The organism is Photobacterium obscurum (genome assembly GCF_026191635.1).
GTDB classification, from domain to species: domain Bacteria; phylum Pseudomonadota; class Gammaproteobacteria; order Enterobacterales; family Vibrionaceae; genus Photobacterium; species Photobacterium obscurum.
In genome coordinates, this window is sequence record NZ_JAKRRW010000019.1 from 1 (window position 1) to 57,671 (window position 57,671).

General features: G+C 48.0%; 42 protein-coding genes and 1 pseudogene (1 of these 43 running past the window's edge). 24 read left to right on the plus strand and 19 right to left on the minus strand.

Annotated elements, in window-relative coordinates; translation table 11 throughout:
* The coding region (locus MD588_RS19410; RefSeq protein WP_407676597.1) for a cytochrome-c peroxidase at nucleotides 1-694 on the plus strand (694 nt) is incomplete at its 5' end.
* Between the two features lie 135 nt (nucleotides 695-829).
* On the opposite strand, the gene MD588_RS19415 is transcribed toward MD588_RS19410, so the two are convergent.
* A complete protein-coding gene (locus MD588_RS19415) occupies nucleotides 830-1,258 on the minus strand; it encodes a MarR family winged helix-turn-helix transcriptional regulator (protein WP_265699308.1) in 429 nt (142 codons plus the stop codon).
* A 9-nt stretch (nucleotides 1,259-1,267) separates the two neighbouring features.
* A complete protein-coding gene (locus MD588_RS19420; RefSeq protein ID WP_265699309.1) occupies nucleotides 1,268-1,900 on the minus strand; it encodes a cytochrome b/b6 domain-containing protein in 633 nt (210 codons plus the stop codon).
* A 132-nt stretch (nucleotides 1,901-2,032) separates the two neighbouring features.
* On the opposite strand from MD588_RS19420, the gene MD588_RS19425 reads away from it, so the two are divergent.
* From MD588_RS19425 to MD588_RS19435, 3 genes are read left to right on the plus strand one after another with little or no spacing between them, the layout of a single operon-like run.
* Nucleotides 2,033-2,464 (plus strand): c-type cytochrome, encoded by a 432-nt coding sequence (locus MD588_RS19425; RefSeq protein WP_265699311.1) that lies wholly within the window; start codon nucleotides 2,033-2,035, stop codon nucleotides 2,462-2,464.
* Nucleotides 2,465-2,475: 11 nt separating this feature from the next.
* Nucleotides 2,476-2,982: an enoyl-CoA hydratase gene (locus MD588_RS19430; RefSeq protein WP_265699312.1), complete on the plus strand. Its 507-nt coding sequence runs from the start codon at nucleotides 2,476-2,478 to the stop codon at nucleotides 2,980-2,982.
* Nucleotides 2,983-2,995: 13 nt separating this feature from the next.
* Nucleotides 2,996-3,679 (plus strand): hypothetical protein, encoded by a 684-nt coding sequence (locus MD588_RS19435; RefSeq protein ID WP_265699313.1) that lies wholly within the window; start codon nucleotides 2,996-2,998, stop codon nucleotides 3,677-3,679.
* Between the two features lie 10 nt (nucleotides 3,680-3,689).
* Here the strand turns inward: MD588_RS19435 and MD588_RS19440 are convergent, their stop codons facing one another.
* Nucleotides 3,690-4,694 carry a 3'(2'),5'-bisphosphate nucleotidase CysQ family protein gene (locus MD588_RS19440; RefSeq protein WP_265699314.1) on the minus strand — a complete coding sequence of 335 codons (1,005 nt, stop codon included), beginning with the start codon at nucleotides 4,692-4,694 and terminating at the stop codon, nucleotides 3,690-3,692.
* Nucleotides 4,691-5,704, minus strand: a complete 1,014-nt coding sequence (locus tag MD588_RS19445; RefSeq protein WP_265699315.1) for a phosphotransferase — start codon at nucleotides 5,702-5,704, stop codon at nucleotides 4,691-4,693. The genes MD588_RS19440 and MD588_RS19445 overlap by 4 nt, the downstream gene beginning before the upstream one ends.
* Before the next feature lie 164 nt (nucleotides 5,705-5,868).
* On the opposite strand from MD588_RS19445, the gene xdhA reads away from it, so the two are divergent.
* From xdhA to MD588_RS19470, 5 genes and pseudogenes are all read left to right on the plus strand, one after another.
* A complete protein-coding gene (gene xdhA, locus MD588_RS19450; RefSeq protein WP_265699316.1) occupies nucleotides 5,869-7,311 on the plus strand; it encodes a xanthine dehydrogenase small subunit in 1,443 nt (480 codons plus the stop codon).
* A pseudogene (gene xdhB, locus MD588_RS19455) lies at nucleotides 7,304-9,709 on the plus strand (xanthine dehydrogenase molybdopterin binding subunit). The gene xdhA and the pseudogene xdhB overlap by 8 nt, the downstream one beginning before the upstream one ends.
* A 226-nt stretch (nucleotides 9,710-9,935) precedes the next feature.
* The gene (xdhC, locus tag MD588_RS19460) at nucleotides 9,936-10,748 is read left to right on the plus strand and encodes a xanthine dehydrogenase accessory protein XdhC (RefSeq protein WP_265699317.1); all 813 of its coding nucleotides are present in this window, start codon (nucleotides 9,936-9,938) and stop codon (nucleotides 10,746-10,748) included.
* A complete protein-coding gene (locus MD588_RS19465) occupies nucleotides 10,745-12,049 on the plus strand; it encodes a nucleobase:cation symporter-2 family protein (protein WP_265699318.1) in 1,305 nt (434 codons plus the stop codon). Before xdhC ends, MD588_RS19465 begins: the two co-directional genes overlap by 4 nt.
* A 296-nt stretch (nucleotides 12,050-12,345) precedes the next feature.
* The gene (locus tag MD588_RS19470; protein WP_265699319.1) at nucleotides 12,346-12,810 is read left to right on the plus strand and encodes a tetratricopeptide repeat protein; all 465 of its coding nucleotides are present in this window, start codon (nucleotides 12,346-12,348) and stop codon (nucleotides 12,808-12,810) included.
* Between the two features lie 282 nt (nucleotides 12,811-13,092).
* On the opposite strand, the gene MD588_RS19475 is transcribed toward MD588_RS19470, so the two are convergent.
* Nucleotides 13,093-13,863, minus strand: a complete 771-nt coding sequence (locus MD588_RS19475) for an ABC transporter permease (RefSeq protein WP_265699321.1) — start codon at nucleotides 13,861-13,863, stop codon at nucleotides 13,093-13,095.
* A complete protein-coding gene (locus MD588_RS19480) occupies nucleotides 13,856-14,497 on the minus strand; it encodes an ABC transporter ATP-binding protein (protein WP_265699322.1) in 642 nt (213 codons plus the stop codon). Before MD588_RS19480 ends, MD588_RS19475 begins: the two co-directional genes overlap by 8 nt.
* A 361-nt stretch (nucleotides 14,498-14,858) precedes the next feature.
* Here MD588_RS19480 and MD588_RS19485 point away from each other — a divergent pair, with 361 nt between their 5' ends.
* Complete coding sequence (locus MD588_RS19485; protein ID WP_265699323.1) at nucleotides 14,859-18,884, plus strand: AsmA family protein; 4,026 nt, start codon at nucleotides 14,859-14,861, stop codon at nucleotides 18,882-18,884.
* Between the two features lie 99 nt (nucleotides 18,885-18,983).
* On the opposite strand, the gene MD588_RS19490 is transcribed toward MD588_RS19485, so the two are convergent.
* Genes MD588_RS19490 through MD588_RS19500 form a run of 3 tightly spaced genes read right to left on the minus strand, consistent with a single transcriptional unit; the run spans nucleotide 18,984 to nucleotide 24,103 of the window.
* The gene (locus tag MD588_RS19490; protein WP_265699324.1) at nucleotides 18,984-21,641 is read right to left on the minus strand and encodes a M14 family metallopeptidase; all 2,658 of its coding nucleotides are present in this window, start codon (nucleotides 21,639-21,641) and stop codon (nucleotides 18,984-18,986) included.
* A gap of 9 nt (nucleotides 21,642-21,650) precedes the next feature.
* The gene (locus tag MD588_RS19495) at nucleotides 21,651-23,108 is read right to left on the minus strand and encodes an ATP-grasp domain-containing protein (RefSeq protein WP_265699325.1); all 1,458 of its coding nucleotides are present in this window, start codon (nucleotides 23,106-23,108) and stop codon (nucleotides 21,651-21,653) included.
* Complete coding sequence (locus tag MD588_RS19500; RefSeq protein ID WP_265699326.1) at nucleotides 23,105-24,103, minus strand: ATP-grasp domain-containing protein; 999 nt, start codon at nucleotides 24,101-24,103, stop codon at nucleotides 23,105-23,107. Before MD588_RS19500 ends, MD588_RS19495 begins: the two co-directional genes overlap by 4 nt.
* Before the next feature lie 180 nt (nucleotides 24,104-24,283).
* Between MD588_RS19500 and MD588_RS19505 the strand changes: the two genes are divergently transcribed.
* From MD588_RS19505 to MD588_RS19520, 4 genes are all read left to right on the plus strand, one after another.
* Nucleotides 24,284-25,393, plus strand: a complete 1,110-nt coding sequence (locus MD588_RS19505; RefSeq protein ID WP_265699328.1) for a M20 family metallopeptidase — start codon at nucleotides 24,284-24,286, stop codon at nucleotides 25,391-25,393.
* A 192-nt stretch (nucleotides 25,394-25,585) separates the two neighbouring features.
* Entirely contained in the window at nucleotides 25,586-27,286 is a 1,701-nt protein-coding gene (locus MD588_RS19510) for a transporter substrate-binding domain-containing protein (RefSeq protein WP_265699329.1), read from the plus strand.
* Between the two features lie 7 nt (nucleotides 27,287-27,293).
* A complete protein-coding gene (locus tag MD588_RS19515) occupies nucleotides 27,294-28,706 on the plus strand; it encodes a sigma-54-dependent transcriptional regulator (RefSeq protein ID WP_265699330.1) in 1,413 nt (470 codons plus the stop codon).
* Nucleotides 28,707-29,056: 350 nt separating this feature from the next.
* Nucleotides 29,057-30,346: a dicarboxylate/amino acid:cation symporter gene (locus MD588_RS19520; RefSeq protein ID WP_265699332.1), complete on the plus strand. Its 1,290-nt coding sequence runs from the start codon at nucleotides 29,057-29,059 to the stop codon at nucleotides 30,344-30,346.
* Between the two features lie 143 nt (nucleotides 30,347-30,489).
* On the opposite strand, the gene MD588_RS19525 is transcribed toward MD588_RS19520, so the two are convergent.
* Nucleotides 30,490-31,794, minus strand: coding sequence for an anaerobic C4-dicarboxylate transporter (locus MD588_RS19525; RefSeq protein ID WP_265699333.1), 1,305 nt, complete (start codon nucleotides 31,792-31,794; stop codon nucleotides 30,490-30,492).
* Nucleotides 31,795-32,614: 820 nt separating this feature from the next.
* Between MD588_RS19525 and aspA the strand changes: the two genes are divergently transcribed.
* Nucleotides 32,615-34,045 (plus strand): aspartate ammonia-lyase, encoded by a 1,431-nt coding sequence (gene aspA / locus MD588_RS19530; protein ID WP_265699335.1) that lies wholly within the window; start codon nucleotides 32,615-32,617, stop codon nucleotides 34,043-34,045.
* 88 nt (nucleotides 34,046-34,133) lie between these two features.
* On the opposite strand, the gene MD588_RS19535 is transcribed toward aspA, so the two are convergent.
* A complete protein-coding gene (locus MD588_RS19535) occupies nucleotides 34,134-35,033 on the minus strand; it encodes a LysR substrate-binding domain-containing protein (protein ID WP_265699336.1) in 900 nt (299 codons plus the stop codon).
* A 393-nt stretch (nucleotides 35,034-35,426) separates the two neighbouring features.
* Here MD588_RS19535 and MD588_RS19540 point away from each other — a divergent pair, with 393 nt between their 5' ends.
* On the plus strand, nucleotides 35,427-36,614 hold the full coding sequence (locus tag MD588_RS19540) for a dicarboxylate/amino acid:cation symporter (protein ID WP_265699337.1): 1,188 nt from the start codon (nucleotides 35,427-35,429) through the stop codon (nucleotides 36,612-36,614).
* An 87-nt stretch (nucleotides 36,615-36,701) separates the two neighbouring features.
* Nucleotides 36,702-38,387, plus strand: a complete 1,686-nt coding sequence (locus MD588_RS19545) for an NAD-dependent malic enzyme (RefSeq protein ID WP_265699338.1) — start codon at nucleotides 36,702-36,704, stop codon at nucleotides 38,385-38,387.
* 80 nt (nucleotides 38,388-38,467) lie between these two features.
* Here MD588_RS19545 and MD588_RS19550 read toward each other — a convergent pair whose 3' ends face one another.
* Complete coding sequence (locus MD588_RS19550; protein WP_265699339.1) at nucleotides 38,468-39,097, minus strand: LysE family transporter; 630 nt, start codon at nucleotides 39,095-39,097, stop codon at nucleotides 38,468-38,470.
* 638 nt (nucleotides 39,098-39,735) lie between these two features.
* Between MD588_RS19550 and MD588_RS19555 the strand changes: the two genes are divergently transcribed.
* Entirely contained in the window at nucleotides 39,736-40,959 is a 1,224-nt protein-coding gene (locus MD588_RS19555) for a response regulator (protein ID WP_265699341.1), read from the plus strand.
* 98 nt (nucleotides 40,960-41,057) lie between these two features.
* On the opposite strand, the gene MD588_RS19560 is transcribed toward MD588_RS19555, so the two are convergent.
* Nucleotides 41,058-41,462, minus strand: coding sequence for a GNAT family N-acetyltransferase (locus MD588_RS19560; protein WP_265699342.1), 405 nt, complete (start codon nucleotides 41,460-41,462; stop codon nucleotides 41,058-41,060).
* A 271-nt stretch (nucleotides 41,463-41,733) separates the two neighbouring features.
* On the opposite strand from MD588_RS19560, the gene MD588_RS19565 reads away from it, so the two are divergent.
* Together MD588_RS19565 and MD588_RS19570 are read left to right on the plus strand one after the other, a co-directional pair.
* Nucleotides 41,734-43,569 (plus strand): ABC transporter ATP-binding protein, encoded by a 1,836-nt coding sequence (locus tag MD588_RS19565; RefSeq protein ID WP_265699343.1) that lies wholly within the window; start codon nucleotides 41,734-41,736, stop codon nucleotides 43,567-43,569.
* Nucleotides 43,570-43,811: 242 nt separating this feature from the next.
* Nucleotides 43,812-46,655 carry an AMP-binding protein gene (locus MD588_RS19570; protein WP_265699344.1) on the plus strand — a complete coding sequence of 948 codons (2,844 nt, stop codon included), beginning with the start codon at nucleotides 43,812-43,814 and terminating at the stop codon, nucleotides 46,653-46,655.
* A 149-nt stretch (nucleotides 46,656-46,804) separates the two neighbouring features.
* On the opposite strand, the gene MD588_RS19575 is transcribed toward MD588_RS19570, so the two are convergent.
* Entirely contained in the window at nucleotides 46,805-47,110 is a 306-nt protein-coding gene (locus MD588_RS19575) for a hypothetical protein (protein ID WP_265699345.1), read from the minus strand.
* Between the two features lie 243 nt (nucleotides 47,111-47,353).
* Here MD588_RS19575 and MD588_RS19580 point away from each other — a divergent pair, with 243 nt between their 5' ends.
* Nucleotides 47,354-47,863, plus strand: coding sequence for an outer membrane beta-barrel protein (locus MD588_RS19580; protein WP_265699346.1), 510 nt, complete (start codon nucleotides 47,354-47,356; stop codon nucleotides 47,861-47,863).
* Between the two features lie 87 nt (nucleotides 47,864-47,950).
* On the opposite strand, the gene MD588_RS19585 is transcribed toward MD588_RS19580, so the two are convergent.
* The 5 genes from MD588_RS19585 to MD588_RS19605 form a co-directional block, all read right to left on the minus strand.
* Nucleotides 47,951-49,987: a methyl-accepting chemotaxis protein gene (locus MD588_RS19585; protein ID WP_265699347.1), complete on the minus strand. Its 2,037-nt coding sequence runs from the start codon at nucleotides 49,985-49,987 to the stop codon at nucleotides 47,951-47,953.
* Between the two features lie 967 nt (nucleotides 49,988-50,954).
* A complete protein-coding gene (locus MD588_RS19590; RefSeq protein ID WP_265699348.1) occupies nucleotides 50,955-51,314 on the minus strand; it encodes a diacylglycerol kinase in 360 nt (119 codons plus the stop codon).
* 175 nt (nucleotides 51,315-51,489) lie between these two features.
* The gene (gene uxuA / locus MD588_RS19595) at nucleotides 51,490-52,674 is read right to left on the minus strand and encodes a mannonate dehydratase (RefSeq protein ID WP_265699350.1); all 1,185 of its coding nucleotides are present in this window, start codon (nucleotides 52,672-52,674) and stop codon (nucleotides 51,490-51,492) included.
* Nucleotides 52,675-52,834: 160 nt separating this feature from the next.
* A complete protein-coding gene (locus tag MD588_RS19600) occupies nucleotides 52,835-53,623 on the minus strand; it encodes an FCD domain-containing protein (RefSeq protein ID WP_265699351.1) in 789 nt (262 codons plus the stop codon).
* 105 nt (nucleotides 53,624-53,728) lie between these two features.
* Nucleotides 53,729-54,712, minus strand: a complete 984-nt coding sequence (locus MD588_RS19605) for a TRAP transporter substrate-binding protein (protein ID WP_265699352.1) — start codon at nucleotides 54,710-54,712, stop codon at nucleotides 53,729-53,731.
* 300 nt (nucleotides 54,713-55,012) lie between these two features.
* Here MD588_RS19605 and MD588_RS19610 point away from each other — a divergent pair, with 300 nt between their 5' ends.
* From MD588_RS19610 to MD588_RS19620, 3 genes are all read left to right on the plus strand, one after another.
* On the plus strand, nucleotides 55,013-55,525 hold the full coding sequence (locus MD588_RS19610; RefSeq protein ID WP_265699353.1) for a TRAP transporter small permease: 513 nt from the start codon (nucleotides 55,013-55,015) through the stop codon (nucleotides 55,523-55,525).
* 18 nt (nucleotides 55,526-55,543) lie between these two features.
* The gene (locus tag MD588_RS19615; RefSeq protein ID WP_265699354.1) at nucleotides 55,544-56,845 is read left to right on the plus strand and encodes a TRAP transporter large permease; all 1,302 of its coding nucleotides are present in this window, start codon (nucleotides 55,544-55,546) and stop codon (nucleotides 56,843-56,845) included.
* A 76-nt stretch (nucleotides 56,846-56,921) separates the two neighbouring features.
* On the plus strand, nucleotides 56,922-57,671 hold the 5' portion of the coding sequence (locus MD588_RS19620) for a fructuronate reductase (protein WP_265699355.1). Its footprint extends 714 nt past the window's final position; the window shows 750 of its 1,464 coding nt (coding positions 1-750); its start codon is at nucleotides 56,922-56,924; its stop codon lies beyond the right edge, outside the window.

A 57,671-nucleotide genomic window follows, 5' to 3' on the forward strand; every position in this document is an offset into this window, starting at 1 on the left:
AGCCAAGGATATTACCTTTGTCCATGTCGCCCATGCGATTGCCGCTTTTGAAGGAACAGTATGGCGCGCCGATGATAGCCCGTTTGATCGCTTTCTTCGCGGTGACGAACACGCGATGAGCCAGAATGCCAAGGAAGGTATGTTGCTATTTTATGAAGGAAGCAATGGTAACCAACAATCATGTGGCAGTTGTCACAGCGGAGTCCTGCAGACCGACCATGACTTTCACGCCATTGCCATGCCGCAGATTGGTCCGGGGAAAGGCGATGGCTTTAAGGGGTTAGAAGATTTTGGACATGGCCGCCTGAATGAAGCCGACCGATATAAATTTCGTACCCCTTCACTACGCAATATTGTGCTGACTGCGCCTTATAGCCATACCGGAGCCTACAATACCCTTCGCGCTGTGGTTGAACATCATGTGGATGCGATTAATTCATTGTTTAATTACGACCAAAGCCAGGCTGTTCTGCCCTCGCGCCGCGATTTGGATGCGATTGATTTTACCATCATGAACAAGCCCTCAGTGTTAAACGACATCGCCAATGCCAGCGAGATACAGCACCTTAACTACAAGAGTCACGAGATTGACCGAATCATGGACTTTCTGCATGCGCTAACGGATCCAGCCAGCCTCGATTTGCGCCCAGGCACGCCTAAACACTTGCCCAGTGGCTTACCATTGGCAGACTAACGAACTATGTGTCGAAGGTGGAAATTATACTGAACCAGTTTAATTAGATAAGGATAATTGGGGGAAGGAATAAATTTGAGTTAGGCCGTATGGCCTAACTCTCACTGCAAGTTCGGAACAAAACGAGTTGGAATATCACACTGCTGCGACCATTTTTTGCAGCAGGCGGATCATCTCTTTTTGTTCATCCGGCTCTAACGAACTCAAGAGTTCCTTGTTAACGGCAACGGGGATAGGCAACAACCTCTCTTTCAATGCCCGGCCTTCATCGGTCAGATAAATACGAAATGAGCGGCGGCTATTCGGATCTGGCTGCCTTTCAACCAACTCTAACTTTTCCAGCTTATCCAAGGTTCGAGTCGTCGTGGAGTTTTCCACTTTCGACTTCTTGGAAATATCACTTTGAGTCACGCCTTCTTCTTCCCACAGGCACATCAAGGTTGGCCAAAGTGCGATAGTAAGGCCCTGTTTTTTTAATTCCGCTTCAAACATCTTTGAAGCCTGATTCGCTATTACGTTAACCATCCATCCAAAGCTACTTTTGCGATCAAATTCTTCACTCATCGTCTAATCTCACATCAATGAAAGCGCAACTATTGCCATGGTAACTAATCCAGCAACAACAAGCACTAACAATGCGCGGGTATTTGATGCAATAGCAACGTCACCAGTCGATACCGACAGTTTCTTTTGTACGCCTACCACCATTGCCCACACCAATGGCTTTGATCGCAACTTATAAACCAAGATAGCAAATAAATGAATCCCCACTACTGCTGGAAGCAAACGGGCACATATACCATGAACCATAACGCTGATATCGAAAACGGCATCAGTAAGCCACAGCTCAGCCAATGGCAAATTATCCGCTAATCCCGCAACCACGATGCCCGATAAACACTGTAATAACAGTAAGGAAATCATCACGACCACCATCCAGCCACCTGCAGGATTATGGCCCGGCGTGACAGGTAAACGACCAAGAAGGTAGCGCAAAACACCTTTCGGCGACCGCAGAAATTGCTTGAAACGGCTGGTTTCACTTCCGACAAATCCCCAAACAATTCGCCACAAAATTAGCGTAAATAACCCGAGCCCCAAATACATATGCGGCCCCTCACCACGAAAACCACTTGCAGCCAATCCTACAAATAATCCAGCTTGAAGCCAGTGATATAAGCGTGTTGGAAAATCCCATACTTTCATTCTTTCTCTCCGATTATCTCGTCCTCGTTAACTTTGACATTAATTTACACAACAATAGTTGCGTGCGCAACTATTGTTGTGTAAATTAAATACAAGTCAGAAAACAAGCCTACAAACGGAAGGAAGAAAATAATGAGAACACCGCTAGTTGCCCTACTTATTTGCCTACCCAGCATCAGTTTTGCCCAAAACTATGAGCAGCAAATCCAATACCGACAAAACGCATTTTCAGCCATTGAAAAACAAGCGAAGGTGACAAACAAAGCACTGGATAAAAGCCAGCCAGACTGGCTGCTCATTGAAAGCAACAGTCAGGAACTTGCTCAACATGCGCAGAACCTGACAACACTTTTCCCGCAGGGCAGCGAGGAAGGAAGCAAAGCTAAGACCGCCGTTTGGAATAAGCCGGAGAAGTTTAATCAGCTGCTGGCACAAATGGAACAGGGGTTTCAAGCGCTTTACCAAGCCAGCAATCACCAGGATGTATCAGCAGCTCTAGCCGGCCTAGAACAGGCTCAAGCAACCTGTAAAAGCTGCCATCGTTCATATCGCTCGCGTTGGTAGGGAGCCAAGTAATGCTTAGCAAAACACTCAGTCAAAAACTGGTTTCGCTGATGTATCTGGTTGGGATCATCATGTATGTCGGTGGGATCTTATCCCACATCGTGATCCCAAATGTACTTGGTACTACGGACTTGTACGCAATCTACTACACCGCTGTATACAAACAGCAGAGTGCCTACATTTTGATTTTACCGGGGTTGGTGTTGAAGCTACTGGCGACGCTGATTGAATCTCGTGAATACAAACAAAAGCCTCTATGGCTAAAAGTTCAGTACGCATGCATGGCTTTTTTGACTGTAAACGCCTTTGTATTCCTAGTGCCCATGATGCCTGAAATGACAGAGCTCGCGGCTCGGAATCTTGACCTCGGCATAATTAGCGATAGTTATCAGGCCCATGCGGAGAAAGAAATGATCATCGGTATTTCCAACGCATTGCCATTGCTCGTCATGGTGATATTAAGCGCGGTTGGCACGAAACCGCACTCAAAAATTTGCTCAACCTCAATAAACCAATAAGACGGATAACATTATGAAAGTATTAAGCACAGCATCATTCTTACTTGCCGCTACCTTCGGCCTGACTGCATCAAACGCCATGGCGGCAGATTTTGGCGTTGCCCTAGAGTGGAACACCAATGATATTCATGAAGTTATGGATACCATGGCTGAGCAACGCGCAGCCTTCGGCGAATTAATTGATAATGGCGAAATCAAAGATATGTATACACTGGATAGCCACATTGACGGCAAACCGGTAAAGATTCTGAAGTTCGTGATCGAAGCCGACAATAAAGAACAGGTCACGGCTAAACTGTCAGACCTTCCTATGTACAAAAAAGAGTTGGTTAAAATTGCCAATATCCGGCCACTGGGTTCCAAGTGGCTGGATAACACTCCGGTAAATAACAACTACGGGGTGACGTTTACCTGGCAGCAGAACGTCGGCAACATAGAAATGGATCGGGTACTAGGCATTGATTTGCAACGTGTGATCAGCCTAAACCAAGCAGGCTTAGTCACTTCTTCGTACTTAAATACCCAACAGCTGGATAACGGCCAGGTAAGACCGATTTACCTCTTATCAATGCTGGCCAAAGATGCCCAGCAAGCCCGCGAACTCAGCAAGCAATTTGAAGCGGTTAACCTAGACTACGCAACGGTTGAAGTCGAATACTTGGGTCATAAGCTTAATTTCAATTCAAAAGCGAATTAGGGTGAGTCCCTTAATTATCAATAAGCCCGCTCACCCCGCGTAGCAGGGCTTCATGTTCAGCCCCGCTGACATACAGCGCCCCTTTGTGATTCATAAAATTGGAATCCAATCGATTCAAATCCAAAGGGGCGCCATGGCTGTCACTTACCCAAACCCTTGTTGGGCTCTGAGTCTGAGCATGAATGTGAGAAAACAAGCAAGCCTGGGTGATTGCCGCAGTGGCGGCAAAATCCCACAGGCTGCCACCGCCCTTTTTGACTTTGGGAAGTTTGAGGTAACACGCCGGGGCATTTTCCAGCACCCCGATAGCATTCATAACCGCACCGCACGTATTTACGACATTCAACTTGCTATATCCCTGCTGCCGAACAAACGTTTCCAGCATTTCTATACAGGGTACATAGTATGGATCGTTTTCGAAACTGCGGTCGATATACAAGGTGAAAGTATCACTCTGCATTTTAGGCTGCCAAGGCAAACCATTTTTCAGCACCTTCGCCGTTTCTGAATAAGGCGCCAGCTTATGGCTCACTACTTCAGGTTCAGAAGCCTGAGATAAAATAGCTTGGAAGTTAATCGCTTGATAGGTATCACCCGTCACCGGATTGTGTACCACACCAATCACCGGTTTGCCGGACTGCTCGACCAGCGCAATCGAGACTGCAAACCCGTCAGAACCTTCGATAAACGGCAACGTGCCATCAAGCGGATCAATACACCAAAAATACGCTTTTTGAAAACGGGAGTGGTCCGATACATTCTCCTCGCTGGCATTTTCTTCACTGAGAACCGCGATATCATATTGCTCGATGCTTGGCGCAAGCACATCAAGAATAATCGCCTGGCTATCGAGATCCACCTGAGTAACAACCTGCGAGCTCAAGCTGTTGCCTGCTGCTTTATGATCAACTAGTAACTGGCTGCGATCAAAGGCTGCGATATATTGTCCGGCCTTCGAAGCCGCTTCAGTCGCTAAGACCAATAATGCCTGCAACTGCTGTGGGGATAAGGTCATAACATTTCCAACTGTGTTAGGGCTTGCTGGGTTAAGCCTTCAGTGTAGGTGTTGATCTTCCAGTGATCGGGACACCAACCTTTGACGAAACGCTGAAAATCAGCCCACGCCACGCAGTAGAGTGGCCGCCACTCTTGCTCAACCTGCTCGGGGATCACATGAGGCTGAAGCTCAGTCAGGGCTTGTTTGAGCTCGGCAAAATAGTGCACCAACAATCCAGGAACCTGAGCTTTGCAATCATCAAAAGGCACACAGCTACTGAGCAGCAAAATCACATCCTTCATCCCGCAACCTCTTCCGACGTATTGGAAATCAACCGCTGCCACGTGCTTACCGTCCGGCGTGAAGCAAAAGTTCGCCAACTTGGCATCGCCATGAACTAAAGTCTGGAACCGGCATTGTTTCAGCACGGTATCAATTTTCTTGGCGGCACTTTTCAGGGCGGGATCGGTTAACGCTGCCAGCTCATCAGGCCGGGTATCAAGATGCCAGTAGGTGCCGCACTCCCATAAACCGTCGGGTGACACCGCAAGGTGCCGGGCATGAAAATTGGCCAGCCAGGTCAGGCAGGCCTTCACTTGAGCAAGCTCAATCTGTTGATGCACCTCGCTAAAACCAAGCACTTTTAGATCTTCAAGAATTAGCAGGATTTCATCACCTTGCTGCTCGACAAACAGACACTTTGGCACCGGGCACTGAGCATAGTATTGATTGGAAAAATGGCTTTCACTGACATGGTTGGCAAAATGCTGATACCAGTTCACTTCAACCTGGTAGGAGTCCAGCTTACGCTGATGTGACGTGACGGTGTTCCAGCCCCGGGGATGGTGTAATGGCTGGGGTAGCTTGATATGTTTCACGATGACAGTTGGATAGCCGCTCCCCACCAGCGTGGCACGAAACAACTCGCCATACCCACCCCATAGCGATTGGATCAGCTGGGTACCGGCAACGCTCTCGGCTCCCACAGCCTGAGCGACCTTGTGCAAAACGTCGGTTGGGATTGTCATTGTTTGCCTATTGATGAAATGCATGGAATTTGATTGCAGTGTACTAAATCACGCGTTTTTTCACCTATAAGATCTTCGCCCAATCGACCTTGCCTCTGCGATAAACTGCCATAATTGTGTAAGAAAGATTCAAATATCCCTTCGCGGCAAGCCAAGGAGTGCTCTTGATTAAATTCTTACTCAATCAGGAAGTTCGAGAAGAAGCGCTGCTGTCACCCAATATGACAGTACTCAATTACCTGCGTACCAAAGTAAAGAAAGCCGGTACCAAAGAAGGCTGTGGTTCCGGTAATTGCGGAGCCTGCACGGTAGTATTAGGGGAAATGGTCAATGGTCGACTCGAATATCGTTCAGTGAACGCCTGCCTGGTATTGGTTTCCACCCTGCACGGCAAGCAACTCATCACCGTGGAAGATCTGCAAGGAGAAGACCGTTCACTCCACCCTGTCCAGCAGGCACTGGTGAATCATCACGGTTCACAATGCGGCTATTGTACCCCGGGAATTATTATGTCGATGTTTGCCCTTAGCAAAAATCGACCTCAAGCCGATAAGCAGGATGTCCTCGAGTCCCTTTCCGGCAACCTGTGCCGCTGTACCGGATACCGCCCGATTATCGATGCTGCGCTATCACTCAGTACAACAGCGCCCTACCAGGATAGTTTTACCAGGCAGATGCAATCTACCATCGACAAGCTCAACAGTATCAATAACGAGCCGGCTTCATTGCAGCTGAACAATCAATCCTGCTTTTCTCCAGCGACAACAGATGAGCTGGCAGAGTTACTGCTGGCACATCCGCATGCACGCATCGTCGCCGGCGGTACCGATCTGGCGCTTGAGGTCACTCAGCACCACCGTGAAATAGAGATACTGGTTGATATCTGCCGGATAAAAGATATGAAGTGCATCAATGAAACAGATCACTATATCAATATCGGGGCAAACGTCCCCCTCAGCGACTGTTACCCTATTCTCAACACCTACTTTCCGGACTTTGGTGAGATGCTACGTCGCTTTGCCTCATTGCAGATCCGCAACCAAGGTACGCTGGGAGGCAATATTGCCAATGCCTCCCCGATCGGCGATACCCCGCCGCTGTTAATCGCACTAGATGCCAGTATCACCCTGCGCCAAGGCAGCGACTCCCGCACTATTCCTGTCGAGGATTATTTCATTAGCTATAGGAAAACCGAGCTGAGGCCATCCGAATTCATCGAAAAAATCACCATCCCCAAACCGGAGGCCAACAAAACGTTCCATGGCTATAAAAACTCAAAACGGATCGGTGATGACATTTCAGCCGTCTGCGGCGGATTTTATATCGAAATCGAAGCAGATACGGTCATCTCTGCCCGTATCGCCTTTGGCGGCATGGCCGCTATTCCCAAGCGCGCCGTCAACTGTGAACAAAGCCTGGTTGGCCATTCCTGGAACCTAGACACGATAAATACTGCAATAGCCGCACTGGAGTCTGACTTTGTTCCGCTGTCCGACTTTCGCGCCAGCAAAGCATACCGCCAGCAAATAGCCGCCAACATGCTCTACCGCTATTTTATCGAGCAGCAAAACAGCCACTTCACAACCAGGGTGACCTCTTATGGCTAGTCACAAAGATCCTGCGGTTGCACGTCATGACATCATCTCCGACACCGATATTACCGAGGCCAAGCAAGTCCTGAGAACTGGTGTCGGACACAGCGTTCGTCACGACAGTGCAAACAAGCATGTAACGGGTGAGGCTATCTATATCGATGATCGTCTTGAATATCCGAACCAGCTCCACCTGTATGCCCGGTTAAGCCCCCATGCCCACGCCAATATCACCCAGCTCAATGTCAGCCCTTGTTATGACTTTGACGGAGTGGCACGGGTGATCACCAGCAAAAACATTCCCGGCGAGATCGATATCGGAACCATTTTTCCCGGCGACCCTTTACTGGCTGACGGCAAGGTCGAATACGTCGGCCAGCCAGTACTTGTCGTTGCCGCCAACGATCTCGAAACCGCCTACCATGCGGCACAGGCGGCAATTATTGAGTACCAGCCACTGCCTGCTATTCTCGATATCAAAGAAGCCTTGGTGAAAAAGCAGTTTGTCAATGACAGCCACTGGCAGCAACGGGGAGATTCAGCAGCCGCCCTTAGCAGTGCCCCCCATGTCATCAGCGGTGAAATTCATATCGGCGGGCAGGAACACTTCTACCTCGAACCCCAGGCCAGCAGTGCAGTACCGACGGAAGACGGCGGGATGATCGTTTACTCCTCTACCCAAAACCCAACCGATGTACAACGGCAAGTTGCCAAGGTACTGGATACCCCAATTCGCAATGTCGTTGTCGAAACCCGCCGGATAGGCGGTGGCTTTGGTGGTAAGGAAACACAAGCAGCAGGCCCGGCCTGTATGGCGGCCGTCGTCGCCCACCTTACCGGCCGCCCGGCAAAAATACGGCTATACCGCGACGAAGATATGTCGATGACCGGCAAGCGCCATCCATTCTATAACCAATACACTGTCGGCTTTGATGACAGCGGCACGATCAGAGGCATAGAGATCACGCTAGCCAGTAACTGTGGCTACTCGCCAGACTTGTCCGGTGCCATCATCGACCGTGCCATGTTCCACTGTGATAATGCGTATTATCTGGGCGATGTCAGCATTACCGCACATTGCTGCAAAACCAATATCGCCTCCAACACCGCCTGCCGTGGCTTTGGCGGACCGCAGGCCATGGTGACCATTGAAACCATCATGGATGAGATTGCCAACTTCCTTGGCAAAGATCCGCTTGAGGTGCGAAAAACCAATTACTACAGCGATGAAGGGCGCCGCAATGTCACTCACTATTACCAGACAGTCAAGCATAACCTACTGAATGAAATTACCGAGCAGCTTGAAGCCAGCAGCGACTACCATACTCGTCGCCAGGCAATCGGATAATTCAATAAAAACAGTCCGTTGCTCAAAAAGGGACTGGCCATTACCCCGGTAAAATTCGGTATCTCCTTTACGGCCTCATTTTTAAATCAGGCTGGCGCTCTCATCCATATCTATACCGATGGCAGTATCCACCTCAACCACGGCGGCACCGAAATGGGGCAAGGACTCAACACTAAAATTGCCCAAGTTGTAGCAGAAGAGTTTCAGGTCGATATCGGACGTATCCAAATCACAGCCACCACCACCGACAAAGTCCCGAACACGTCGGCAACCGCCGCCTCGTCTGGTGCCGACTTGAATGGTAAAGCCGCACAAAATGCAGCGAAAACCATCAAACAGCGGTTGATCTCGTTTGCCAGCTCTCACTTCAAAGTCAGTGAGAAGCAGGTAATTTTCAACAATGGTTCGGTGCAAATTGGCAATAACATACTGCCACTTACCGAGCTGGTTCAGCTGGCATATGTAAACCAAATATCGCTATCCAGCACCGGCTTCTATCGCACCCCGAAAGTTCACTACGACGAAAAAACAGCACGTGGTCGCCCCTTCTACTACTACGCGTTCGGTGCAGCCTGCTCTGAGGTCATCATCGATACCTTAACCGGTGAATACAAAATTCTCCGCACGGATATCTGTCATGATGTTGGCTCATCTTTGAACCCTGCGATAGACAAAGGCCAAATTGAGGGGGGCTTTATTCAGGGAGTCGGTTGGCTGACCTCGGAAGAGTTGGTGTGGGACGAAGATGGCCGGTTAACCACCAACAGTCCGGCAAACTACAAAATACCGACTATTGCCGATATTCCAGTGGATTTCCGTACCCAACTGCTCGAGCACAACACCAACGCGGAAGAGACTATCTACCACTCCAAAGCCGTTGGTGAGCCACCACTGATGCTGGCCATCTCGGTATTAAGCGCCTTGAAAAATGCGATTTCCTATACTTCGGAGAGCGGGGCAATACCAACACTCGATACACCGGCCACCCCGGAGCGGGTACTGTGGGCAATAAAAAAACTCCAGCAAACCGACAATGCGAAATCTAATACCAATCTGGATAAGTAGATGATCTACTTTTTCATGAGGAAAAATTGCCAAATACAAGGCGGAAATTGCAGTAACTAGTGGTTCTAATTACAAAATAGCCAACACTGTAGTTGGTGATTTTAGCCATGAAAAATGATCAGATATTTATTTAGATTGGTATAACACCGCCAACCGGGATCCCAAACAACAATAAGCATGCTCCGTCCTCGCCATGAAATGAGTTTCAACCAAGAAGGAGCTTCATATGTTCGGTGATAACTGGATTCACGAGCTGGCCCGACTGGAAGAACGTGGCGAAGCCTGCGTGATAGTCACAGTATTGGAAGACAAGGGGTCGGTACCTCGTAATGCCGGCACGAAAATGCTGGTGACTCAGGAATCTGTTATCGCGAGCATCGGAGGCGGCAACTTGGAATATAAGGCAATACAAATTGCACGGGAAATGCTGCTTCATGAAAATAGTCAGCTAAAAATCGAACACTTCAACCTCAGTGCCCGCCTTGGTCAATGCTGCGGCGGCATCACCACGCTCAGCTTCGACCCGATTCAGCAACAGGAACACCACCTTGCCCTTTTCGGGGCAGGCCATGTTGGTAAAGCCTTAATTCATATTCTCTCGACCCTGCCCTTTCGGATAAATTGGATTGACCAGCGCCACCATGCATTCCCCGAACAGATCCCGGCGGGTACAACGAAATTAGTCAGTGACGATCCGGTCAGTGAGGTCAACCAGATGCCTGCCAATAGCTACTACCTGGTAATGACCCACAGCCACCAGCTTGATTTCGACCTTGCTCGCACAATTCTCAAACGACAAGATATCGCTTATTTTGGCCTGATCGGCTCCAAAACCAAACGAAAGAGGTTTAATTTCCAACTAAGCCAGCGCGGTTACAGCAAGGCAATTATCGACCGGATGATCTGCCCGATCGGCATCCGCGAAGTAAAAGGTAAACACCCGGCCGAAATCGCTGTCGCTGTCACGGCGCAGTTGATCGCTCACTACCAGACACAGCGTCCACAAAACCAGCCAAACAACAGCCTAAAGCCAGTATGAAGCTCATTTATACGCTCAATGAACGCCCACCTGTTGGCTTAACCCTATTACTGGCCTTCCAGCACATGCTGGCTTCGATTGGCGGTATCGTCTCCGTTCCGCTGATTGTCGGCACCTCGCTCGGCCTTCCCGCCAATGAGGTGGTTACTTTAATTAATGCCTCGCTGCTGGCATCCGGTATCGCGACTATCGTCCAATGTATTGGTCTCGGGCCTGTCGGGATCCGCCTACCTGTAGTCATGGGATCCAGCTTCGCATTCTTGGGCGTGGCGATGGCTATAGGTAAAAACGGTGGTATCAGCAGCATTATGGGGGCCGCTTTGCTGGGTTCTCTGGTTGTCATTACGGCCAGCTTTTATATGGATAAGGTTCGAAAACTGTTCCCTACGGTTGTCAGCGGCGTCGTAGTTACCCTGATAGGTTTAACGATTTTGCCGGTGGCCATGAACTGGATAGGTGATGCTCCTGCATCCAGTACAGAATTTGCCAGCTTACCGAAGCTATTTCTGGCCATGGTTTCACTGGCAATCGTGATTGTGGTTTCCGTTTTCTGCCGTGGCACACTGGCCGCGGCAGCAATCGTCATTGGCCTAGCCAGCGGCTACCTTTTGGCACTCCTCTTAGGCATGGTCGACCTGCAGCAAATCGCTTCATCCCAGTGGATTGGATATCCAGAGCCTGTCAAATACGGCTTCAGTTTCTCGTGGCAAGCGATCCTCAGCATGAGTCTGGTCTATCTCGTGGTGATCGCCGAGGCCACAGGTGATTTTATCGCCCTGGGCAATAACTGCCAGGTCAAGGTTTCCGGCAACGATCTCAAACGGGGGGTACTCGGAGATGGCCTGGGAAGTACGCTCGCTGCCCTGCTAACGGCAATGCCACTGGCTTCGTTCAGCCAGAATGTCGGGATTGTCGGTCTCACCGGTGTTGCCAGCCGTTACGTCGTAGCCGCGACCGGAGCCTTGCTGGTCATGGCAAGTCTGGTACCGAAATTTGCCGCCCTTGCCGTCACCATCCCAAAACCGGTGATTGGCGGAGTGGGATTGGTGATGTTCGGGATGATTGCCTATACCGGGATCCGAATGCTGGTTAGAGCCAGCGACACCAAACGCAACGCCCTGGTCGTCTGTGTCGGGTTGGCATCTGGATTGGCCGTTACCTTTGAACCTCGACTGCTTCAGCACCTGCCGAGTGGGATGGCTACCTTGTTTCACTCCGGAATTGCTACCGGAGCCATCATAACTATCCTGCTTAACTTCCTGCTTCCCAGCTCCCCAGATAATGAAAAGCGAGCGCGCTAACTGGTTATATACAGCTAGCCTCGGGAGAGGATCTCTGTCGGTGGTCTCAGCCCATTTCGACTATAGCAAAGTATGACCTTTGGAAGGTTCGTTCAAAAATCAAGCACCCAACAACATTTATTGTGACAAAGATCGCATTATCAATAATTATTAACCCGCTGAAATAAAGAGTAAATCATATTACGCAAAAACTAGCCTGTTGATTTACTATCAATTTTTGAATACTGAGCTTTTATTCAATACATTCGTTTAATCTGTTATTTTTGCCTCTCGCTTTTAGGGGATAAAAATAAATCATGAACAACAAAAAAAACGAACTGTGCCTGGAAGAAATTGAAGAAAAACTATTAAACACTTCAGTCTCTGACGAGTTTTTAGGCATATTAAAAGAGTCATCAACTAATAATGCAGACATTACCGAGTTAATGTATCAGTATTATCTAAATGAAAATGACTACCAGAATGCTATTTATTATTTGGAGCTTGGCGATAAATTTGATGATCGCTATGCCCAGTTTTATTTAGCCGCTTTATACCAACAAGGTAAGCACTGTCCTCAAAATGAACAACGTGCTTTGCAATTGCTCGAGAAGTCGGCCAACAACGGCGAGGCCGAGGCGCAGTACGAGCTAGGCGCCAGCCTTGTTTTGGCAGGCAATAGCCAAGAAGACCTTGAACAAGGAACCTATTGGTTAAATGAATCTTTCTTAAATGGTAATGATGACTCTAAGCAGTTATTAGAGTTCGTTGGCCTTCAGTAAGATTTTCTGGCTTTTCATTCAGTAAGTTAGATAGACCATGATTATATTTCCCCTAATGGTAGGGGAATATATTCTCCCTTCTCTTAGTATTCACTCTGATTATTAAATAATATAGTTAGAAAACTATTATCCTTTCAATCTTAACTTTCATTTCAAACATCGTTTCATTATCACAACAAATAACATCACTAACGGTAACGCTTACACTTCAAATTACTGATTTCGTAATGAAAATAACAACTCCAATTCGCAATCTATATAGTTGATGGCGTTCATTCAGAATTAAATTACCAGTTGCCCATAACGATTGAAGGCATAGCGGCTCACTACAGCCAGTGAGGTCGCCACGGACAGAGTCGCAGAAAGGAATATCGCCACCATGATCGCCAACTGGTACTTCACCGCCAACAGCGGCTCGGTACCGCCTAAGATCTGGCCGGTCATCATACCCGGCAGGCTAACGATCCCTAACGTACTCATCGACGCCAACTGAGGCAACAACGCCGCCTTAACGGCAGTTTTGATAAAAGGCTGCACCGGATTTGGAGCCCCGAGAGAAAGGTAAAACTGGTACTCATCCTGCTTCTCTTTCAAGCTGCTATACCATCGCTCCAAGGCCATGACATTGGCTGTCAGACAATTACCCAGCAGCATCCCCGCCACCGGGATCATATATCTGGCCTGCCACCAGGGTTCAGCCTGGATCACCCCGGCCAGCATAGCCGGCAATACCACCAGCAAGGCAACAAGTAATCCGATAATAACAGCCGGTATCACTTTCTTGATCTTGACTTCAGCCCGTCGGCAGATGCTGTAACTGGCAACCAAAACCATTACCGACAGCCACAACACATTGAGTCCTAGGCTCTGGTAATCAAACAAGGTTTGCAGGTAGAGCCCCACTATCGCCAGCTGCAGTGTCATCCGCAGTACGGCTTCAACCAAAACGCGGTTCAGGCCAAGTTGCCAACGGTGAAACAAAAATAGGGGAACCAGCAGCATCAGGTAAAAACCGGACAGGGCGAGATTCGTTATATTCAGCGCATTATCCATGGTTAGTTCCCATTGCATGTTGATAATGACAGGCTTGCAGCCAGACCGGATCATGTGAGACCGACACGGATGTCATTGGTAATTCTGAAAGCAGTGCAATCACCTGATTCCGACTGTCCGGATCAAGCGCAGAAGTCGGTTCATCGAGTAGCCATAGCGGTCGCTCCATCAAAAGTGCGCGGGCAATTGCCAGTCGCTGCTTTTCGCCACCGGAAAGCTGTGAAACCTGCTTATCAAGAGGATGAGAAAGGGAAAGTCTATCGAGAACAGCCTGGCATTGCTGATCATCTGGCACAGGGAGTTTCGCCGCCTTTAGCTGCCACGGCAGGCGCAGCGCCTCCCCGAGGCTATCAGCCCCCATAACCGGTTGCTGCGGCAAGTAGCAAAACTGCTGCCGCCACCAGCTCAGGGATTCAGCATCAATAGGTTTGCCTTGCCATGAAAATGAGCCGTTGGCAGGCGGGCGCAGACCGGCAAGAACCTGTAACAAACTGGTTTTCCCACACCCGGAAGGGCCAAATATCGCCAGGTGCTCGCCTTGCTTTATTGTGCAGGTCAAGAAATATTGCTCCGAACTTTCAAAGCCCGAGCCTAGCTCTCTTAACGCCAAAACACTGCTGATCTGTTGCGTCATACACCCATCATCCTTAGATCTTCCGACCTTTGCAGTCTAATGAACATAGTATCATGACTCAAATCGATGAAAGTCATTCGTTCCATCAATAAAATTAATTATCTAGTTCAGCAGGACTCTAAACGAGAGAGCGCGACAGGAAAAACCTGGTGTAACAACCTCTTTATCCATAGTTATCTGCGTGTCAATTTCTCGCTCCGGGCGTATCGGCACTCCCCGCTCTCGTGGTATCTTAGACTATATACTCAAACGGCTTCAAAATGCAGGATTCAGAGCATCTTGAAGCCGTTTGAGTATAGACACCAATCATTAAAAACCAGTCAATTAATCATCGCCAGACGGTAACTATCTCCCCTTATTTATGAGCCAAGAAAAAACATCGACAGATTCAAAATCGGCGATACCACGCCGTCGATTTACTCTAAAAAAAGTCACAAAATGGGTAGGCGTTGCCCTGCTAAGCCCAGTAGTAGTCGCGACGGCTGCACTAGGCTACGGCATCCAGCTTGATCTCACCCCCCACCGTGAACAGATCAACCAATGGCTATCGGATAACCTGCACCGTGATGCCACTATAAACGGTGACATGAAACTGCTGCTGTCATTCAGTCCCGAAGTGCGCCTAAGCGGCGTCAATATTGCCAACATTGACGCCTTCAGCTGGCAGCCTATGCTCACATCCGGTTTGCTCAATGCCAAGATATCAATCTTACCGCTGTTAAACGGCACACTGGAAATTGACTATCTGGCACTGGAAGATATCAGCCTAAATCTTGGCAAAAGCTATGATGGCGAGCGCAATTGGATATTTGCTCTGCCCCAGATCCCGACCCAAGCAGGAGCATCACCTAACCCATCCCTGCAAGCAGATGCTTCTGGATTCAAGCTTCACCTGAAAGATCATATATCGGCTAAGAATATCTCGCTGGTATACAGTGACCAAAGCCAAGGGCAATTCTTTGATTGGTATTTAGAGACCCTGGAGCTCAGCAGCTTCTCTATCGATGAGGAAGCTACGGCTAATGCGGCGCAGTCACCAGAGTCAGGAGCAGATTGGCAACTCACCGCCAAAGGCTCAACGATGGGTCAGGAGTATAACCTCGAGCTTTTCGGTGAGCTGGAATCCTTAATTAATCACCAGCGTGGCAACGTGCAAGCCAAAGGAGTATTTGCCGGCGCCGAGCTTAATATTGCCGCCGACATAGTCCCACCGCACCAAGGGCAGTCCGAGGCAGATGTCGTTCTGCACTGGGAGGACACCCAGCCGATAGAAGATCTCCTGGGTTTGGATGTAAAGCACATCGCCCCGCTAAGCGTTACCAGCCATGTCAGTGCCTCGGCCAATCATATTGCAGTCCAGGATCTCACCATCGACAGCCCGATCACCCAGGGCAGCGGCTATTTAGATATCAGGCTGGACGATCACAACACTATCAATGGCGAGTTGACGATCCCGCTGATCGACCTCCGACCGTGGCTGCAACCTGAACCGCCTCAACCCATGATGATGCGTGCTTACAGTGCCGCCCCGGCTCAGTCACCGTTACAACGGGCACTGGATCAGTGGTTGATGAAAACCACCACCCGCCTCGATCTGGCAATTCATGAAATCAAAGGACTGGGCACGCCAGTAGAAAACCTATCCCTGGCCGTCGAAGGTAAAGAGGGCAAACTGTCGGCACCGATGACGGCCGACATCGCTGAAGTGCCTTTCCGTGGTATGGCAACCATCGATGCAACAGGGTGGAGCTCGAGCGTCGATATTTCTCTGGCTGCCAAAGACTCCCCGCTGGGCGAAATGGCGCGCTGGTTAACTGGTATGCCCTATGCCAAGGGCTACCTAACCGCTGCCGAATTGAAGGTCACCACCCAGGGCACCAAACTTTCGCAGTGGCTGGAAAACAGTGAAATAGCCCTCTCGATCGACGATGCCAATGTAAAATGGGGCAGTGAAGCGAGCTTCAGTATTGATCAGGCCAGATTGAAAGCCGGGATCAACCAGCCGTTTAGTTCCGATATTCGTGGTCAGTTAATGGGAATTAACACCACAATTACCGCCAATGCAGGCTCATTGGGCGATATTATCAATGGCAATGACTGGCCGACACGCTTCCATTTATCCAGCCCGGTGCTCGAGATCAATGCCGAAGGCTTACTGAAACAAACCCGCTGGCAGGAAGGAAGCTGGTTCAACCTCACTGCCAGTAGCAACGATGCCGGCAAGCTCAGCCCCTGGCTTGGCACACAAGCAAACATCAGCGGCGCCATCAATATCGACGGCAAGCTCAGCTACCAGGACGGCTGGATCGATCTGGTCATGCCGAAATTGTCGCTGATGCACAGCCAAGGGGATGTCTCGATGCGCTGGCGTCCGGATCAGCACCGCCCGTTCCTGATCCTCGACGGTCATTTCCAACAGTTAGACTTCACCCAGTTCGGTCAATTCGTCAATGACCAGGAACTGCCACAGGTTGAGCAAACCGTACCGACGCAAGGGGTCAACCTTGATGTTCCCCTGCTTAGTAATGAAATTGTGATAGCCGATGCCGATATCTCACTGAAGGTCGACAAACTGAAATGGGCCAAACAGCAGATGGAGAGCATGGCCTTCAAAGGACAGATCCGCAATGGCCAGATGCCCGCCTCACCATTTTCGGCCTCCTACGCCGGCAGTCGCTATCTGGGTGATTTGGCCTTTAATATCGATGCCGCTACCATTGGTGCCAAGCTAAACCTTGCCGTCAACGACCCGGATATCGGCGCTATCCTGTCGCAGTTTGATATCTCCGATGAGCTCGATATGCGCCTGAAACGCGCCCAGATCGCGGTAACGCTATCTGGACGAACTGTACTGGAGTTGATGGAACATACCGAAGTGGATGCCCGCCTGTTTGGTGGCGCCGTTAGCATTGCCGATACTTATAAAGGTAAAGCCTTGGATGTCTATCTGGATAACGGTTACTTTGTTACCGGTCCCGACACAGCGACAAGGCTAGAGCTGGCCGGCAAAGCCGGGGGGCAAGCAGCTACCATCAAACTCAATTCCATCTCGCTCAAAGAGGCCAATGACGGTCGGGACACCATGCCGGTCAATTTAGCCGTCACACTGGGCGATATGCGATTTAATGCCAGTTCCAATGTTGCGCTACCGGTAAACCCGCAACAGCTCAATGTCGAGTTTGATGCTTTCACTCCAAGCCTGACTCGATTCAATGCCTTCACTGGTGTAGAACTACCGCCATACGGCCCAGTAACACTGGCCGCCAAACTATCGCTCAATGATCTTGGCTACCACCTGCGCGATATGCTGGTTCAGGTTAATGACAGCAAACTAACCGGAAGCGGAACTGTCCTACCGCCACTCAAACCCAATGCCCGACCGGAAATCGATTTGGCGCTTCATGCGCCGTTTATTCAGCTTAACGATTTCAAGGTCAACGACTGGAAGGCATGGGCTGCTGACAGTAACACTGCAATATCCGGCGAAAACAGTAAGATCGGAGAAGATACTACCAAAGACTATCCTCCCAAAAACAAAGCCGTCCCGGTGATCAGCCCTGAAGGTCTGGAGTTTGCCAATGCACGCTTTAAGCTTGACGTCGATGAAGTACGCTCGGGGAATGATTGGCTCGGAGCCGGTCAGCTACATTGGCAATTGGAAAACGGTGTGTTTGAGCTACAACCGATGCATATTCAGCTGCCGGGAGGGGATATCAACCTGACCAGTCAGATCAAATCCCAAGGCGAGATGTTCGATATTGGCCTACAAGGCAATATTAACAACTTTGACTACGGGATATTGGCACGGCGCGTCGCTCCCGAAACAGGGATGCATGGCCGGATCAGTACCCAGTTCAACCTGACTAGCCTGGCTAACTCGCCCGACAGCCTGATGAATAATGCCAACGGCTTTATTGGTTTTGCGGCCTGGCCCCAAGCCTTTGAAGCCGATCTGATTGACCTGTGGGCCGTCAGTCTGACCGATGCCATTATTCCGAACTTTACCAATAACGATCCGTCGCTGCTAAACTGCGTCGCCGCGGGTTTGGATATCAACCAAGGCACCATGAAGCAGCGTGACCTACTGCTCGATACCACCCGTATTCAGGTAAACGGTCAGTTTGATGCCAGCTATGCCGACCGGGCCTTTTCGCTGTACCTAAGACCACATTCGAAAAAAGCCCAGATTTTCAGCCTGCAAACCCCGGTAGAAATTTTCGGCCAGTTCGAAGACTTTGACTTCTCGGTGCCGCTCTCGGCGATTTTGGAAACATCGGTTCGCTTCACCACCAGCCCAGTCGTATCACCACTGCGTTGGCTGGTCGAAAAGCCGCTCGCCAAAGACGGCAGCCGACAGTGTGAGATGATCTGGCAAGGCAATAGTTAAATAACCTGACTAGCACACCAATACGAAAAAAGCCGTTCGCACGCACTGTTCAAATGTGCTGTACGAACGGCTTTTGACTATCAGCGTCAAACCGAGTTGTTAATCCCCATCGCGGTAACGTTTCTCGATTTCATCCTGTGGCTCGAACTCATCATACACCACCGGCGTTACCTCATCGGTACTGAATTTCAGCGTTGCCGGCACCGAGTAATTCGGCACATTGTCGTAGCTGAACACCGAGTAGTATTTCGGGATGTTGGCATTGCCAAAACGGTCGAAAGTATAGTTGTCCTTGCCGGCATACAGCTTCACGCCATCAAACGGTGAACGTGGTGGGTGAAAACTATTACGTACCACATAGGCACCGACAAAATCCGGATGATCCGGATTAGCCCACGTCAGCTTAACCAAACCATCTTCCAGCGTTGCCTGAAGCTCCTGAGGCGTATCGAGCGCCTGCTTGCGGCGTTCGATATATTCAATCACCAGCTGCGGGCGCTTATCGCTATCCAAAGGCTGCCAGTTCACTATCGCGTCATTCTGTCGCGATGCCGATGTGGCGCGAATGATTAAATTGACGGTTTTCTTCTCGCTGTGGAACGACTCCAGATGCTGCCTTGCCGAGCTATCGAACATAAACGTCTGTCGTGACGATTTCTCAAGCTCCTGACTGCTAACCTCATAGCCAAGATACTCAATCTTTTCCCGCTGTTTGACGCTGTCGACATCCAGATCATCAAGCTCGGCTATTTCAACCGTAAACCGCATCGGCTGCGAGATCCCATGCAGTGACTCGCTCTCAATCACAAAATAGGCCTGAGTGATCACTATCTCGATGTCGTCACTGATACAGGACAACGAAAAGGCAACCTGACCGAATACCGTCTTGCCCTCAGTATCAAAGCCGCAGCGTAATACACCTTGCTGCGGCTCGGACTGGCTGATGGTATGACAATCTGTCGCCGCCAGTGCCACCTGATAAGGACGCCGGGTATAGATAAGATCTAGACTCGGCCGATAATGGATACCGCCGCCAAAGCGGCCATAGCCAATATCAAACTGCATCATTTGCGAATCATTGCTCAGCGGCAGGCGATCAGGCCCCTGCAATCGAAGCAGCAACCGGCCTTTCTCAAGCTGATCCTGTACCAATTGCTTTTCCATCGCACTAAAACGCCAGCTCTTCCAGATCCCCTGAGTCAGCTGATCCGAATCAATCGCATCGCCTAACGTCTGCAGCGGCGCCGCAGCATGAATATCGTCGTAGCTGGTGATCTGATTGATATCATCCGGATTGAGGATCGAGACCGACCATTCGCCATAGTTTTCAATTTTCGCCCCAACCCGATTCATCGGGTACAGAGAAAACATCGCATCTTTGATGATGGCATCAGAAGGAATACGGTCCATATCGAAAGCAATAACCCCATAGCATACGCCCTTGGTTTTATTGACCCCGATAAATAGGGAGTTATAACCAAAGTGCTCGGCATTATGTGTCTGGGTCAGTTCGCCGACATAACCAATCTGCTCGGGTTTAGGGAACAGGGTAAACGCAAACTCATCCTTTTCGAGGCTGGTCTTAATCTTCACTTCCGGTGCAAACGGTGACTTGATCCGGCTTACCCGATCAACCTTGCGCAGGTTGTAATAATAGCGATGGCCCGATTTCAACTGCTTGTCGGTATATTCATTCTGCGAGGTTATGGCAATCAGGTTTTCTCGGGTGCAGTGATACTTCGGCGACTCACTGCGGTACACCTGATAATAACAACCGTCATCATCCGGCGAGCGATCCCATACCAACTCAACCTGGTTGGCCGACACGCCTTTCGTCGAGAAATTTTCCGGCCGCTTAGGTGCCAAGTCTGAATAGTTGATCGCGCTATCAAGCGCATACAACAAAGCCGGGATATTTTCATCGACACTCTGCGACATATTGATCAGGTAGTCAGGAATATTCCGGCTGCCAACCTCCACCACTGTCGACAAGATCCCGCGGTCATAATAGTACTCCCTGCCGCTGCCATGGATCAGGTTGGCAGGGGGCTTGCCACGATGAATACCATATTGCCGCTGGGTGACCTTATAAATTTCCTGCGCCATATTGGCACACAAAATATTAAGGTCCGTGCCTTCGATTTCCGCCTCATGATTAAACTTATGGGCGGGGAAGAACACATTCCCCTGTGAATGGTAATCCAAGGCAATTCGGATATTCTGGTGGCTTTCGACGAACTGCTTGATGGCCTGGGTTTCCGGCTCGGAAAATGCCGCCGGGCCACCGTAGATATTCGACTGGGTATCGGTAGAACGACGGAAGTTGATCCCAAAGTTACGGTTCAGATCCACCCCGAATGTACCGTCACCATTATCCCGCCGGTTCTTGCGCCAGAAAGAAAAATGCTGGCGTGAGTATTCAAAGCCATCTGGATTTAAACACGGCACCATATATAACGTGTTGCGAGTCAGTGCCTCAACCACATCCGGATTACTGGGATAATTGTCCAGCAGATATTGAATGAAGTTCACCGCCAGCTCGATGCCGATCCACTCCCGCGCATGAATCGTACCGGAATACAGCAGAGCCGGTTTTAAATCCGCATAGGCGACATCCTGAGACACCGTCACCATCATAATAGGGCGGCCTTCATGGGTATCGCCGATGCTTTCCAGCCGGATCAGATTCGGATACCTAGCCATCGCCTGAGCCAAAAAATCAATCGTATCCTGATAAGACAGATATTGTTTCTTCATGACCGTTCCCTAACCGACCAGCTCGCTTTCATGCCATTGGCTAAGAATAGCCTCCAGTTTTTTCTGCTTCAGATTTCGGAACGTAGTGAGTTGCTGCGGTTCATGGTTCAGCACATGCAAGACACCTGCAACACCTAGGGTATCGACAATTTCCTGTGCCAGTGTCTGGCCTATTCCCCTTACGCTCCTGAAGAATGCCACAAGCTGCTCTGGTTCGGGGATATCGGCAGGCAAGGATTGCTGTTCTTGAAGATCGTCCAGTACGGCATGATCTTCAATCCCGCTATCAAGCTGCCGTTCTTGAGGCAGCACTTGCGTTAATACGTCTGACTGTTGCTTTGGTTGTTCAACTAGATTAGAGACCTGAGGTTCATACGGATTCGCGCTGGCTGTATGATGTCGGCCCTGAAAATTCCACGCTTCACTTGGCCATTCTTCACCATGCATGTCATTGGTCCGGTGCAGCGAATACTGCTCATCGGCCGGTGCATATTCACCGGTATCCGTCGATGGGCTGGCATGACCGAAGGCAATATGACGCATCGTACGCAGCAGCGAGGCATCAATCTTGCCCAGCTCCTCCCAGTTCTTATGGGCAAAATACGGTTTATCGAAATGCTGGGGAGCCAGTAGCCACATCAGATACTGTCCTATCCAGTCACGGATATACGGGAAGGCGGCAAATGCTGTCGCACACTCCAGAATGGTATATTCATCTTTGGTACTGACAGCGATATCACAGGCCCAGTACTCGGCATTGGCCGCTTTAGATGCCCTTACCGACAGATCCAGTACCTCCTGTGGTACATTCTGGTAATCCATACTGCCACCTTGGCTCGTATTGGTCAGCCACTCCCCTTCGGGAGGGCGGCGCCAAAAAGCACATACCGGCTGGTGCCCCACCAACATTACCCGAATATCGGCCTTCATCGGTACAAAGTCTTGAATATAGGCAGGGTAATAACGCTTCTCGGAAAACAGGCGTACCGCTTCCTCGGCGCTATCCACTTTATGAACAAAGTATCCACCATAATTCGAAGCGCCATAAGAGCGCTTCACGATTTTTGGATACTGGGTATTGTTGATGTAATCCAGTGCTTCATCGACCTGATAGAAGATCTTTGTTTTCGGGATCGGCAGCTGGTACTTTTCACAGAAGTGCGTGACATTTTCTTTGGACTTATTGCTGAACTGGGTATCCAAAGACGGAATAAACTTCACCTCGGGCAAAGCACGGGCAATCTCGCGGAACGTTTCATACGCCGTTGCCGGCACATTACCGATCAGCACCTCAATTTTCTTGCGTTTGACTTCGTCAATAAAACGCTGCTTATCGTTCCCCCAGTGGTAAACCACCTGCTCAATCTTATCTGGCCAGCCCTTGAAGTTGGACTTATCAAAAAAGCGCAGCACATGATCTAGATATAACATACCGATCTTGGGTAACGACGACATTGAAAGGCTCATAGTGTTTTTTCCTTAGCAAGAAGGCTGGAAGCTGCTGCAAGCTCCATCGCAGCAAGGTCGATGGCAGGGGCGTCTAGTTCAGCCGTTTTGTCTTTACTGACTGTGCGCTCGATAAGGTCGACCAGATACGAAATCTTGGTATCGTTGAAATTCAGTCCCGCGAGCTCTTGATCCGGAGTGGCAAAAGCCGGGATACCATTGACTTCCAGTACCACATATTGCTGATGCTCGATATCATAAATAATGTCGACACCCGCCACTTCCAAACCGGTGATCTTGGCCGCTTTCAAAGCTAGCTCAATCACCTCAGGACTTGGCTCTCGTCTAATAACACTGCCCCCACTGGTCACATTGGTTTTCCAGCTTCCCGCAGCGGCTTTGCGGCCGTAGCAGGCGACAAACTTGTTATCGACTATATCAATACGGTAATCACTGAAATCATTCTCTATCACCCGCTCGATGTAGAACTGTGGAGAGCTTTGTTTGGTGATATAAGGATGGAGCAAGTCCAAATCGCGTTCGCTTTCCAGCTTAATGATCCCGTTACCGCCCCAACCATTTACGGGTTTGCAAATTGCCTGCCCCTGCCAAAAACGCAGGTGTTCCTTGAGCTGCTCAATATTGTTCTTGTTGCAAACAATATAATCCGAAGTGGGTATACCGTGTTTCTTAAGTAAATGTGCCGTCCGAAACTTGTCTTCCGTCAGTTCGAACGCCGGATAGTTGTTGATTGTCGGGATCATACTGCTCAATGTCTGGTACAGGTACACCTGAAACGGGCTCTGCTGACCAGCGTTATAGGAAAAAAACAGGTCAAGCTCATCCATCATATGACCGTTACAGAAAATACTGCCGTTGTGTGCCGAGGCATGATTCAAGTCCAGCCCAGTAATCGCTTCAATATCTCTGTCTTTTAACTGAGCGACAATCTTCCGCTCTATCTCTGTTCCGCCTGAATTTTGATACATCCATAAACCGACACGGTGGTTGGGCATGAGTTACTCCTTAATCACTCGCACTTCAAAAATATGCCACTTGAGAATACAACCAAGATGAACACAGTAGTAAGATGATTGCAGATCATATTGTTGCATATATTTAATAACAGTGAGCCAGGTTGAAATTCTCCATAAGGAATCCCTGCCAATCACAAAATCTGCGGAAGGAATCATGTTGTGAAAAGTCCCGATTTTTCTGATCTAAAAGCATTGATAGAAGTGAATTCATGGACCCAAAATAAAGCAGGCGTCGATGCCAATGGCAAGCTGATGCAAGAGTGGCTAGAACAGCTTGAAATGACGACAACGGTATTCTATCGTAAGCATATCGGTAACCACCTCCTTTTCAGCAGCACCATCGAAAAAGAGAAACCCCGTCTGTTGCTGATGGGACATCTGGATACGGTTTTTCCGCCTCAGACTTTTGAAGGTTTCAGGGAGGACGACGAGTGGATCTACGGCCCGGGATCCTGTGATATGAAAGGCGGTAATTTCGTCGCCCTATCCGCACTGCGCAACGTCTATGCCGAACATGGGCAACTTAACAATGTCGATTTCTTGTTGGTCAGCGATGAGGAAACGGGCAGCGATGACAGTAAGCTCCTTACTCGAGAGCTCGCGATCAACTACGATGCCTGCCTCGATTTCGAAGCCGCGGGAGAAGATCACGAAGTGGTCAATGGTCGCAAAGGGGTCGCCACTTTCTGTGTTGAACTCGAAGGCGTCGCAGCCCATGCCGGTAATCATTACACCAGCGGGAGAAATGCCAATCTTGCAGCGGCCAAGTTGCTCATTGCCTTGACCGAGCTCACCGACCTCGACAAGGGAACGACCGTAAACGTAGGCAAGATCAACGGAGGAATAGGGGCCAATACCATCTCGCCACATGCCCAACTTATGGTGGAGACCCGTTTTACCGACACCAAAGAGCAAGTACGCGTGCTTGAGGCTATACCATCGCTCATCAACCAACACGGCATAGAAGGCGTCAGCACCTCACTTAGCGGTGGGCTGCAACGCGATGTCATGATGCCTTGCGAGGAACAACAAATGCTTGTTGATACCCTGTCGGCACTCTTGGGGTATACGCTGAAAACCGAACAGCGTGGCGGGGTGAGTGATGCCAATGTCACCGCTGGGGCTGGAGTCCCTACCCTCGATGGCTTTGGCCCTTTTGGTGATGGCGACCATACCGAATATGAACGGGCATCCAAGCGCAGCTTTAGCCGCCGGATCGACGAAATTACCGCGGTCATCCGCCACTTTAGTCCCAAGCAGCCTCAATAGCGCAACCTCCTCCTCATTCTTTACAGCAATACCATTTCCCTCCCCCTCAAGCTAACTTGAGGGGGGATCACTCCCTTTTGTTAAACCTCTTGGCTATTGGCTACAAATCTATAAAATATCAATAACAAAGCCATCCAGGACAAAGCTGACAACGTACCTGAAAAATCACACGTTCAGCTGAAGGGACAACCTATGATATCCGCCCCACCCACAGCAGAAACCAGCTTGAGAAATACCCTTCTGCTCGCAATTCTATACTTGATGAGTGTAATCGCTTTGCCCGTCAATGCCTCTGCGCACGGTGATACGATTCGGATCGGCGGGGATCACAACTACCCTCCCTATGAATTTATCAACGAGGATGGCGAACCGGACGGCTACAATACCGAGCTTACCCTCGCCATCGCCGAGGTCATGGGGATCAAAGTCAACATTGAGCTGGGCGGGTGGGACGAAATGCGTCGACGGTTGGAAACCGGTGAAATTGACGCACTGCAAGGGATGGTCTTTTCCAAGGCAAGGGCGAAGGATTACGACTTTTCACCGGCACATGCTGTTGTCCACCAGTCCGTATTTGCCCGCAAAGGATCACCGACAATCTCAGAGCTCAGTGAGTTAAGAGGCAAGGATGTCATCGTACAAAACGGCGGCATCATGCATGACTATCTATTGCAAAATAATGTCGGCGCGAACCTTATCTTAGTCGATACCCATGCTGATGCCCTGAGGATGCTGGCATCAGGACAAAATGACTATGCGCTGGTGGCCAATCTGCCCGGCCTCTACATGGGCAAGGTACTTGAACTCTCTAATATCATCCCGGCGGGTAAACCTTTCAGTGCCCAGATGTACGGCTATTCCGTATTAAAAGGTAAACAAGAACTGCTGGCCCAGTTCAGCGAGGGGTTGGCAATCCTAAAAAATACCGGACGCCAGCAGGCACTCTATGACAAGTGGCTGGGTCCTTTGGAAAGCCAGGGGTTCAGCTGGAAAAAGCTTGGGATGGCAGCGGCTTTTATTTCAACCTTGTTGCTGTTAATCCTGAGCATCATTATGTTCTGGAATCGGGCACTAAGCCGGGAGGTCGCAAGACGGACACAGGAGCAGCAGCTGCAACAGCAGCAATTAATCCAGGCTGACAAAATGACCTCGCTGGGGATCCTGGTTTCCGGCGTGGCTCACGAGATCAACAACCCAAGTAGCCTGTTGCTGCTCAACCTGCCGATCCTGAAGGACGTCTACCAAGATGCCGAGGATATTCTCGAAGCACATTATCAGGAACACGGTGACTTTCTTATCGGCGGGCTGGAATATAGCCGAATGCGCGATGAGATCCCGCCGATGCTTGATGACATGCTAACCGGTACCCACCGGATCCGCAGGATCGTTGATGACTTGAGAGATTTTGCCCGCCAGGAGCCGACCGAGCTCACTGACAAAGTCGATCTCAATGATGTCGTCGCGACCGCCATTCGGCTGGTCGACAACACCATTGCGAAATCAACCCAGCATTTTAACGTTGAGTACGCCCCGAACCTGCCATGCTTCGAAGGTAATGCCCAACGTATCGAACAGGTGGTGATCAATCTCATCATCAATGCCTGCCAGGCACTAGAAAATCCGAACAGCGGTATTTCGGTTCGCACCTTCTATCTGGCTCAGGAAAACATGCTGAAGTTTGAGATCTGCGACCAGGGACGGGGAATTGCTCCCGAGCACCTGCCTCACCTTAGCGATCCCTTCTTCACAACCAAGCGCGAGCAGGGAGGCACCGGCCTTGGGCTGTCAGTCTCTTTCAGTATCGTCCAAGAACACGGGGGCACCTTGGCCTATGACTCTAAACTTCAACAAGGCACCTGTGTGACGCTCTCGCTGCCTGCTATAAAGGAATAACATTTTCATGAATATCAACCGCTATCCCTCATTTGGCGTACTGCTGGTCGATGACGAGCCCGCTTTCCTGCGCAGCCTCAGTATCGTTCTTGAACGTCGGGGAGGGATCAACCACATATTCCAGTGCCAGGACAGCCGCGATGTCATGGGCATAATTGCGCGGGAAAATATCGGTCTGGTGCTACTGGATCTGACCATGCCCAACGTTTCAGGTGAAGTTCTGCTACAGCAAATTGTCGAAGAATACCCGGAGATCGGGGTCATTATTATCAGTGGTCTGAACCAGCTCGAAACCGCGGTACACTGTATTCGCCTTGGAGCCTATGACTACTTTGTCAAAACAACTGAAGAAGATCGGCTCATCGAAGGGATCAAGCGCGCTATCCTGATGCAGGAAATGCGTCTGGAGAACCAGGAACTGCGCCGCCGTTTCCTCACCGATACCCTTGAACACCCCGAAGCCTTTTCGCAAATTATTACCGAAGACAAGGGTATGCGCTCGGTGTTCCAGTACCTGGAATCTGTAGCTCCCAGCAGCCAGCCAGTGATGATCTGCGGCGAAAGCGGGGTCGGTAAAGAATTGATTGCGAAGGCCATCCATGCCCTTAGCAACCGCTCGGGATCACTGATCAGCGTTAATGTCGCCGGGCTAGATGACAATGTTTTTGCCGATACCCTGTTTGGTCACCATCGCGGCGCATTCACAGGGGCAGATAAAGCCCGGGCCGGACTCATCGAACAGGCAGCGGGCGGTACCCTGTTTCTTGATGAAATTGGTGACTTAAGCCAAGCCTCGCAGGTAAAACTTCTTCGGCTACTGCAGGAAGGCGAGTACTACCCGTTGGGCAGTGACAGACCTAAACGCCTTCGGGCACGAGTCGTCGTCGCCACCCATCAGGATCTGGCGCAGAAACAAAAAGACGGAGACTTTCGCAAAGATCTTTATTACCGACTGAAAACCCACCGTGTAGATATCCCGCCCCTGCGCCAGCGCAACGATGACATTCCGTTATTGCTCGAGCACTTTCTTCAGGAGGCAGCCAATGAACTCGGTAAAAACAAACCGACAATCCCCAAGGAGCTGCCGGTATTGCTGGCCAACTACAACTTCCCTGGTAATGTCCGTGAATTACGTGCCCTCGCCTTTGATGCAATGAGCCAGCACCGCTCGCGAATGTTGTCGATGGAGGTGTTTCGTCGCGTACTGGCTCAAGATACAGCGGCGCCAGAACCGGAGTCGCATGCCGAACACATGCTATTCAACCCGGAACGACCACTACCCACCCTACAAGAGGTCGGTGATCTGCTTGTTAACGAGGCCATGCTCCGCGCACAGGGCAACCAGTCACTAGCTTCCAAGTTACTGGGGATCTCACAGCCAGCCTTGAGCAAACGGCTTAAAAAAGCTCAATCCTTATAAACGATGTTTGTTAAACCCCTATAACCAAACGAAAAGTTATAACCTAGGTAATATAAGATAAGTTACTGATCACAAATAAGTAACATACAACTCACACCGGTAACTTATTCCTTTGGTTATACCCCTTCGCTACAAACAACCACCCTCAACAACAATGAATTTTTATTTACAAATCAATCATATAAACAAAGTTATAACAATTGGCATCAAGCTTGCTCTATTAATACCTAGGCACAGGGGGGATAACACCCGTTCAGCCGCTTATTAAACGTATTACATACAAGAAGATACAGGTAGTAACCCATCTTCGGTTCTACCAATCAACATAAGCAAACGGACAAGGAAATAACATGGAACAAGCACAAGTGACGCAAAGCCAACGTGGCTTTTGGGGCAACCTTGCCCTGTGGAAGAAAATTCTGGTCGGTATGGTACTGGGCGTAATTGCCGGCAGCATATTGGGGCCAGATGCAGAACTGCTCAAACCTATCGGCACCCTGTTTATCAACGCAATCAAGATGCTGATTGTCCCTCTGGTTTTCTGCTCGCTGGTTGTGGGGGTCACTTCGATGCAAGATACCCGTAAGATGGGTCGTATTGGTGTGAAGTCTGTTGCGATTTATCTTGGTACCACTGCCGTTGCCATCAGTATCGGCCTGGGCCTGGCAACCTTGCTGACTCCGGGGGAAGGCCTGAATATGGCAGCAACCGCCGCTGCAACTGATGGAAAAGAAGCGCCGACCCTAGTGCAAACCATTCTTAATCTGATCCCGAAAAACCCTATTAGCGCACTGGCAGCCGGTAATATCCTACAAATCATTGTCTTCGCTCTGGGTCTGGGGATAGCCCTGAACTTATGCGGCGAAAAGGCCAAACCAGCCATTGCAGTCTTCGATAGCCTGGCCGAAGCGATGTACAAACTGACCGAGCTGGTTATGAAGCTTGCTCCTTACGGCATCTTCGGTCTGATGGCCTGGGTTGCCGGTAAATATGGTATGGACATCCTGTTACCGCTATTCAAGGTTATTGCCGTTGCCTACATCGGCAGCCTGCTTCATGTTCTCGTGTTCTACTCTGGCGTTATCAAGGTATTTGGCCGTCTGAATCCAATCCCTTATATCAAAGGTCTGGTAAATCCAGCGGCAGTTGCTTTCACCACCACCAGCAGCTCTGGTACCCTGCCGGCAACCATCAAGTGTGCACGTGAAGAAATGGGCGTGTCCAAAGGGATCTCCAGCTTTGTTCTGCCGCTTGGCGCTACCATCAATATGGACGGTACGGCACTGTACCAAGGCGTTGCGGCACTGTTTGTCGCTCAGGCCTTCGGGATTGATCTGGCATTTGCAGATTACCTGACCATTATCATGACCGCGACCTTAGCCTCTATTGGTACTGCGGGCGTTCCTGGTGCCGGCCTGATCATGCTGTCACTGGTACTGACAACCGTCGGCTTACCGATGGAAGGACTCGCCATCATTGCCGGTATCGACCGTATCCTTGATATGGCACGTACCAGCGTAAACGTCTGTGGCGATCTGATGGTATCTATCTTGGTAGGTCGTAGCGAAAACGAGCTGGATACCGAAGTGTATAACAGCACAGGTGAGGTATATAACCGTACCAGCGAAGAAGCAGCATAAGCCTATATTGCTCGCTTAGTTACTCCGGTAATTCAGTGACAACCTTGCCGTCACCGCCGGATGCTGCTGCACAGAGACAATAAAAGGTCAGGAGGAACACCCTCCTGACCTTTTTCATTTCCGTCACTTTTATGTATCGATGATTAGATGAAGATCCCCGCCAGGAAGAAGCCGACAGGTACCGCACTCACAATCCCCAGCATACCCGGCAGGAAGAATGGGTGGTTAATGATCAGCGAGCCGTTCCAGCGGTTGCTCAAGAATGAACCAGTATCATCAGTTGCAATTGCAAAAGCCGTCGTCGGGTAAATATTAGTCATGTACAGCGCACTGACCGCAACAAAACTAGCCAAAATCGTACCGGCGTCAACACCTAGTGTCGCGGCAATAGGTACCAACAACGCACTGGTTGCACCTTGGCTAAACAGCAAGGCACTGGTGCCGAAAAATACAACTGAAAGCAATGCTGGATAGTCACTCAGTACACCACCTGCAACTTCTTTGATTTCACCGATATGGGCACCAATAATTGTCGAGCTCAACCAAACAATACCAAGAATAACAATCAGAGATTCAGCACCGTCCTTAAATATTGGAGCATGCTTAATATCGCTTAGCTGCACTTTACATGTCATCGCCATGACGAAGGAAATAAAGAACATGGTAATAACAATAATATCTTTAGAGCCTAACGTGTGGCCAATGACTGATTTAAACATCAGCATACAGACAATAAATACTACACCACCAAGGAAAAGCATTACGGAACGTTTAGCCTCTGGTGTTGGCTCTGCTGCTTTTTCTTCCTCAGAGCTAAAGTTTACCAAGCCTTTTTTCACACGCTCTTGATAAATAGGATCCTCTGCCAGTTCTACACCTTGCTTACTGGCAATAAAGGCTGCAACAGCAGAACCCACTAATGCCGCAGGCAAAATGACACAAATAGCATCAAAGAAGTTAACACCCATTTTTTCGACCACCACGTACATCGCTGCAGTTGCACCAGAAATAGGTGATGCCGTGATTGCAATCTGTGATGCGACAACCGCCGAACTTAGCGGTTGGCTAGGGCGAACACCGTTATCTTTAGCGACCTGCTGAATCACGTTCAGAACCGACATCGCTGTGTAACCTGTGCCTGCAAGAGTAGTTAAGACAAACGTTGTGGCAGGTGCAAGGATATTGATATATTTAGGATTCTTGCGCAGCATCTTCTCGGCACACTGAACCATGTACCCCATACCACCGGCTTGTTGCATAACAGACAAGGCAAGAATAACCGACATGATAATCAAAATAACCGAAACCGGTATTGCGCCGGGTGAGAGGCCCATAATATAGACGGCGATAACCATCCCCACGCCACCGGCAAGCCCGACACCAATCCCTCCTAAACGGGCAGCAAGTATAATACACCCCAGCAGTAAAATAATTTCCAGTAATAACATAATAAGTCCTTCACTTTAGTTTTATATTTTTATTGCAACATCAGTATTAAACTGAATTGCAAAGTAATGACGTGCATACAGGATTAAGAAAATACTTACTCGTTTTTAATAGGTTTTTATCTGGCAATAGAAAACACTACCTCTAGATAGTATTAATAAATACTCGTACCTGACATGGTAAACCTTTACGAAGAAACAACGTCGAGAAAGAATAGCTCAATTTAATAAAGCATGTAGAAAACAAATATAGTTATAAGTAATGGTGGATATCATCCATTTTATTAGTAATGAATCTTAAACCTGTCTAATTAATAGAGACTTTACTTAACTTTCCGCATTGATTGAAATGCCCAAATTAATCTTGTCATGCGAAATCAGCATAGGAATACTGCTACACAGATCACTGAACATTCATTAAAACAATAAATGACAACCCTTCATTATCAATAACAAAACCAAATAACAACCTGAGCACCAAAAAATAAACAAAAAGCACATCCACTACCAACATTACAATAACTGAACACATGAATGCTTGATGAAAAAGGCATCATCAGTTCGCAAACTAAATAACAATGTGTGTATTTGTAATACATCAAACCTCTACCCCAATCACATAATTAATTCTGTGAGCAACATTCAGCATCTCAAAGGAAGGTAAAATAAAAAAACATAATGCCAACAATGATTTACGAACAATTTCAATAGACAGATGCCACTATGCAATAAAAGCATTGTTGCTTACTTTTAAGCATTTCACTTTGTGGAATAAAAGGAACATTGTGTCGGTGTCATTTCACTGTCAATTAAGGAAACAGCTATGCTCGACAATGCTAATAAGGTACGTATTGAAGAAGATCTACTCGGTGAACTAGAAATCCCAGCATCGGCTTATTACGGAATCCATTCGCTGCGTGCTTATCAAAACTTCAATATCTCTTCTATGAAGATTTCTGATGTACCTGAGTTTGTTCGCGGCATGGTTTATACCAAGAAAGCGGCCGCAAAAGCTAACATGGAACTGGGTACTATCCCAAGCGATGTTGGCCAGCACATTGTCGAGGCGTGTGATCTGATCCTTGAAACCGGAAAATGCATGGATCAGTTTATCTCTGATGTTTATCAGGGCGGCGCTGGTACCTCTGTCAACATGAATGCCAACGAAGTTATCGCCAACGTAGCCCTTGAGCTAAAAGGACACGATAAAGGCGAGTATCACATCATCAACCCTAATGATCATGTGAACAAGAGCCAGTCAACCAACTGTGCCTACCCAACAGGCTTCCGTGTTGCTGTCTATAACAGCATTATCAAAATGATCGATTCAATCGAGCATCTACAGGCAGCCTTTGATGCGAAAAGCGACGAGTTCCAAGATATCCTGAAAATGGGCCGAACTCAGCTGCAAGATGCCGTACCAATGACGGTAGGACAAGAGTTTCATGCATTCAGCATCTTGATTAAAGAAGAAATCAAGAACCTGAAATATGCCGCTTCACTTCTTCTGGAAGTTAACCTTGGTGCAACAGCTATCGGTACCGGCCTTAACGCCCCACAAGGCTACCAGGAGCTGGCTGTTAAGTACCTTGCCGAAGCAACAGGCCTAGACTGTGTACCTTCAGAAGACCTTATCGAAGCAACGTCTGACTGTGGCGCCTATGTTACCGTTCACGCGGCACTAAAACGCCTGGCAGTCAAACTATCTAAGGTATGTAACGACCTTCGCCTGCTTTCTTCTGGGCCTCGCTCTGGCCTTAACGAACTGAACCTGCCAGAAATGCAAGCTGGTTCATCAATTATGCCAGCCAAGGTTAACCCGGTAATTCCTGAAGTCGTCAACCAGGTCTGCTTTAAAGTGATCGGCAACGACACCACAGTTACCTTTGCTGCAGAAGCGGGTCAGCTTCAGCTTAACGTGATGGAACCTGTTATTGGCCAGGCTATTTTTGAGTCAATTGAACTACTGAACAATGCCTGTATCAACCTAGCTGATAAGTGCATCAAAGGCATCACAGTGAACAAAGACGTATGTGAAAACTTCGTCTTCAACTCTATCGGTATAGTTACTTACTTGAACCCGTTCATTGGCCACCATGAAGGTGACATTGTCGGTAAAATCTGTGCAGAAACTGGCCGCAGTGTTAAAGAAGTTGCACTGGAGCGTAATCTGATTGCAGAAGAGCAACTGGACGAAATCTTCTCGGTGCAAAACCTAATGCACCCTGAATACAAAGCTAAGTTGTATAGCTAAAATTGAAAAAAAGGGCTAGTTTCTAGCCCTTTTTTCTATATAAGTTTCACTTAAAAAATAAACACCATTAGTTATATGATATTTATCATTAGATCCCACCTTCGATGATCGGACCTATTTTACTTAATTCACTCCACATTGCTTCGCATGATGAATGCAGTTTCGAATAATAGCGGTAAACATATAAATCTAATGGAACAGGCTCCCGCTCAGTCAATATTTTCAACTGGCCAGAAGCTAATTCTTGCTTTATCGCATAGTCAGGAAGCCAACTTATTCCCTTACCTTGTAAGACTAACGCTTTAATAAAATCAGTCATCGACGATGTACAAACAGTATTAGGCGTAAGTTTGCTATTAGCACGATGCAATGCTCTGCCCATATAGCTTTCTGGTGTGTAGTCCAAACATGGGACGTTATCATTGGTCGCGAGATCAAAAAGCGGGTTTCCGCTGTCATCTACCGCAGAGACACAATACAGATAACTACGACCGAGATGGATTGAACGGTAAGGCGCAATTTGCAGCCTGTCTTCATAAAAAGAAAACAAAAAGTCGCATTTGCCATCGATGAGTAGTTCGACTGCATCGTCCACTTCATTCGCATCAACAGATAGGCTTGTGTTCAATTTGGGATCGAACAAACATGAATGTAGCTGAGGCAGCACACTAATCGCTATTGAATGTGCGGCGCTTAACCGCACGGTATGCCGGCCGTGGAAAGAGCTGCCCGCCAACCGGTTAACTTCTTCATCTAATTGATAAAGTATCGAATGGGCCGTGGTCTTAAACTGCTTGCCACACAGAGTAAGTTCAATTGGTGATTTACTACGATCGATCAATACTAAACCTAGCTCGGCTTCAAGCGATTTAATTCGACGACTAAATGCAGGTTGGGTAACATTACGAACAGCAGCTGCGTGAGAGAAGTTTTGCAATTCAGCAAGAGTAAGAAAGTCTTTTAGCCATTTTGTTTCAATATTTTTCATTAATCTTTCTCAATAATAATTATACAGCTGTTATCATTCCTAAATAATTCAATACAAAACATCAGTGATTGCAGTGATAATTATAGGCTATATATTGCTTGCACTAAGGGTCAATCAATTATTAACAATTGTCTATTAAGCTGATCACAAAGCCCCAAATCTACCCGATGCTTTTTTATAATCAAGCCATTTTTTTAAGCATTTCACAAGCTATACATATCACCATACTATCGGCTAGTAACATTTTTAACACTTATCTGTCTTTTCGTTTAACTAAACAATAGTTTGACTGAATACAACTTGTTTTTAATGTTAATAGCTAAACCCAAAGTAAAAATAAGCCAATATATAATTATAAGAAACTCGTATCCTAATAAATTAAAGGTCAATAAGATGAACTTAATAATTAAGTTATTGTGTGGAATATTAATAGGCATACTAATGGGTATGTTTGCTCCAGAAGTAATAGTTCGAGGACTAATCACTGCTAAATTTTTGGTTAGTCAGTTAATTACATTTACCATTCCTTTACTCATCCTCTTCTATGTCACCAGCGGCATTGCGAGCCTCCCCAAAAACTCTGGAAAGTTGCTTGGGAAAACAGTGGGCCTCGCTTACATGTCAACATTAGGCGCAGGTATTCTTGCTTTTTTGGTTGCCAAAAGCCTGTTTCCTATCTTACTCAGCGGTGCCGGTGAACTGCCTGAAGCCAAAACCGTTCTCACTCCGTTTCTCGCGCTTCAGATCCCGCCGATAATGAACATCATGACGGCTTTGACCGTGGCCTTCCTGTTTGGTTTGGGTATCTCCAATACGGGTGCCGATCAGCTTAAAAAGGTCAGCGATCAGGGACGTGACATCATTGAAATGTTCCTGAACAAAGTGATGATCCCGGCTCTGCCGTTCTACATTGCAGGCGTATTTGCCGATATGACAGTTAAAGGCACTGTGTTTGCTACCCTGCAAACCTTCAGTCTCGTACTGCTTGCCGTTGTGGCGATGCACTGGTTCTGGTTGAGTTTCCAGTTTGTAACCACAGGTGTTGCTCTGCAGCGCTCACCATTAAAAATTCTACGTACAATGATGCCGGCCTACTTTACTGCCGTCGGTACTATGTCCTCTGCGGCTACGGTGCCGGTTACCCTGCAGCAAACCAAACGTAATGGCGTCTCGAAATCCATTGCCAATTTTGTCGTACCGCTTTGTGCCAACATCCATATGTCAGGCTCAGTGATCAGTATCGCCAGTGTCGCTGTCGCCGTCATCATCATGACCGGAGCGGGCCCTGTACCTAGCCTGCTTGAGGCACTGCCATTTCTCGCCATGCTAGGCATCACTATGGTGGCAGCACCAGGTGCGCCGGGTGGTGCCGTAATGGCGTCGGTTGGCCTGCTAGGTTCTATGATGGGATTTACCGAAGAAATGATTGCCCTGCAAATCGTCCTTCACCTTGCCCAGGACAGCTTCGGTACGGCCTGTAATGTCACCGGCGATGGCGTCATCGCCATGTTGATTGACAAAGTTTCAAGCTCCCCAGAAGAAGTCGAAGGTGAATTGGTACCCGTGGAGGATGCCATCTAACCCCACCCCGCTTTCACCTCTGTTAACCGCATCATAAGAGCTGTTTTCGGGCAGCTCTTACTGTTTGAAAATAGGATTCACAGCAACATGTACGAAAACAACAAAACACTTTACCTTCCTTATGCCGGTCCTACCCTGCTTGAAAATGCCCTGCTCAATAAAGGCAGTGCCTTTTCCCTTGAGGAACGGCAGAACTTCAGCCTGATAGGGTTGCTCCCGGCAACAATCGAAAGTATTACCGAGCAGGAAGAGCGAGCCTACAGCCAGTTCCAGACTTTTAGTAACGATCTGGATAAACACATTTTCCTGCGCAATATCCAGGACACTAACGAGACTCTCTACTATCGCCTAATCGAGAATCATATCGAAGAAATGATGCCGATCATTTACACCCCGACGGTCGGCGCAGCCTGTGAAAAATTTTCGAACATCTACCGTCGCGGCCGAGGCCTTTTTCTCACCTATCCCGAGCGCGGCAATATGGTTGATACCCTGAATAACGCTGCCCGCCAGGACGTAAAAATTGTCGTGATAACCGACGGCGAGCGGATCCTGGGACTCGGCGATCAGGGGATCGGAGGGATGGGGATTCCCATTGGCAAGTTAGCACTATACACCGCCTGTGGTGGGATCAACCCTGCCAACACGTTACCTATTGTGCTTGATGTTGGCACCAACAATACCCAGCTTTTATCTGATCCGATGTATATGGGATGGCGTCACCCGCGTGTTACAGGGCAAGAGTATGACGATTTTGTCGAAGAGGTTATCCAGGCCATAAAAAGCCGCTGGCCTAATGCCCTGATCCAGTTCGAAGACTTCGCCCAGAAGAACGCCATGCCGTTGCTCAATCGATATAAAAATAAAGTCTGTTGCTTTAACGATGATATTCAGGGGACAGCCGCAGTGACCGTCGGCAGCTTGCTTGCTGCCTGCAAGGCTGCCGGCTCACGCCTTTCTGAGCAGCGGATCACCTTTGTCGGAGCAGGCTCAGCCGGTTGCGGGATTGCCGAAGCCATTATTGCCCAAATGGTTGCCGAAGGACTAAGTGACAGCGCTGCACGCGAACGTATCTTTATGGTCGACCGCTGGGGTCTGCTAACTGATGACATGCAGAACCTGCTAAGTTTCCAGCAGAAGCTTACCCAGAAAACTGCCTCGGTCAGTTCGTGGAATAGCACCGGTAGCATCTCCCTGCTGGATGTAATCAGCCATGCCAAACCAACGGTGCTGATCGGTGTTTCCGGTGTACCGGGCCTATTCAGCCAAGAAGTCATATCAGAAATGCACGCCCACTGCAGTCGACCAATTGTGCTGCCACTGTCAAACCCGACCAGCCGCGTCGAGGCAACGCCATCGGATATTCTGCGCTGGACAGAAGGCAATGCTCTGATTGCGACCGGCAGCCCGTTCGAGCCGGTGATATTTGATGGCAAAACCTTCCCTATTGCCCAATGTAACAATAGCTACATCTTCCCGGGTATAGGTTTGGGAGTGCTTGCCAGTGGCGCCACCCGCGTCACCGACGAAATGCTCATGGCAAGCAGCCGGGCCCTGGCGGAATGCTCGCCACTTGCCCAGTTCGGGGAAGGGAACTTATTGCCACCACTGGAAGAAATTCATCAGGTATCGCGCCATATTGCATTAGCAGTGGCCAAGAAAGCCATAGAGCAACAGACAGCGCCGCAACGAACAGATGAACAGTTGCTTGAAAAGATTGAAAGTACTTTCTGGGAACCAGAATATTTGAAATACAAGCGAACCGCATTATAGCCAGTGAGCGCTAGCTTGTTTCCTTAAGGCTGTTAGTCCCCCAAGTACTTGGAGGGCTAACAGCACGGAGCAGGAACCAACTAACTACTGATCATTTTAATTCCAAACAGAGTAAATAGGCCCCCTGTCAGATAATCAATCATATGTGATGATTTTTGATATAACTGCTGCGCCGATGGTTTTGAAAATACGACGACCAAAAATAAGTGCCAGATCAGGGTGATCATTCCCATCAACATCATACTCATCAACGATAGCACTACGGTCATTGAAGCCGGCAATGCCACCGAGAACAAGCTGACAACAAACAAACCCGTTTTGGGATTCAGCAGGCTGGTCACAAACGATAGTCGGAATAACTGTATCGGAGAGAGTTGGCAGGAATAATCATCGATCGACTTACTGTACTTTTTCTGTCTGCGAGCAGCGATAATGCGTGACAGTCCGAGGTACAGCAGATACAAACCGCCCAACACTTTCATCACAGTGAAAAGCCAGGGAAATGTCTTTAGGATAATCAAGACTCCAGATGCCCCCAACGCTCCCCACACCATTACAGCAGCACTCACCCCCAATGCAGACCAAACCGCAAGCTGACGCTTGAAGCGCAGTGCCGTATTCATGGTTAATATCACATTCGCCCCCGGTGTAATTGCCGCTAGTGTCCAGATCACTATGATATGGGCTGCCACTTCTAAATAATTCACCATCTTGATAAACCTGCTTATACGCTAGTTCAGTAGTACACCACTATAAATAAGTACTTTTTTGTTAGCTTTAATTTATAACTAGACAAGCAGAATTGAAAGCTAGCTGTTAAGTTTCTTCCTTGATAAAAAACCATATCTCGTATTAAGACAATCAAAGTGAACGTCGTTTATTAAATCTAAAAATTAACTTATTAGATAATTAATGTTCACTGTTAACCTTCAAAATCTCAGTATTGAAAAGCAAAACACCAAAAATTTATATTTCCTGGCTAAATGTTTCTGTAAATATAAATCACTCATATTTAATATGCAGCAATATCATTAGACATTAAGCATATATGGCACCAATATGCACACTTGACACACAAACCGCCTGCAAAACAATCTATTTCGAAGTCATTTAACAAGAGTTATGTTTCGACGACAAGCCTCTGTTTTAACTTATATAAATTTCACCACCAGCAATAACCGCAACATTTTTTACAAGTAATTATCATTATAAGACTTTAATAATACTGAGACTAATTCACTAAAATACCTTACACGTATAGTCATATTTGTATCTATTTACAAAATAGCTCATAATGCGCGGTCTAAGTCAGCTCACTTATTCGGCTGCGTATCCAAAGGTTTGGGAAATGGAACAGAAAGTATTAGTCGTTGAAGATAGCCGACCTTTTCGACGTATTATTGAAATTGAACTAAGAAAAGCAGGTTTTACCCCAGTCCTGACGGAAAGTATTGCCGAGGCCGAAAAAGTTCTCGATGAAAGTACCGAATTCCTGTGTGCGATTCTCGACTATTGCCTTCCTGACGGGCAGGATGGCGAAATAATTGATGTTTGCCTTTCTGTCGATATTAAAGTGATCGTACTTACCGCTTTAATGGATGAGATAACCCGAGAACGAGTATTGGCAAAAACCGTTATCGATTATATTCCCAAAGACAGCCCTACCTGTATTTCGTCAATTATTCCGATTTTGAATCGTCTGAAAAACAATCACAAACATAAAGCACTTGTCGTAGATGATTCCGCTACCGCCAGACGATATATCCGAAGCCTGCTTGAACGCCAATACCTAACAGTAGTCGAAGCCCATAATGGTGAAGAAGCCTTGGAGATAATCAACAAAACACACGATATCACTCTGGTGATCACTGATTATTCGATGCCGGAACGTGATGGTGTCAGCCTGATCAAAGAACTGCGGAAAACCTTCCGCCCAGGTCAGTTGGCAGCGATAGGTTTGTCGGCCAGTGATGAGGCGGCATTAACCGCTAAATTTCTTAAGGCCGGAGCCAACGACTTTTTAACCAAACCGTTCAACCAAGAAGAATTTTACTGCCGCCTGCACAGTACCCTAAATATTCTGGATTCCGAACGCCGACTCTACCACCTGGCAAACAAAGACTACCTGACGCAAACCTGGAACCGTCGTTACTTTTTTGACCATTCTCTAGTCAAACACCACAAAGGGCCACGTTGCCTGGCCCTGCTGGATGTTGATCACTTCAAGACTCTTAACGACACCTACGGCCACCATATTGGTGATATGGTACTGATTGAACTGGCCAACATGCTACAAATATACTTCCCCGATGCCTTGGTTTCTCGTTTTGGTGGCGAGGAGTTTTGTATTCTCTACGGCAATTCATCACAAGTATTCCAGCAACGTCTGGAAGCGCTGACTAAAGATATTGCTGAATCTGAACTCAATATCCTGAACAACACTATCCAATTTACTGTCAGTCTGGGTATGGTGAATGCAGATGCCAATATTCATGAGCTGATCCGCCGGGCAGACAAAAAGCTTTACCAGGCTAAGGCAGAAGGACGAAACCGTATCGTCTACGAACAGTAAGTACTCCCGCGCCATCAGTTCTTCTGGTGGCTCGATGCCTCAAACCACACGCCACACTTTAAAATTAAGCCCTTTGCTCAGCCCTATCCGAGCAGCATTTAAAACTCAATCGCCATCTTAAAGTAAGCAATATTTGCTTTATAAAAACGTTCGCCCTGTGGCGACATGGCAAACTGCCGATAAAAGCCCGTGGCCGATTCTCTGGCATCGCACCAAAAGGTGTTTATCCCGTTTGATTTCAGATCAGCCAAGATTTGCTCGATCATCCGCGTTCCGATCCCCTGACCTTGATACTCCGGCAAGGTGGCAAACTTTCTTAATCGTGCCGTAGTACCATCGATAAATACCGAGGCGACACAAACCAGCTGGTTATCCGTAAATACACCGTAATGGCACCCGATATCATCCTCCGGCACCCGGCAAAAATCGATGGGCTGCTCTGGCCAGAGCACCCGATGGCGTACTGGTAGCGTTTGCTCGGCAGCAATACGTTCTATTTTCAAAAGTTGCACTCCTCTCAATCCAACAACAATAAAGCAGAATTAGGCAAGATTCAGCCTCAATTAGGCCTATACCCAAACGATACCCGAGAGGTACAATATGTACTAATACCGTGCATTTATTGTACGAATTTTCTGATAAAGTAGCTCTGTTCGTCACTAGATTCACCATAGCGCGAATCTATCGCAACGGCGAAGTCGCCTCTCCAACAAGAACAACCTTAATAACTGGTTTTAACCAGTACTGAAATTGCTCGACTGGAAACATCACTCTATGTATAAACGTTTTGAAAAGCTGTCCTCAGCATTTCCCCCTCATGAACCCGAACAGCCGCCTAGCGGGCTATTCGCATTCTGTCGATACTACACCCGTGGCTTCGAGATCCCTTTAATCGCGATGTCGATTCTCAGCGCGTTAATCGCGATTGTCGAAGTGTCTTTGTTTGGCTTTATGGGCCAGCTGGTTGACTGGCTTGCAACCCATAACCCAGAGACCTTTTGGGCCGAAGAAGGCGGCAAACTAATGAGCATGGGACTGCTGGTGCTGATTGTCGTCCCTTTGCTGATCACCCTGCACTCACTGATTGTCCATCAGACACTGCTGGGCAACTACCCGATGTCCATTCGCTGGATGGCGCACCGATACCTGCTAAGCCAAAGTATTTCTTTCTATCAGGATGAATTTGCAGGCCGGATTGCAACCAAGGTCATGCAAACAGCGCTCTCTGTCCGTGAAACCGTCATGAAGCTGCTCGATGTACTGGTGTATATCACGGTCTACTTCACCTCGATGATTGTCATGATTGGCCAGTCGGACGTCCGCTTAATGCTCCCTATGATTTTGTGGCTTGTCGCTTATATCGGCATCCAACTTCACTATGTTCCGAAGCTCAAGCATGTTGCCACCGAACAGGCCGACGCCCGCTCAATGATGACCGGTCGTATCGTTGACAGCTATACCAATATCTCCACGGTTAAGCTATTTTCCCACACCAACCGCGAAACCGAGTATGCCGAGCAGGGAATGAGCGGTTTTATGAATACCGTTTACCGCCAAATGCGCCTGGTTACCGGTTTTAATATCTCGGTCGAGGCGATTAACTACCTGCTGGTTTTTGCCATTGCCGGACTATCGATTTGGTTATGGATGGACGCAGCAATCACTATTGGTGCTATCGCCATTGCCGTCAGTCTGGCACTGCGTATTAACGGCATGTCAAAATGGATCATGTGGGAAGTCGGCGGCCTGTTCGAGAATATTGGCACAGTGGTCGACGGGATGAAAACGCTGGCTCAGCCAATTTCCATCAAAGATAAACCGAATGCACCGGACCTGAATGTCGACCAGGGCGGTATTCAGTTTGACGATGTCAGCTTCCATTACGGTGAAGAAAAAGGGGTGATCGAAAAGCTCAACCTGAACATTAAGCCCGGCGAGAAAGTCGGCTTGGTCGGTCGCTCCGGTGCCGGCAAGTCAACCATGGTGAATTTATTGATGCGGTTCCATGACGTCGAATCAGGTGCCATTCACATTGACGGCCAGAACATTGCCGATGTCACCCAGGACTCGCTGCGCGGACAGATCGGCATGGTTACCCAGGATACATCTTTGCTGCATCGCTCTATTCGCGAAAACATCTTGTACAGCAACCCGAATGCGACCGAAGCCGACCTGCTAGCGGCAACCAAGCAGGCGCATGCCCATGAGTTCATCACGACCCTGACCGATCCGCACGGGAATACCGGCTACGACGCCCAGGTCGGTGAACGTGGAGTCAAGCTCTCCGGCGGCCAGCGTCAGCGAGTGGCAATTTCTCGGGTATTACTGAAAAATGCGCCAATTTTGATCCTCGACGAGGCCACATCGGCACTAGATTCGGAAGTCGAAGCAGCCATTCAGGAAAGTCTGTACCAGTTGATGGAAGGCAAAACGGTTATTGCGATCGCTCACCGCCTCTCAACGATTGCCGCAATGGATCGATTAATTGTGCTTGATCAGGGCAAGATCGTAGAGCAAGGCTCACACCAGGAGCTGATTGACCACAATGGTATCTATGCCCAGCTATGGGAGCACCAAACCGGCGGGTTTATTGCCAGCGAAGTCATTTAGGTGAAAATGCTATAGCACCAATCTCATATAAAGGCTCCGATTCCGGAGCCTTTCTTTTATTGACCAAAAGAGTATTACCTCTTACTTTCTCAGATTTATACTGCAAAAAACCTCTACTTTGCCGATTTTAGCTACACTTCAAACAACAGCTTACAAACTAAGCGGTGAATTAATGCCAATTATAAGCAACTAAAATACAACCGCTTGGGATAACATTTAGTCAAAGTTGCAGGATGCTTACTATGCAGGTCAATTCCAAACGCCCACTTGATACCGAACCAGAGCAAACAGCACAGTTAGTTCTTCAGCTGATTCAAGCGCTCGTCGATGAACTCAAACAAGGGCAACAGCCTGCCTCCCTACTCCAGCTTGACTGCGATTTTGACCATGATCTCGGCTTTGACAGCCTCGCCCGGGCTGAGCTCATCCTACGCACAGAGAAACAGTTCGACATTTCGTTACCCGATCAAACACTGGCCACTATTGAAACCCCACGCGATTTACTGCGTGAAGTATTGCAAGCGACAAATCGGGACAACCCGGTGTTTGATGAGCAGATGGTTGAGCAAATCAAGCTGGATGTTGTCGAATCAGCACCGGGGAGTGTCGAAACCCTTCAACAAGTGCTTGACTGGCATGTTAATACCCACCCTGATCGCCCCCACCTTTATGTGTACCAAAATGCGGAACAGGTGATTGAAATCAGCTACCGTACCATCCGCAACAAGGCGCTAAAAATTGCCAATGGATTGCTTAGGCAGGAGATTGCTCCGGGTGAGTGTGTGGCGATAATGCTACCGACCAGCAATGACTATTTTTACAGCTTTTTCGGTGTGTTGTATGCCCGTGCGATCCCCGTCCCTATCTATCCCCCAGCTCGACCTTCGCAAATTGAAGACCATTTAAAACGCCATGCCAACATATTACAAAATGCCCAGGCCAAACTGCTGATCACCGTCCCCGAAGCCAAACCTGTCTCGCAACTGCTCAAGTTGCAAGTACCTTCTATTAAAGCAATCGTCACCGTAACAGAGCTCAAGCTTGCCCCTGAGCCACTCAATGTCGGAGATGCGCAGCAGTCAGACATCGCCTTTCTGCAATATACGTCCGGCAGTACCGGCATTCCCAAAGGCGTAGCCCTCACCCATGCTAATTTACTGGCCAACATCCGAGCCATGGGCAAGGTTGTACAGGCCCGTTCAAGCGATGTCTTTGTTAGTTGGCTACCGGTTTACCACGATATGGGACTGATTGGAGCCTGGTTAGGCAGCCTCTACCACGCAATGCCGTTGGTGATCATGTCGCCCTTGGTTTTTCTGGCGAAACCTCAGCGTTGGCTGTGGGCAATTCATCGCCACCGTGGCACATTGTCACCAGCCCCCAACTTTGCTTATGAGCTGTGTATAAACAAAATCGATGATAGCGATCTGGAAGGCTTGGATCTCAGCAGCTGGCGGCTGTCATGGAACGGTGCCGAGCCTGTCAGCCCCAGCACCATTGAACGTTTTACACAGCGATTTGCAAAATATGGCTTCCACACCGAAACCATGTCACCGGTCTATGGCTTGGCCGAGTCATCGGTGGGACTCACATTTCCGACTCGAGTCAGGCCGCCGCGCATCGAACGCATCCAGCGAGAGCCGATGACGCGGTTTGGCCGAGCAATCGCAACCACCAACGATGACCAAGAGGCGATGCAGGTCGTCGGATTAGGCCAGCCTTTACCCGGTCATCAAATTCGGATCATGGACGATTTGGGCCGGGAGCTACCCGATAGAGAAGAAGGGGATCTTGAATTTAAAGGCCCCTCTGCCACTCAGGGGTATTACCGTGATCCAGAGAAAACCAAGGCCCTATACCATGGTGAATGGCTCGAGACTGGCGATCGCGCCTTTACCATAGGTGGTGAATTGTTTCTCACCGGTCGGAGCAAAGACATCATTATTCGCGCAGGACGAAACATCTATCCCCACGAGCTGGAAGAGGCAGTATGCAATATCCCTGGGATCCGCAAAGGTTGTGTCGCCGCATTTGCCAGCCATGACTCTCGCTCAGGCACTGAGCGCTTGATTGTTTTGGCCGAAACCCGTGAAACCGATGAAGCCAAGCTCAAGCAGCTGAGGGAGGTGATTAATAATCTGTCTCTGGATTTACTCGGTAGCCCTGCTGATGATGTGGTCGTTAGTCCTCCCCATACGATCCCCAAAACCTCCAGTGGGAAAATTCGCCGCGCGGCCTGCAAAGAACTGTATGAAGAAGGCAACCTGGGTGTTCGACAACGAGCAGTCTGGTGGCAGGCTCTCCGACTGATGGGCGCAGGTTTAAAACCCCAGTTAAGACGCTACTGGCGAACGGGGATGGATCTTGGCTACGCCGCTTATATGTGGTTGATAATGGGCCTTCTTGCTCCTGCGGTCTGGTGCCTCGTTGCCGCTATACCGAATCGAAACTGGTGCTGGGCTGTCACTCGGTTTGGTGCCCGTGCGCTGATCCGGCTCACCGGCACTAAACTCACCATTAAGGGAAAAGAAAACCTGCCAGACAATAACACCCCCTGTATTTTGGTTGCTAACCACGCCAGTTATCTCGACGGACTGGTAATGGTTGCAGCAACAGAATTCAAATGCCGTTTTGTTGCCAAGGCAGAGCTATTAAAAAATCCGTTTGCCCGCATTTTCCTCTCAAAGCTAGATACCGAATTTGTTGAGCGCTTCGACGTCAAAAAGGGGGTCGTTGATGCCAAGCGGATCGCCGGGAGTGCTAAAACCAGCCAGCCTCTATTCGTCTTTCCTGAAGGGACCCTCTATCGTATGGCAGGTCTGCATGAATTTCATATGGGGGCATTTGTTGCAGCCGTTGATGCCGGGCTCCCCGTTATTCCCATCACCCTATGTGGCACACGATCCAAGCTCAGGGGGAAATCGCTGTTCCCAAGGCGGGGTGATATCAATATCACCATCAATCAACCACAATACCCAAGTGGTGATGACTGGAATGCGGCTCTGATATTAAGAGATCAAGCCCGGGCGGCAATTCTGCGTCATTGCGGCGAACCAGATTTGGCCCATAGCCCCGCCGTCAGATAATAAATTAGGCGATCCGAACCATTGTGAGACACCGCGATTCAAATGGTAGGGTTTTATCCGCATGCTCCATAGCACCCAAAAAAACATCATAGCCATGTATGATGTGTTTAATACTATCTGGAGTTAGTAAAAGGGCTTTTGTACCGGTATTAACAAAGATCCCGCATAAGAATTTCGTACTCTTCTTTGGCATCATCAATTAATCGGGTCAACTCTCTCGCATCGTTGCTAGAAAGATCAAGATGCCAGCAACAGTGAGTTGGCTCGCAATGTTCAACACAATCTAAACCGGTTGTTTTCCCGTGCTGTATAAAGCATAAATCTTCAAAATCAGCCTCCAGCTTTTCATGGTCCTCCTCGATTTCGACCAATAATGAGCCTGTCGGCCTAACAGCAAAGTGGGCATGGTAATGTGTCTTTCCTGCCAGGGTATATGAGCGATACTTAGCGTACATTTCTGACTCGAACCTCTATTGTAAAACACCGTTAAAGTATAGATGGCTAAACATATTTGTCGGTAAGTATTTGCAATGATTTCACGTTTAAAAAATTGTGCCAATCTGCTGCTTTCTCGCTGGTTTTTCCAGTTATCAATCGCAGCGGGAAGCCCTATTCGGAGCCATACTTATAGTTCCATGGAAGCCGATGATGGCTTCAATCAACACATTGGAGTCACGGCTCAATTAGGAGCTTCACAAATGAAAACATTATCGATTATCTCAACCTTAGCTTTGGCCTCGATTGCAGCATCTCCGGCCATTGCGGCAGACACCGAGTGGTTTGTTGGTGCAGGTGTCGGTTACCAGGAAAACAAGATAAAAGGAGATTCTAGAGAAAACGGTGAAGATAGCACCTATCAGTTACGAGCAGGGGCCATTGTTAACGACAATCACCGTCTGATGGGTTCGTATGGTTATATGGACAAAACCTCACAAGACCTTTTCCTTGCCTCATATGACTACCTGCATCCGGTAGCAAAACGTTTCCATGTCTTTGCCGGTATCTCTGCGGGTGTGGCTGATAGTAAAATCAACGGCAAGAGTTCAAGTGACTTTACCTGGGGCGGCCAGGTTGGGGCGAAGTACGACATTAATGACACTTGGTCAACAGATCTGACATACCGTTACTTAGATCAGGATTATGATGAGAGCAACACTCAGATCGATTATTCACAGCAAATTGTATTGTCTCTCGACTACAAATTCTAAATTGCATTGATTGATAGTGTTAGCAAATCAAAAAAGGAGAGGCCAGGCCTCTCCTTGTATCAAACAGCAACTTTAATACACGTCTTCCTAATGGAAATAGTCAACCTGCTGTTGCAGCTCCTCTGACAACACTTGCAAGTTAGTCGCACTTTGCGATGTCTGCGCAGCGATATCGCGTCCCTGACGATTCAGGTTGCTAATCTCAGTGGCATTGGTGGCAATCTCTTGCGATACATGTGCTTGCTCTTCTGACGTTGCGGCGATCACTTCAGACTGGGCAGCAATAGCCGTAACCTGAGTAGTAATGCCTTCAAGAGCCAAACCAGCCTGAGTTGCCTGCTCGGTGACAAGTTTTCCTTTCTTCTGACTTTCTGACATCATAGCGACGGCACTGCTGGTACAGCCACGCAGCTGTTCAATAATACCGACAACTTCTTTAACAGACTCTTGCGTGCGGTGGGCCAGAGTACGGACTTCATCCGCTACCACGGCAAAGCCGCGTCCTTGCTCACCAGCACGAGCTGCCTCAATTGCAGCATTCAGTGCCAGCAAGTTCGTTTGTTCCGCAATTTCATCAATCATGCGCGTCACCGCCTGAATGTTATCACTCTCACGGCTCACCATATCAATGGCCTCGGCCGACTGTCTTAGCTGTTCATTCAAGTCCGCGATTTCGACACTTACTTGTGAAACCAGATCCGAACCTGAAGCACTGTCATCGTTAGCCGAACGAACACTCTCAGCAATGGCTTCGACTTGCTCAGCAACCGATTTTGCTGACGATGCCATCTCTTCGATAGCTGTAACGACCTGCTCGACCTGCTCCTGCTGAACATCAGACTGGCCCAGGCTCCGCTGCGCATCATCAGAAACACTGGTTGCCTGTCCCTGAACCGACTCACTGGTATGGCGGATAGCACCAACCAGTTCATTGAGCTTTGCAGCCATAGAAGATACACCACCGGTCAGGCGCTCTATTTCATTCCCTGACTGGCTATTGCCCTGCTCCATTGACAAGGTCACTTCGCCTTTGCCCAAACGGTCCATATAACCTGCCAGCGTTGTTAGCGGACGGGTTAGCTTACTCAGGTAAAGACCGAGAATCAGAAAGGTAATCACGCCTGCGACAAGGGCCACAATCACAATGACAGTTAACAGCTGCTGGCTGCCTTTGGTGACTTCTTTGATGAACGTGCCACCCAGTAACTTCCAGTTCCAGCCCGGTACCTCAGTGTAGACCAGGTATTTTTCTCCCACTACCCCGTTGTATTCATAAGGGTATTTCATCAGGCCGCTTTTCGACTGGAATAACTCCCCAAAAGGCTTGTTGCCGTTATAGTCGGCCACATCGATAATTGATGCCCCTTTCTCTTTGATCACTGGATGATAAAGGTAAACACCAAGGTTACTCTCGTCATTATCAACCACGATGGTATAACCTGTCTCTCCCCAGCGTATATCAGCCACACTTGAAAAAACCGCTTTTGATGCCTCCTCAATAGAGAGGCCAATAAACGAGATAGCAACGACCTGACCACTGGCATCTTTAATCGGTGAATAGTAGGTCAGGTAGTTATGTCCAAATAACACCACTTTGGCGTAGTATGGCTGGCCACTGATCAGCTTGTTATAGCCTGGATGGCTTAGTCCCAGTTTAGTTCCCAGTGCCCGCTGTCCGCCCCGGTCTTTCAGTGAGGTTGATACACGGATAAAGTCATTACCCGACGCCACGAACAAAGTCGCTATTGCAGTCGTATTTTGGGTAAAACGATCAACAATTACAGTATTGTTAATCATCGACTCGCCATTTAACGTTACATTTCGTACTTGTTGCCCGGCAAAGCTTACTGTTTCATTTTCAAAACTTAACCCATGCATATAACCTAGACGAAATGCACTTTCCAGTTCCCTTGCATTCTCTAAGTAGATATCGAACTGACCTGAAATACTCGCAGCCATTGCATCAAGCTTCGATTGCTGCTCTTTCAGTGTCTGCTCTAGCAATATTTCAGATGAATTACGATAAACAATGGTTGCTACCGAAGAAAAGGCGATAATAAGCAATACGCTAATCACCAATTTTAATTGAAACCCTATACTTTTATTATTAATTGTTTTCCACATGTACCTGCAATAGAGGATAGCTACCCTCTCACCTTCTGGATATAAAAAACACAATAATGTATTTGCAAAAGGCATATGTAAATATTTGATTATTACCTAAAGTAATAAGCATATCTTTTATTGATCTAGGTTAGCTAACGTTATCCAATAAATGAAAAATTACATTGCTCAAAAATTACGCAACAAAACGCATGCAATGAATGGCATCTGCTCTTGTGAGCTTAGGTATTTTTCATCATCAATTGTGTATATTATCACTGGGTATACTCTGCCTGTATGCAGATGAACCTGTAGTAAAATATCCGAAATTATAACTCCCATTTGAGCAGCTAACTTATCAGCACTCACATAATACAAAATCCTTATAATCAAGCATAGATAAAACTAAAACTCGAATAATTTAACCGTTAGTCATTTAAAAACAATGGTTAATAGCAAATAGTAACATTTTCGCTTAAACGCACAAAGACTGACCATGATCAATGAATATAAAATGAGCATTAGACATCTATGGCCTTTTATCTATTGCAGTGATATTAAATATCAGCATCATTGACAGAAATATCACAAATTTAATAAAAGGAATGTTATTAAATGCTTTGTCCTGAATGTAAACAACCGATGATTAAATCAGTGGATAATAACAACCATTGTACGGATATAAACTGCCCACCTACACGGACTCAATGTCCTAATTGTGAGTCAGACAATACCCACATCAAATCAAAAAGCATTACTGATGCTGAAATAGAATGCAAAAGCTGTTCTGAGGTATGGACTATTTCACGTAGCGAATAATCAAAACTCGCACTATAACCTATTCAGCAATATTGTAATAAAGAAAGCATGACGAATTCCTTTATTACAATTAATATAGATGTTCACTATTTAATATAGCTCGACATTAAAAGGTGTCGAGCTTATACAAAGAGCTCTCAATATCATTGTAGCTAGGTTAATTGCACCACTAGTTAACTAACACAACGAGCCAAGTAATCCCGGCAAAAATCATCGAGACAAAAACGGCGGCGGATCCAATATCTTTCGCCCTGCCCGACAGTTCATGAAGATCTGAACCGATCCGGTCAACCACAGCTTCGAGCGCAGAATTCAGCAACTCAACAATCACCACCAGAAACAGGCTAGCAATCATTGCCAGTTGCTCCATCTTACTGACGGGTAAAAAGAAGGTGATCCCCGTAAGCATGATCAGCAGTATAATCTCCATCCGAAAAGCTTCTTCATATTTCCATGCGGCTTTCAGCCCCTGTACCGAATAACCGGTTGCATCAAGAACACGTTGTAGTCCCTTTTCTCCTGGCTTCATTCCCTAAGCTCGCTCTATTATTCATTACCTGTCTTAATAGTATTACATGTAAATGAAGCGATATACCGTGATGAACAAATATAATATCGATAAGCAAGCTGGTATAAATCAAAGATCCGGTCATTTAGGCGAGAAAAAAAAGGCCCTGCGGGCCTTTTTTATAACAACGAATACACTACTTTTGGAAAAAAGTACGTTTTAATGCCATTTCGAGGCCACGTACTTCTGCCAGCCCCTTCAGGCGCCCTATCGCAGAATACCCCGGGTTAGTTTTCTTCTTGAGATCATCGAGCATCTGATGACCATGATCTGGCCGCATCGGGATTAAGCGCTTATCACCAGCTTCATCACGACGTTGCTCTTCTTTCAAAATTTCCATCACCACGTTATACATATCCACATCACCTTCAAGGTGTGCGGCTTCATGGAAGCTGAGCGGGTTCTTCTCTCGCTGGGTTGAACGCAAGTGAGTAAAGTAAATACGATCACCATGTTGTTTAATCATGTTCACCAAGTCATTGTCACCACGGACCCCGTAGGATCCCGTACACATAGTAATACCGTTCATCTGACTTGGGACTTCTGCTGTCAGCCAGTCTATATCCTCAATCGTCGATACAATGCGTGGCAATCCCAGAATAGGTCTTGGTGGATCATCCGGATGAACAGCCATCTTCAGCCCATTAGCATCACAGATAGGCATCAGCTCTTTTAGAAAGTGGACCATGTGCTGTCGTAGCTTATCTTTATCTATCCCTTCATAGCGATCAAGCTGGGCTTGGAATTCAGCCAACGTATAGCCTTCCTCAGCTCCTGGAAGTCCGGCAATAATGTTACTGGTTAGCTTGGCAACTTCTGATTCCGACATATTATTAAAATATGCTTTCGCCTGTACTTGTTCTTCCTCTGAATACGATGCTTCGGCCCCAGGACGCTTCAATATATAAAGCTCAAATGCTGCGAAAGCTATTTGATCAAAACGCAAAGCTTTAGAACCGTCTTTCATTTCAAATTCTAAATCAGTTCGCGTCCAGTCCAGAATCGGCATAAAGTTATAACAAACCGTATCTATTCCACATTCGGCCAAATTTCGAAGGGTTTGTTTATAGTTATTAATCCACTGTTGGAAATTTCCCGTTTGAGTTTTAATTTCTTCGTGAACCGGAACACTCTCAACAACTGACCATATCATTCCTTTTTCTTCAATAAGCTTTTTACGCTTTAATATTTCTTCCACTGTCCACACTTCACCATTTGGAATATGATGCAGTGCGTTGACAATTCCTGTAGCACCAGCCTGACGAATATCATCTAGCGACACAGGATCATTAGGGCCATACCAGCGCCAGGTTTGTTCCATGACAATCACCTTTTACAGACATACTTAACCCGCTCGAATCAATTATCAAGTTAAGTAATTAACAACTTTAATGAACCGTCACATAACTGTGACAATCCTAAATAAAGGCCAACAAGGACATTGGCCTAATTTTCTTTACCGAATAGTTTCAGTATCGGTATTATTTTTCATCCCCGAGGAGGACGACAGGATTAGAACTAAACAAATAACCATCAAAATTTGGATCATCAATATCTGATAGCTCTAATAATCGTTGTTTCACATTTTCAAGGTGTTGCCACATGGCATTTTTGGCGGCAATGGGATCTTTCCTCTGCATCGCGGCAAGAATACGCGCATGATCTTCCAGCCACTCTTCACGATAAGCTTGGTCGATAATATGGGAATGCAGCTTCTTCCACATCGGGCTTTGTTCACGACGCTCCCAGGAATGCTTAAGCATATCCACCAGCACCGAGTTCTGAGTTGCCTCGGCAATACACAGATGAAACTGCTCGTCACCGTTGCAGTTTACCGAACCACTGGCGAGCTCGTTTCGCTCAAGTTCGAGGGCTGCACGCATTTTTACAATGTCCCCCGGCGTCACCTGAATTGCGGCAAACTCAGCAATATTACTTTCCAGCAATTGCCTCGCCTGGAGCATTTCAAATGGGCCGGCATCATCGCTTATCACATTCTCGCGGCTGTTGATCTCATTCGGAATATTAAGGACATACACACCCGAACCTTTCTTTACTTCAACCAGGTTTTCAAGCTCAAGCATAATAATGGCTTCTCGCACAACCGTACGGCTGACATCTAGCCTTTCTGCGATGTCACGTTCCGGTGGCAGGCGGTCACCCACTTTGTAGCGGCCGTCAATTAATTCCCGTCTTAGTACCAGCCCTAGCTCTTGGTAGGGTCTTTTTGGTTCAAAAGGCATCATGATGATATTGTCACTATTTTCCATTGCACTCTCACGCCATCATAATGACCAAATAAAATTGGTCAACCTCTATATGATAAAGTGTTACAACACCTTGATTTTTTAAGTAATAAAACGCCAACCCTACCGTTATTGAACAGCCTTGATACGCTCGACGATTGTACTTAGCTCTGGGTTCGTTTCATCCAGTGCGTCATACATCGGCTGTACCGCCTCTACGAATGCTGTTTTGTTCGGTGTAACAAATTTCACACCCATTTTTTCAGCTTTCGCCCGCTCTTTTTCTTCTGACTCAGCCCAAAGCTCTTTCATCAACTCCATCGAACTCATTGCCGCAGTCTTCAGGGCCTTGCGGTTTTCTTCCGATAAACCGTCATAGGCCTTGGTAGAAATAACCAATACGTCAGGAACCATGGTGTGCTCGTCTAGGCTGAAGTACTTCGAGACTTCGCTGTGGCGGCTAAGGCTAAACGAAGGAATATTGTTTTCCGCCGCATCAACAACACCTTGCTGCAGTGCCGTGTACAGTTCGCCGTAAGCTAGCGGCGTCGGGCTACCTCCCAGGGCATTGACCATACTGATGGCAGACGGGCTCGGTTGCACACGAATTTTCAGACCTTTCAGATCGGCAGGTGTATTGATTGGTTTAGAGGTATAGAAACTACGCGCACCAGCATCATAGTAAGTCACACCAATGAAACCGCTATCGCGAGAGGAAGCTAAGATATCTTCGCCAACAGCGCTTTCTTTTACATTGTAGTAGTGCGCTTTGTCGCGGAAAAGATACGGTAGGTTAAAGGCCGAATAGGCTGGGGCGAAGGCTTCAAGCTCTGCGGCATTGGTTTTAACCATCTCTAGCGCCCCATTTTGCATTAGCTCCATCGACTCACGCTGGGTCCCCAGCTGCGCGTCAGGGTAAATACGAATCCGAACCTCACCATCCGTCAGTTTACGTACTTCTTTTGCCATATGATCCATCGCTTTATGTACAGCATGGTCACGTGGGTGGTTATGACTTAGTTTCAGCGTGGTTGCAGCAAAAGCAGAAGCTGAGGCACCAATTGTTAGCGCAGCACCAATCACTGCAGTAAGCACTCTTTTACGCGTCATCATTGTTATATCTCCGTGAGATTGGTTGTCCATTTCGTAGGGTACGTTTGAATACGGAGCCAATATTGAAGCCAGTTTGACAACCAGTCAAAAGGAAAACCCCAATTGGTTGACCCATATCACAAGAAAAACCCTTGAATTGGTCGACCAATTCAAATGTGAACCACCTCACATGACATTTTTTCACCATTTCTTATAATCCTCCCAGAAAAGAGCGTGTGCGACTGTTTGGCCTGGTAATACCTTCTTACATTGGTTAACCAAAATTCAGTTGACATACCTCCCCATACAAAGGAACTAAAGATGAATAAACTGGTTGGATACATAAACAGAGGGCTGGCAATGTTCACCGTATCCCTCTCTACCTTTCTGGTCTTCTGTGTTATTTGGCAGGTGATCTCACGCTATGTAATTGGTAAACCAAGCACTATTACGGATGAGCTGGCGCGCTACCTGTTTATGTGGGTCGCATTAATTGGAGCGGCCTACACAACCGGCCTCAAGCGGCATCTGGCGATTGACTTGCTGACCATGAAGCTCAGTGGCAAACGAAAACTTATTAACGAAATCATTATCCAGCTAGCCGTTGCTGCTTTTGCTTTTATTGTGCTTGTCTATGGTGGTACCAACCTCGCCCTCAAAACCTTGGCTACCGGCCAGGTAACACCTGCTTTGGGCTTTGAAATGGGCTACATCTATTTCTGTCTGCCGATTAGTGGCGCCCTCATGATTTTTTACTCCGCGATTTTCGGTTTTGAAAAATTCAAGCAGCTGGTATCCGGCAATACACTCGCCATTGATACTCCACAAAACTAATTAAAAAGGAATTTCATCATGGAATGGCAAGTCATTCTTACTTTATTCGGTAGCTTTGCAATCCTCCTCACTCTGGGGATCCCCGTATCATTTGCTATCGGTTTATCCTCATTGGCAACGATTCTGATGAGCCTACCGCTGGAACCTGCTATCGCCGTTGTGGCACAGCGAATGGCGGCGGGATTGGACAACTTTGCCCTGCTCGCGATCCCGTTCTTTATTCTGGCCGGCAACATCATGAACCAGGGCGGTATCGCTATCCGCCTGATCAACTTTGCCAAGGTTCTGGGAGGCCGTCTGCCAGGCTCGCTGGCTCATGTAAACGTGATGGCCAATATGATGTTTGGTTCAATCTCCGGTTCGGCAGTTGCCTCGGCGGCAGCTGTAGGCGGCACGATGTCCCCTCTGCAGAAGAAAGACGGTTATGACGAACACTTCTCTGCGGCAGTTAACATTACCTCTTGCCCGACAGGCCTGTTAATCCCGCCAAGTAACACCTTAATTGTTTTCTCATTGGTCTCAGGCGGTACGTCGATCGCCGCACTCTTTCTCGGCGGCTATATTCCAGGCATCCTGATGGGTCTGAGCCTGATGTGTGTGGCAGGCTTTATCGCTAAGCGCCGAGGCTATCCGCTAGCGCCAAAGCCGAGTCTTGCCGAAGTCTGGAACACGCTACTTAAAGCCCTGCCTTCACTGATGCTTATCGTCATCATAATGGGCGGGATAATCGGTGGGATCTTCACGGCAACCGAAGCATCAGCCATTGCCGTCGTCTACACCTTTGTATTAGCAGTGCTGGTTTACCGCGAAGTAAAATTCCGAGAGCTGCCAAAGATCATTCTTGAATCTGCCGTGACCACTTCGATTGTTCTACTGCTAGTTGGTGCGTCAATGGGCATGTCATGGGCTATGGCCAACGCTGATATTCCTTACATGATTGCCGATGCCCTTCTGGCCGTATCTGAAAATCCACTGGTTATCCTGTTGATCATCAACCTGATTTTGCTGATTGTCGGTATATTTATGGATATGACGCCAGCCGTACTGATCTTTACCCCGATCTTCCTGCCTATTGCGCTGGACCTAGGTATCGACCCTGTACACTTCGGTATCATGATGACCTTTAACCTTGCCATTGGTATCTGTACCCCACCGGTCGGCAGCGCACTCTTTATTGGTTGCTCCGTGGCTAAGGTCTCAATCGACAAGATCATCAAACCACTGCTGCCGTTCTATGCGGCACTCATTCTGGCTCTACTCGCGGTGACCTTTATTCCTCAGCTAAGCCTGTTCCTACCGAATCTAATGCTTGGCTACTAAGCCACAAAGTAAACACAACATCATTCACCAAACACGCATCTCGCTGGTTAATACCGGCGAGATAAAGGAAGAAGAAATGACAAACATTGCCGATACAGACATCAATGCTCAGGTTATCCGCCCAACATACGACAGAGCCTCCCTTAAGAGCCGTATTGTTCACTTGGGCTTTGGCGCTTTTCATCGCGCCCACCAAGCACTGTTTACCAATGAAATGCTCGAAAAAACCGGTAGCGACTGGGGGATCTGCGAAATCAACTTATTTGGTGGCGAAGACCTAATCACCCGCTTACGCGAGCAAGACCACTTGTATACCGTGGCCGAAAAAGGTGCCAATGCAACGATCGTCAAAATGATTGGTTCGGTGACGAAATCTCTGCATCCCTCGTTAGACGGCCAGCAAGCCGTACTGGATAAGATGGCAGAGGAACAGGTGGCGATCGTATCAATGACCATCACCGAAAAAGGTTATTGTGCAGATCCGGCTACCGGCCGTCTCGATAAGAACAATGAGCTAATCAAGTCTGACCTTGCCAATCCTCGAATGCCAAACTCAGCCATCGGCTATATTGTTGAAGCTCTGCGTATCCGACGCGAGCTAAACCGTCAGCCATTTACCGTCATGTCATGCGATAACGTCCAGGAAAATGGCCATGTCGCCCGTGCCGCTGTTCTGGACTTTGCCAACTTGGTCGATCAGGAATTGGCTGGCTGGATCGAGGAAAATGTGACTTTTCCATGCACCATGGTCGACCGCATTGTTCCCGCGGCAACCACCGAAACCTTGGCTGAAATAGCTCAATTGGTCGGCGTTGAAGACCCGTGT

Bases quoted from the DNA above. Each gene is read 5' to 3' on its own strand.
- MD588_RS19415 (WP_265699308.1), bottom strand. From the start codon at position 1,258: ATGAGTGAAGAATTTGATCGCAAAAGTAGCTTTGGATGGATGGTTAAC.
- MD588_RS19420 (WP_265699309.1), bottom strand. From the start codon at position 1,900: ATGAAAGTATGGGATTTTCCAACACGCTTATATCACTGGCTTCAAGCT.
- MD588_RS19425 (WP_265699311.1), top strand. From the start codon at position 2,033: ATGAGAACACCGCTAGTTGCCCTACTTATTTGCCTACCCAGCATCAGT.
- MD588_RS19430 (WP_265699312.1), top strand. From the start codon at position 2,476: ATGCTTAGCAAAACACTCAGTCAAAAACTGGTTTCGCTGATGTATCTG.
- MD588_RS19435 (WP_265699313.1), top strand. From the start codon at position 2,996: ATGAAAGTATTAAGCACAGCATCATTCTTACTTGCCGCTACCTTCGGC.
- MD588_RS19440 (WP_265699314.1), bottom strand. From the start codon at position 4,694: ATGACCTTATCCCCACAGCAGTTGCAGGCATTATTGGTCTTAGCGACT.
- MD588_RS19445 (WP_265699315.1), bottom strand. From the start codon at position 5,704: ATGACAATCCCAACCGACGTTTTGCACAAGGTCGCTCAGGCTGTGGGA.
- xdhC (WP_265699317.1), top strand. From the start codon at position 9,936: ATGTTCGGTGATAACTGGATTCACGAGCTGGCCCGACTGGAAGAACGT.
- MD588_RS19465 (WP_265699318.1), top strand. From the start codon at position 10,745: ATGAAGCTCATTTATACGCTCAATGAACGCCCACCTGTTGGCTTAACC.
- MD588_RS19470 (WP_265699319.1), top strand. From the start codon at position 12,346: ATGAACAACAAAAAAAACGAACTGTGCCTGGAAGAAATTGAAGAAAAA.
- MD588_RS19475 (WP_265699321.1), bottom strand. From the start codon at position 13,863: ATGGATAATGCGCTGAATATAACGAATCTCGCCCTGTCCGGTTTTTAC.
- MD588_RS19480 (WP_265699322.1), bottom strand. From the start codon at position 14,497: ATGACGCAACAGATCAGCAGTGTTTTGGCGTTAAGAGAGCTAGGCTCG.
- MD588_RS19485 (WP_265699323.1), top strand. From the start codon at position 14,859: ATGAGCCAAGAAAAAACATCGACAGATTCAAAATCGGCGATACCACGC.
- MD588_RS19490 (WP_265699324.1), bottom strand. From the start codon at position 21,641: ATGAAGAAACAATATCTGTCTTATCAGGATACGATTGATTTTTTGGCT.
- MD588_RS19495 (WP_265699325.1), bottom strand. From the start codon at position 23,108: ATGAGCCTTTCAATGTCGTCGTTACCCAAGATCGGTATGTTATATCTA.
- MD588_RS19500 (WP_265699326.1), bottom strand. From the start codon at position 24,103: ATGCCCAACCACCGTGTCGGTTTATGGATGTATCAAAATTCAGGCGGA.
- MD588_RS19510 (WP_265699329.1), top strand. From the start codon at position 25,586: ATGATATCCGCCCCACCCACAGCAGAAACCAGCTTGAGAAATACCCTT.
- MD588_RS19515 (WP_265699330.1), top strand. From the start codon at position 27,294: ATGAATATCAACCGCTATCCCTCATTTGGCGTACTGCTGGTCGATGAC.
- MD588_RS19520 (WP_265699332.1), top strand. From the start codon at position 29,057: ATGGAACAAGCACAAGTGACGCAAAGCCAACGTGGCTTTTGGGGCAAC.
- MD588_RS19525 (WP_265699333.1), bottom strand. From the start codon at position 31,794: ATGTTATTACTGGAAATTATTTTACTGCTGGGGTGTATTATACTTGCT.
- aspA (WP_265699335.1), top strand. From the start codon at position 32,615: ATGCTCGACAATGCTAATAAGGTACGTATTGAAGAAGATCTACTCGGT.
- MD588_RS19535 (WP_265699336.1), bottom strand. From the start codon at position 35,033: ATGAAAAATATTGAAACAAAATGGCTAAAAGACTTTCTTACTCTTGCT.
- MD588_RS19540 (WP_265699337.1), top strand. From the start codon at position 35,427: ATGAACTTAATAATTAAGTTATTGTGTGGAATATTAATAGGCATACTA.
- MD588_RS19545 (WP_265699338.1), top strand. From the start codon at position 36,702: ATGTACGAAAACAACAAAACACTTTACCTTCCTTATGCCGGTCCTACC.
- MD588_RS19550 (WP_265699339.1), bottom strand. From the start codon at position 39,097: ATGGTGAATTATTTAGAAGTGGCAGCCCATATCATAGTGATCTGGACA.
- MD588_RS19555 (WP_265699341.1), top strand. From the start codon at position 39,736: ATGGAACAGAAAGTATTAGTCGTTGAAGATAGCCGACCTTTTCGACGT.
- MD588_RS19565 (WP_265699343.1), top strand. From the start codon at position 41,734: ATGTATAAACGTTTTGAAAAGCTGTCCTCAGCATTTCCCCCTCATGAA.
- MD588_RS19570 (WP_265699344.1), top strand. From the start codon at position 43,812: ATGCAGGTCAATTCCAAACGCCCACTTGATACCGAACCAGAGCAAACA.
- MD588_RS19575 (WP_265699345.1), bottom strand. From the start codon at position 47,110: ATGTACGCTAAGTATCGCTCATATACCCTGGCAGGAAAGACACATTAC.
- MD588_RS19580 (WP_265699346.1), top strand. From the start codon at position 47,354: ATGAAAACATTATCGATTATCTCAACCTTAGCTTTGGCCTCGATTGCA.
- MD588_RS19585 (WP_265699347.1), bottom strand. From the start codon at position 49,987: ATGTGGAAAACAATTAATAATAAAAGTATAGGGTTTCAATTAAAATTG.
- MD588_RS19590 (WP_265699348.1), bottom strand. From the start codon at position 51,314: ATGAAGCCAGGAGAAAAGGGACTACAACGTGTTCTTGATGCAACCGGT.
- uxuA (WP_265699350.1), bottom strand. From the start codon at position 52,674: ATGGAACAAACCTGGCGCTGGTATGGCCCTAATGATCCTGTGTCGCTA.
- MD588_RS19600 (WP_265699351.1), bottom strand. From the start codon at position 53,623: ATGGAAAATAGTGACAATATCATCATGATGCCTTTTGAACCAAAAAGA.
- MD588_RS19605 (WP_265699352.1), bottom strand. From the start codon at position 54,712: ATGATGACGCGTAAAAGAGTGCTTACTGCAGTGATTGGTGCTGCGCTA.
- MD588_RS19610 (WP_265699353.1), top strand. From the start codon at position 55,013: ATGAATAAACTGGTTGGATACATAAACAGAGGGCTGGCAATGTTCACC.
- MD588_RS19615 (WP_265699354.1), top strand. From the start codon at position 55,544: ATGGAATGGCAAGTCATTCTTACTTTATTCGGTAGCTTTGCAATCCTC.